47 protein-coding genes and 2 tRNA genes are annotated in these 57,671 nt (G+C 59.7%); 30 read left to right on the top strand and 19 right to left on the bottom strand.

Features of this window, described 5'->3' with window-relative positions:
- The 8 genes from HMPREF9696_RS04560 to HMPREF9696_RS04595 form a co-directional block, all read left to right on the top strand.
- On the top strand, positions 1-2,064 hold a 2,064-nt coding region (locus HMPREF9696_RS04560; RefSeq protein WP_040301159.1), incomplete at its 5' end, for a VCBS domain-containing protein.
- Between the two features lie 142 nt (positions 2,065-2,206).
- Positions 2,207-3,970 carry a type I secretion system permease/ATPase gene (locus HMPREF9696_RS04565; RefSeq protein WP_002711783.1) on the top strand — a complete coding sequence of 588 codons (1,764 nt, stop codon included), beginning with the start codon at positions 2,207-2,209 and terminating at the stop codon, positions 3,968-3,970.
- A gap of 65 nt (positions 3,971-4,035) precedes the next feature.
- Positions 4,036-5,364, top strand: a complete 1,329-nt coding sequence (locus HMPREF9696_RS04570; protein ID WP_430642315.1) for an HlyD family type I secretion periplasmic adaptor subunit — start codon at positions 4,036-4,038, stop codon at positions 5,362-5,364.
- 18 nt (positions 5,365-5,382) lie between these two features.
- Positions 5,383-7,635 (top strand): CHASE2 domain-containing protein, encoded by a 2,253-nt coding sequence (locus tag HMPREF9696_RS04575; protein ID WP_002711785.1) that lies wholly within the window; start codon positions 5,383-5,385, stop codon positions 7,633-7,635.
- A 133-nt stretch (positions 7,636-7,768) separates the two neighbouring features.
- Complete coding sequence (locus HMPREF9696_RS04580; protein ID WP_002711786.1) at positions 7,769-8,599, top strand: MBL fold metallo-hydrolase; 831 nt, start codon at positions 7,769-7,771, stop codon at positions 8,597-8,599.
- 163 nt (positions 8,600-8,762) lie between these two features.
- Complete coding sequence (locus tag HMPREF9696_RS04585; protein WP_002711787.1) at positions 8,763-9,407, top strand: Crp/Fnr family transcriptional regulator; 645 nt, start codon at positions 8,763-8,765, stop codon at positions 9,405-9,407.
- Positions 9,404-10,306, top strand: coding sequence for a DUF6537 domain-containing protein (locus HMPREF9696_RS04590; RefSeq protein ID WP_002711788.1), 903 nt, complete (start codon positions 9,404-9,406; stop codon positions 10,304-10,306). The genes HMPREF9696_RS04585 and HMPREF9696_RS04590 overlap by 4 nt, the downstream gene beginning before the upstream one ends.
- Positions 10,307-10,420: 114 nt before the next feature.
- Positions 10,421-10,921, top strand: coding sequence for a hypothetical protein (locus HMPREF9696_RS04595; protein ID WP_002711789.1), 501 nt, complete (start codon positions 10,421-10,423; stop codon positions 10,919-10,921).
- 56 nt (positions 10,922-10,977) lie between these two features.
- On the opposite strand, the gene HMPREF9696_RS21775 is transcribed toward HMPREF9696_RS04595, so the two are convergent.
- Positions 10,978-11,193 carry a hypothetical protein gene (locus HMPREF9696_RS21775; protein ID WP_040301163.1) on the bottom strand — a complete coding sequence of 72 codons (216 nt, stop codon included), beginning with the start codon at positions 11,191-11,193 and terminating at the stop codon, positions 10,978-10,980.
- 150 nt (positions 11,194-11,343) lie between these two features.
- Here HMPREF9696_RS21775 and HMPREF9696_RS21175 point away from each other — a divergent pair, with 150 nt between their 5' ends.
- Positions 11,344-11,610, top strand: coding sequence for a DUF3551 domain-containing protein (locus HMPREF9696_RS21175; protein ID WP_002711791.1), 267 nt, complete (start codon positions 11,344-11,346; stop codon positions 11,608-11,610).
- Between the two features lie 38 nt (positions 11,611-11,648).
- Here HMPREF9696_RS21175 and HMPREF9696_RS04605 read toward each other — a convergent pair.
- The 3 genes from HMPREF9696_RS04605 to HMPREF9696_RS04615 form a co-directional block, all read right to left on the bottom strand.
- Positions 11,649-11,736 (bottom strand) — tRNA-OTHER (locus HMPREF9696_RS04605).
- A 16-nt stretch (positions 11,737-11,752) separates the two neighbouring features.
- A complete protein-coding gene (locus HMPREF9696_RS04610) occupies positions 11,753-12,019 on the bottom strand; it encodes a PilZ domain-containing protein (RefSeq protein WP_002711792.1) in 267 nt (88 codons plus the stop codon).
- Positions 12,020-12,177: 158 nt separating this feature from the next.
- On the bottom strand, positions 12,178-13,053 hold the full coding sequence (locus HMPREF9696_RS04615) for a phosphotransferase (RefSeq protein WP_002711793.1): 876 nt from the start codon (positions 13,051-13,053) through the stop codon (positions 12,178-12,180).
- A 231-nt stretch (positions 13,054-13,284) separates the two neighbouring features.
- On the opposite strand from HMPREF9696_RS04615, the gene HMPREF9696_RS04620 reads away from it, so the two are divergent.
- On the top strand, positions 13,285-13,500 hold the full coding sequence (locus tag HMPREF9696_RS04620; protein WP_245259200.1) for a hypothetical protein: 216 nt from the start codon (positions 13,285-13,287) through the stop codon (positions 13,498-13,500).
- A gap of 20 nt (positions 13,501-13,520) precedes the next feature.
- Here the strand turns inward: HMPREF9696_RS04620 and HMPREF9696_RS04625 are convergent, their stop codons facing one another.
- Positions 13,521-13,754 (bottom strand): hypothetical protein, encoded by a 234-nt coding sequence (locus tag HMPREF9696_RS04625; RefSeq protein ID WP_002711795.1) that lies wholly within the window; start codon positions 13,752-13,754, stop codon positions 13,521-13,523.
- 237 nt (positions 13,755-13,991) lie between these two features.
- Between HMPREF9696_RS04625 and HMPREF9696_RS04630 the strand changes: the two genes are divergently transcribed.
- The 6 genes from HMPREF9696_RS04630 to HMPREF9696_RS04650 all read left to right on the top strand — a co-directional run bounded on the left by HMPREF9696_RS04630 (position 13,992) and on the right by HMPREF9696_RS04650 (position 17,689).
- The gene (locus tag HMPREF9696_RS04630; RefSeq protein WP_002711796.1) at positions 13,992-14,414 is read left to right on the top strand and encodes a DUF5413 family protein; all 423 of its coding nucleotides are present in this window, start codon (positions 13,992-13,994) and stop codon (positions 14,412-14,414) included.
- A 158-nt stretch (positions 14,415-14,572) separates the two neighbouring features.
- A complete protein-coding gene (locus tag HMPREF9696_RS04635) occupies positions 14,573-14,758 on the top strand; it encodes a hypothetical protein (protein ID WP_245259201.1) in 186 nt (61 codons plus the stop codon).
- 219 nt (positions 14,759-14,977) lie between these two features.
- Positions 14,978-16,324, top strand: coding sequence for a tyrosine-type recombinase/integrase (locus tag HMPREF9696_RS04640; protein WP_002711798.1), 1,347 nt, complete (start codon positions 14,978-14,980; stop codon positions 16,322-16,324).
- Positions 16,321-16,866: a hypothetical protein gene (locus tag HMPREF9696_RS04645; RefSeq protein ID WP_002711799.1), complete on the top strand. Its 546-nt coding sequence runs from the start codon at positions 16,321-16,323 to the stop codon at positions 16,864-16,866. The genes HMPREF9696_RS04640 and HMPREF9696_RS04645 overlap by 4 nt, the downstream gene beginning before the upstream one ends.
- Before the next feature lie 99 nt (positions 16,867-16,965).
- On the top strand, positions 16,966-17,172 hold the full coding sequence (locus tag HMPREF9696_RS21180) for a helix-turn-helix transcriptional regulator (RefSeq protein WP_081602434.1): 207 nt from the start codon (positions 16,966-16,968) through the stop codon (positions 17,170-17,172).
- Positions 17,165-17,689 carry a hypothetical protein gene (locus HMPREF9696_RS04650; protein WP_002711800.1) on the top strand — a complete coding sequence of 175 codons (525 nt, stop codon included), beginning with the start codon at positions 17,165-17,167 and terminating at the stop codon, positions 17,687-17,689. The genes HMPREF9696_RS21180 and HMPREF9696_RS04650 overlap by 8 nt, the downstream gene beginning before the upstream one ends.
- On the opposite strand, the gene HMPREF9696_RS04655 is transcribed toward HMPREF9696_RS04650, so the two are convergent.
- Positions 17,677-17,907, bottom strand: a complete 231-nt coding sequence (locus HMPREF9696_RS04655) for a hypothetical protein (RefSeq protein WP_002711801.1) — start codon at positions 17,905-17,907, stop codon at positions 17,677-17,679. The genes HMPREF9696_RS04650 and HMPREF9696_RS04655 overlap by 13 nt on opposite strands.
- Positions 17,904-18,116, bottom strand: coding sequence for a hypothetical protein (locus tag HMPREF9696_RS21185; RefSeq protein WP_002711802.1), 213 nt, complete (start codon positions 18,114-18,116; stop codon positions 17,904-17,906). The genes HMPREF9696_RS04655 and HMPREF9696_RS21185 overlap by 4 nt, the downstream gene beginning before the upstream one ends.
- A 633-nt stretch (positions 18,117-18,749) precedes the next feature.
- Here HMPREF9696_RS21185 and HMPREF9696_RS04660 point away from each other — a divergent pair.
- The 3 genes from HMPREF9696_RS04660 to HMPREF9696_RS04670 are packed head-to-tail and all read left to right on the top strand — an operon-like array spanning position 18,750 to position 21,510.
- Entirely contained in the window at positions 18,750-20,300 is a 1,551-nt protein-coding gene (locus HMPREF9696_RS04660; RefSeq protein WP_002711803.1) for a hypothetical protein, read from the top strand.
- Positions 20,297-20,695, top strand: a complete 399-nt coding sequence (locus HMPREF9696_RS04665; RefSeq protein ID WP_002711804.1) for a hypothetical protein — start codon at positions 20,297-20,299, stop codon at positions 20,693-20,695. The genes HMPREF9696_RS04660 and HMPREF9696_RS04665 overlap by 4 nt, the downstream gene beginning before the upstream one ends.
- 32 nt (positions 20,696-20,727) lie before the next feature.
- The gene (locus HMPREF9696_RS04670) at positions 20,728-21,510 is read left to right on the top strand and encodes a hypothetical protein (RefSeq protein ID WP_245259202.1); all 783 of its coding nucleotides are present in this window, start codon (positions 20,728-20,730) and stop codon (positions 21,508-21,510) included.
- A 254-nt stretch (positions 21,511-21,764) separates the two neighbouring features.
- Here the strand turns inward: HMPREF9696_RS04670 and HMPREF9696_RS21560 are convergent, their stop codons facing one another.
- On the bottom strand, positions 21,765-22,073 hold the full coding sequence (locus HMPREF9696_RS21560) for a hypothetical protein (RefSeq protein WP_002711806.1): 309 nt from the start codon (positions 22,071-22,073) through the stop codon (positions 21,765-21,767).
- Between the two features lie 471 nt (positions 22,074-22,544).
- Between HMPREF9696_RS21560 and HMPREF9696_RS04675 the strand changes: the two genes are divergently transcribed.
- The 3 genes from HMPREF9696_RS04675 to HMPREF9696_RS04685 all read left to right on the top strand — a co-directional run bounded on the left by HMPREF9696_RS04675 (position 22,545) and on the right by HMPREF9696_RS04685 (position 24,981).
- Entirely contained in the window at positions 22,545-23,330 is a 786-nt protein-coding gene (locus HMPREF9696_RS04675) for a hypothetical protein (RefSeq protein ID WP_040301168.1), read from the top strand.
- Between the two features lie 238 nt (positions 23,331-23,568).
- Positions 23,569-24,429, top strand: a complete 861-nt coding sequence (locus HMPREF9696_RS04680; protein WP_002711808.1) for a macro domain-containing protein — start codon at positions 23,569-23,571, stop codon at positions 24,427-24,429.
- Positions 24,430-24,981 (top strand): TIR domain-containing protein, encoded by a 552-nt coding sequence (locus HMPREF9696_RS04685; RefSeq protein WP_002711809.1) that lies wholly within the window; start codon positions 24,430-24,432, stop codon positions 24,979-24,981. It begins immediately after the preceding gene.
- Positions 24,982-25,571: 590 nt separating this feature from the next.
- Here HMPREF9696_RS04685 and HMPREF9696_RS04690 read toward each other — a convergent pair.
- The 3 genes from HMPREF9696_RS04690 to HMPREF9696_RS04700 all read right to left on the bottom strand — a co-directional run bounded on the left by HMPREF9696_RS04690 (position 25,572) and on the right by HMPREF9696_RS04700 (position 26,581).
- Positions 25,572-25,778, bottom strand: a complete 207-nt coding sequence (locus HMPREF9696_RS04690; protein ID WP_002711810.1) for a hypothetical protein — start codon at positions 25,776-25,778, stop codon at positions 25,572-25,574.
- Complete coding sequence (locus tag HMPREF9696_RS04695; protein WP_002711811.1) at positions 25,775-26,023, bottom strand: hypothetical protein; 249 nt, start codon at positions 26,021-26,023, stop codon at positions 25,775-25,777. The genes HMPREF9696_RS04690 and HMPREF9696_RS04695 overlap by 4 nt, the downstream gene beginning before the upstream one ends.
- A 468-nt stretch (positions 26,024-26,491) precedes the next feature.
- Positions 26,492-26,581 (bottom strand) — tRNA-Ser (locus HMPREF9696_RS04700).
- Positions 26,582-26,789: 208 nt separating this feature from the next.
- Here HMPREF9696_RS04700 and HMPREF9696_RS04705 point away from each other — a divergent pair.
- On the top strand, positions 26,790-27,722 hold the full coding sequence (locus HMPREF9696_RS04705) for a septal ring lytic transglycosylase RlpA family protein (RefSeq protein ID WP_002711812.1): 933 nt from the start codon (positions 26,790-26,792) through the stop codon (positions 27,720-27,722).
- Between the two features lie 25 nt (positions 27,723-27,747).
- Here the strand turns inward: HMPREF9696_RS04705 and HMPREF9696_RS04710 are convergent, their stop codons facing one another.
- A complete protein-coding gene (locus HMPREF9696_RS04710) occupies positions 27,748-28,683 on the bottom strand; it encodes an alpha/beta fold hydrolase (RefSeq protein WP_002711813.1) in 936 nt (311 codons plus the stop codon).
- 103 nt (positions 28,684-28,786) lie between these two features.
- Between HMPREF9696_RS04710 and HMPREF9696_RS04715 the strand changes: the two genes are divergently transcribed.
- From HMPREF9696_RS04715 to HMPREF9696_RS04740, 6 genes are all read left to right on the top strand, one after another.
- Positions 28,787-30,037 (top strand): D-alanyl-D-alanine carboxypeptidase family protein, encoded by a 1,251-nt coding sequence (locus HMPREF9696_RS04715; RefSeq protein ID WP_002711814.1) that lies wholly within the window; start codon positions 28,787-28,789, stop codon positions 30,035-30,037.
- Between the two features lies 1 nt (position 30,038).
- Positions 30,039-30,734, top strand: a complete 696-nt coding sequence (tmk, locus tag HMPREF9696_RS04720) for a dTMP kinase (protein WP_002711815.1) — start codon at positions 30,039-30,041, stop codon at positions 30,732-30,734.
- Positions 30,731-31,780 (top strand): DNA polymerase III subunit delta', encoded by a 1,050-nt coding sequence (locus tag HMPREF9696_RS04725; protein WP_002711816.1) that lies wholly within the window; start codon positions 30,731-30,733, stop codon positions 31,778-31,780. The genes tmk and HMPREF9696_RS04725 overlap by 4 nt, the downstream gene beginning before the upstream one ends.
- A gap of 84 nt (positions 31,781-31,864) precedes the next feature.
- Positions 31,865-33,832 (top strand): methionine--tRNA ligase, encoded by a 1,968-nt coding sequence (metG, locus tag HMPREF9696_RS04730; RefSeq protein WP_002711817.1) that lies wholly within the window; start codon positions 31,865-31,867, stop codon positions 33,830-33,832.
- A gap of 5 nt (positions 33,833-33,837) precedes the next feature.
- Positions 33,838-34,632, top strand: coding sequence for a TatD family hydrolase (locus HMPREF9696_RS04735; protein WP_002711818.1), 795 nt, complete (start codon positions 33,838-33,840; stop codon positions 34,630-34,632).
- Positions 34,629-35,429 carry an MBL fold metallo-hydrolase gene (locus HMPREF9696_RS04740; RefSeq protein ID WP_002711819.1) on the top strand — a complete coding sequence of 267 codons (801 nt, stop codon included), beginning with the start codon at positions 34,629-34,631 and terminating at the stop codon, positions 35,427-35,429. Before HMPREF9696_RS04735 ends, HMPREF9696_RS04740 begins: the two co-directional genes overlap by 4 nt.
- 115 nt (positions 35,430-35,544) lie before the next feature.
- Here HMPREF9696_RS04740 and HMPREF9696_RS04745 read toward each other — a convergent pair whose 3' ends face one another.
- The 5 genes from HMPREF9696_RS04745 to HMPREF9696_RS04770 all read right to left on the bottom strand — a co-directional run bounded on the left by HMPREF9696_RS04745 (position 35,545) and on the right by HMPREF9696_RS04770 (position 41,480).
- Positions 35,545-37,191 (bottom strand): acyl-CoA synthetase, encoded by a 1,647-nt coding sequence (locus tag HMPREF9696_RS04745; RefSeq protein ID WP_002711820.1) that lies wholly within the window; start codon positions 37,189-37,191, stop codon positions 35,545-35,547.
- 614 nt (positions 37,192-37,805) lie between these two features.
- Positions 37,806-38,774 (bottom strand): 4-hydroxy-tetrahydrodipicolinate synthase, encoded by a 969-nt coding sequence (gene dapA, locus HMPREF9696_RS04755; RefSeq protein WP_002711821.1) that lies wholly within the window; start codon positions 38,772-38,774, stop codon positions 37,806-37,808.
- A gap of 9 nt (positions 38,775-38,783) precedes the next feature.
- Positions 38,784-39,185 (bottom strand): hypothetical protein, encoded by a 402-nt coding sequence (locus tag HMPREF9696_RS04760; protein ID WP_245259204.1) that lies wholly within the window; start codon positions 39,183-39,185, stop codon positions 38,784-38,786.
- Between the two features lie 73 nt (positions 39,186-39,258).
- Positions 39,259-39,540, bottom strand: coding sequence for a hypothetical protein (locus HMPREF9696_RS04765; protein ID WP_002711823.1), 282 nt, complete (start codon positions 39,538-39,540; stop codon positions 39,259-39,261).
- A gap of 347 nt (positions 39,541-39,887) precedes the next feature.
- Entirely contained in the window at positions 39,888-41,480 is a 1,593-nt protein-coding gene (locus HMPREF9696_RS04770; RefSeq protein ID WP_002711824.1) for an alpha-amylase family glycosyl hydrolase, read from the bottom strand.
- Positions 41,481-41,580: 100 nt separating this feature from the next.
- On the opposite strand from HMPREF9696_RS04770, the gene HMPREF9696_RS04775 reads away from it, so the two are divergent.
- Complete coding sequence (locus HMPREF9696_RS04775) at positions 41,581-42,027, top strand: hypothetical protein (protein WP_002711825.1); 447 nt, start codon at positions 41,581-41,583, stop codon at positions 42,025-42,027.
- Between the two features lie 69 nt (positions 42,028-42,096).
- On the opposite strand, the gene HMPREF9696_RS04780 is transcribed toward HMPREF9696_RS04775, so the two are convergent.
- Together HMPREF9696_RS04780 and HMPREF9696_RS04785 are read right to left on the bottom strand one after the other, a co-directional pair.
- Complete coding sequence (locus HMPREF9696_RS04780; protein ID WP_002711826.1) at positions 42,097-56,985, bottom strand: T1SS-143 repeat domain-containing protein; 14,889 nt, start codon at positions 56,983-56,985, stop codon at positions 42,097-42,099.
- Positions 56,986-57,364: 379 nt separating this feature from the next.
- On the bottom strand, positions 57,365-57,664 hold the full coding sequence (locus HMPREF9696_RS04785; protein ID WP_157169996.1) for a hypothetical protein: 300 nt from the start codon (positions 57,662-57,664) through the stop codon (positions 57,365-57,367).
- Positions 57,665-57,671 lie beyond the last annotated feature (7 nt).

The following is a 57,671-nucleotide window of genomic DNA, read 5'->3' on the forward strand; positions in this document are numbered from 1 at the left end:
GTGACCTATACCATCACGGTGAAGGATGACAGCGGCACGGCGACCGATACATCCGCCACGCAGACCGTGACCGTGGTCATCACCGGCACCAACGATGCGCCCGTGGTGAGTGGGGCGGTGACCGACATCAACGCGGTGGAAGATGGCAGCGTCAGCGTGCTGGACGCGCTGGCCAATGCCTCCGACGTTGACAATGGCGCTGTCCTGTCCGTTGTCGATGTGCCGGGCACGCTGCCTGCCGGCGTGACCTATGATGCCGTCCATCACACCTTCACGCTCGATCCGGGCAATGCCGCCTATCAGCATCTTGCGGATGGGCACACCACCGTCGTGACCGTGAACTATGGCGTGACGGATGGCGTGGTCACTACACCCACGGCGGCCTCCGTGTCATGGACCATCACAGGCACCAATGACGCGCCGACCGTGAGCGGAGCGGCAACGAGCACGGTTGCGGAGGACGCGAGCGCCAGCACGCTCAATGCGCTGGCCAATGCGTCAGATCTGGACGACGGAGCGGTGCTGACCGTCGTTAACGTGCCCGGGACGCTTCCGGCGGGTGTGACCTATGACGCCGTAAATCACACGTTCACACTCGACCCGGCAGACCCGGCCTATCAGCATCTTGGTGTCGGGCAATCCACCGTTGTTACGGTGAACTATGGCGTGACGGATGGCGTGGTGCCAACGCCTACAGCAGCCTCCGTGTCGTGGACGATTACTGGAACCAACGACGATCCGACAGTCACGGCACCGCTGACGATCTCGACGACGGAAGGCGATGCGCCCGTTGTCAGGGATCTGCTCTTGGGCGCCTCGGATGTTGACACCGGAGACACGCTTTCGATCGAAAACATCACTTATTCGATCGACGGTGGCTCATCCACGACCGTCACGCCCGACGGGATCACCTTCCCGGACGTACATACGCTCAATATTGATGCCGCGGGCATCCATCATATTCCCGCAGGCGAGACCGAAATCATCGTGGTCAGCTACGATATTGTCGATGGCAACGGGGGAGTTGTCGCGCAAACGGAGACGATTACCGTCACCGGCACGAACGACCGGCCGGTTCTGGCGGCCGGCATGAATCTCACAACCATCACGGAAGATCAGACCTCGAATCTCGGCCAGTCGGTGAGTTCGTTCGCGACCGGCATTTCCGATCCCGACGACAACGCGCTCAGGGGCGTGGCGATTACCGGATATTCAAGTCAGAACGGCCACTGGGAATACTCCATCGACCATGGATCAAACTGGACCGCCTTCGGGAGCTACTCGTCGGGTAACGGCCTGCTTTTGGCGAGCGATGACAAGGTGCGCTTCGTTCCGAACGGCGAGAACGGTGGAACCGATACGCTGACCTACGTAGCGTGGGACCAGACCTCGGGGACCCACGGCCAGGCTGTCAACACCATGTTCCCCGGGCACACGGCCGCGTTTTCCGAGGACAGTCAAATCGCGTCGCTGACAGTCACGAGCATCAATGATGCCCCGCACATCGACACCAGCAACGTCCAGATTACGGACAGCGGTGGCGGCGCCATCATTTCGGGTGCGATGATTGTTGATCCGGACGCAGCCGATGGCCTTATGATCAACCTGCTGCCGGATTCCGGCACGGTCAGCGGTACGCTGGATTCCATGACGTATACGCCGCCAGGTACACCGCCCGAGGTCGGCCAGATCAAAACCACGGTGACCGATATTGCCGGTGCAAGCGACACGGTGAACTTCATCTTCAACGTATCCGGAACCGGATCGGTGACAATGCAGGGAACGTCCGACAAGGACGTCTTTTTCGCGACCAGCCACCAGGACACGTTCGTGTTTGCCCCCGGCTCAAATCAGGACGTGATCGCGAACGGATTCCAGAGCGGAATCGACAAGATTGATTTGCAGGCCTTTTCGGCCATCGACGCCACGGCGCTGACGGATCTGCTGGCCGATGCCGACCACATCGGCAGCGATACGCTGCTTCACCTCAACGGCAATACCGACACCGTGCTCCTGAAGGGCGTGACGGCATTGAACGCCAGCGATTTCATCCTGCACGCCTGAGGTCCGGGAGGGCCGGAAACATTAACTTCAACTGCGTTTCCGGCTGCACCGGCGGCCCGCGTCATGGCATGATGGGCCCGCCGGGCGGCCGATCATGATCCGCAAATTGTTGCCCTGACGGCCGCCGGCAAACCAGGTATCCATGCAGCCCGCCAGGACAGCCAGTCACGCGCCTTCGCCCCGGTCCGAACTGGGGACGGCGCTGCGCGCCTGCCGCAGCGCCTTTGTCGGCGTTGGCGTGATGAGCTGCGTCATCAACATTCTGTACCTGACCGGCTCGTTCTTCATGCTCGAGATCTACGACCGGGTGCTGCCCAGCCGCAGCATCCCGACACTCGTCGGTTTGATCGTGCTGGCGGGCGGTCTCTATCTGGTCCAGGGCATTCTCGATCTCATTCGCGGACGCATTCTGATCCGGATCGGTTCGACGCTGGACGAAATGCTCAGTCGCCGCGTTTATGACGTCGTGGTGCGGTTGCCGTTGTTTGCCGGAAACCGCAGCGAAGGGCTGCAGCCGCTGCGCGATCTCGACAATGTGCGCTCGTTCCTCTCGGGAATGGGGCCGGGCGCGTTGTTCGACCTGCCGTGGCTGCCGCTCTATCTTGCCATCTGCTTTGCTTTCCATCCGCTGATCGGCGTGACGGCGCTCGTCGGCGCGGTGCTCCTGGTCGCCCTGACCATCCTGACCGAATACCTGACCCATGAGCCGATGAAGCGCTCGACGGCGCTGGCGATGCGGCGTCAGGATTTGGCGCTGGCCAGCCGCCGCAACGCCGAAGTGCTGGCCGCCATGGGCATGGCGGGCCGCGTGGGCAAGCGCTGGGACGAGTCCAACCGTGATTATCTTGCGACCAACCAGCGCGCCAGCGACGTGGCGGGCGGCCTTGGCGCCATCGCCAAGGTGATGCGGATGATGCTGCAGTCCGCCGTGCTCGGCGTGGGCGCTTATCTCGTGATCAACCAGCAGGCGACCGCGGGCATCATTATCGCAGGCTCCATCCTCAGCGCCCGTGCATTGGCGCCGGTCGATCTCGCGATTGCGCACTGGAAGGGCTTTGTCGCCGCCCGGCAGAGCTGGCACCGCCTCAACCGGCTGCTGGGCATGCTGCCGGAACAGCAGGCTCCGACGCTGCTTGAGCCGCCGGTCGGCAAATTGTCCGTGGAAAGCCTCGGGATCAGCCCGCCGGGTGAGCAGAAGGTCGTGGCGCAGGATGTCACTTTCGCGCTGGAAGCCGGGCAGGGCGTTGGCGTGATCGGCCCCAGCGGCTCGGGCAAGTCGTCGCTGGTCCGCGCGCTGGTTGGCGTCTGGCGGCCTGTGCGCGGCAATGTCCGTCTGGACGGCGCATCGCTCGATCAATGGTCGCCGGAAATTCTCGGTCGCCACATCGGCTACCTGCCGCAGGATGTCGAACTGTTCGCCGGCACCATCGCCCAGAACATTGCCCGCTTTGAGGAGAATGCCTCGCCGGACAGTATCATCGCGGCTGCACGCGAAGCGCGCGTCCATGACCTCATCATCGGGATGAAGGACGGATACGATACCCAGATCGGCGATCAGGGCAGCGTGCTTTCCGCCGGGCAGGCGCAACGCATCGCGCTTGCGCGGGCGCTTTATGGCAATCCGTTTCTGGTGGTGCTGGACGAACCCAACTCCAATCTCGACAGCGAAGGCGACGCGGCGCTGAACAAGGCCATCCTTGGCGTGCGCGCGCGAGGCGGTGTCGTTGTGGTCGTGGCGCATCGCCCGATCGGTATCGAGAGTGTCGATCTTATTCTGGTGATGAAGGACGGTCGCGTTCAGGCGTTTGGACCTAAGGAAACGGTGCTCGGCCAGGTGCTGCAACGCCCGGCCGCCGCACCGCCCGCCATCAAGATCGTGTCCGACAAGGGAGGAGCGCCGTCGTGAAAAAACCGACCCTCGCCGGAACGGAAGGCAGCATTCGCGGCGTCCTGAATGCGCTGTTCTCACCACTGGAGCGAATTTCGATTTTCAAAAGTTTGGACAAGCCGGGATCGCGCCGCTCGATCCGGTTTCATCTGATCGTCGGGCTCGTCGTTGTCACGCTGCTCACCTGCGGTATCGGCGGCTGGGCCTCGACCGCGCAAATCTCCGGCGCGTTGATCGCGCCGGGCTCCATCGTCGTCGATTCCAACGTCAAGAAGGTACAGCACCCCACCGGCGGCGTGGTCGGCGAGGTGAGGGCGCGCGACGGCGACCGCGTCAAGGCAGGCGACATTGTCGTCCGTCTCGACGATACGGTGACGAAGGCCAGCCTTGCGATTGTCACCAAGGGGTTGAACGGCTTGCTGGCGCGTCGCGCGCGGCTGCTCGCCGAACAGGAAGGCCTGGACCGCATCACGTTCCCGCCGGAACTGATGGACTATTTTTCCGATCCCGAAGTGCGGTCCCTGATCGGCAACGAGATCAAGCTGTTTCAGGTACGCTCCTCCGGCCGCGTCAATCAGAAGGCGCAGCTCAAGGAGCGTATCGCCCAGCTCAGGGAGGAGATCGGCGGCCTTGAAGCGCAGGAGAACGCGAAATCGCGTGAAATCGAGCTGATCCAGAAAGAACTGGTCGGCGTGCGCGACCTCTACGCCAAGAACCTCGTGCAGATTTCACGCCTGACGGTTCTGGAGCGCGATGCGGCGCGGCTCGACGGCGATCGCGCGCAGTTCATCGCCCAGAAGGCGCAGGCCAAGGGCAAGATCACGGAAATCGAGTTGCAGATCATTCAGATCGACAAGGACCTCTCCAGCGAAGTCTCGAAAGAGATGCGTGAGATCAACGACAAGATCGGCGAGTTCGTCGAGCGCAAGGTCACGGCGGAAGACCAACTCCGCCGCATCGACATCCGCGCGCCGCAGGATGGCATGGTGCTGCAATCGACCGTCCATACCGTGGGCGGCGTGATCACAGCGGGCGATACGATCATGCTGATCGTGCCGGAATCCGATAACCTTTCCGTCGAAGCCAAGGTCAATCCGCAGGATATCGACCAGTTGCGGATCGGGCAGAAGACGCTGCTGCGGCTCTCGGCGTTCAACCAGCGCACCACGCCGGAACTGAATGGCATCATCACCCGTATCTCGCCCGACACCACGGTGGATCAGCGGACAGGTCAGAGCTACTACACCATCAGGGTCTCGCTGCCGCCGGAAGAGGTGGCGCGGCTCGGCGAGGTCAAGCTGATCCCCGGCATGCCGGTCGAGGCCTTCGTGCAAACCGGCGAACGCACCATGATTTCCTATCTGGCGAAACCCCTGAGCGACCAGCTCATGCGGGCGTTCCGCGAGAAGTGACGGGTACCGGTTAACAGCATGGTGCATGCGATCCTGAAGTCAGTGGTCCGCTTTCTTGCGCGCCTTCGTCATTACGCGCGAAAATTCGGATATGCGCGCCTGCTGTGTCTTGTGCTCCTCGGGGGGATGATTGCGCTTCGGGTCGCGGACCCGTTCCCGCTGGAAGAATTGCGGGTGCGGACATTTGATGCCTATCAAATCCTCCATCCGCGCAAGATCACGCAGCGGCCCGTTGTCATTATTGATATCGACGAAAAGAGTCTCGCGAAGTTCGGTCAGTGGCCATGGCCACGCACGCGCGTGGCCGATCTTGTCCAGCGCCTGACCGACCTCGGGGCCGCCGCGATTGCATTCGATATCGTGTTTGCCGAGCAGGACCGGCTGTCGCCGGCCATCGCAGCCGACACCTTCCGCGATCTGGACGAGATCAGCAGGACGAGGCTGCGCGAGCTACCCAGCAACGATCAGGTCTTCGCGGACGTGCTGCGGAAGTCACCCGTGGTTCTCGGTGAATCCGGTTTGCCGAAGTTTGTAAAGCAGCCGGACCTGAAACTGCCGTTGACCGGGCTTGCCACCCTTGGCGGCGATCCAAGACCGTTCCTGCTGCAATTCCCCGGCCTGCTGCGGAATATCCCGATCCTTGAGGAGGCGGCGCCGGGGCGCGGACTGTTCACCATCCGCACCGAACGTGACGGCATCGTCCGCCGCGTCCCGATGATCATGCAGGCACAGGGTGAACTGATGCCGTCGCTGACATTCGAGATGCTGCGCATCGTCACCAAGTCCGACACCATCCTCATCAAGTCGGACGAAGCGGGGGTGAAAAGCGTGGCGGTGCCGGGATTCGAAATTCCGACCGACCGCAACGGACAGCTCTGGGTGCATTTCGCCAAGCACGATGCCGCCCGGTATATTTCGGCGGCCGATGTGCTCGAAGGCAAGGTCACCGCCGAGCAGATTTCGCGCAAGCTGATGCTGATCGGCACCTCCGCTGTCGGATTGCTCGACGTCAAGACCACGCCTCTCGATCCGGTGATGCCGGGCGTGGAAGTGCATGCGCAGGTGCTGGAAGCCGCGCTGACCCGCTCGGTGCTGTCGCAACCGAACTACGCGGTCGGCGCGGAAATCATCGCCGCGATCCTGTTCGGGATTGCCATCATCTGGCTCGCGCCGATCCTGAGCGCGATCATGCTGCTGCTATTCGGCGGCGTTATTGTCGCCATCATGGTGGCGGCGTCCTGGTATTTCTTCATCGAACATCGCCTGCTGATCGACTTCACATTTCCGCTGATCGCGAGCACGTCGATCTATCTGGTGCTGGTGTTCAGCAGCTACTTCCGTGAACAGGCACAGCGCCGCCGCATTCGTTCAGCCTTCGGTCAATATCTCTCACCGGCGCTGGTGGAGCAGTTGGCGCAGTCGCCCGAAAAGCTGGTGCTGGGCGGCGAGGAGCGGAACATGACCATCATGTTCAGCGACGTGCGTGGTTTCACCACGATCTCGGAATCGTTCAAGAGCGATCCGCAGGGGCTGACATCGCTGATGAACCGGTTCCTGACCCCGCTGACCAATGCCATCCTCGACCGCAAGGGAACGATCGACAAGTACATGGGCGACGCCATCATGGCGTTCTGGAATGCACCGATCACCGATGACGTGCATCAGATCAACGCCTGCAACGCGGCGCTCGATATGATCGACCGTATCGAGGCGCTGAATGTCGAGCGTGAACGGGAGGCGAAGGAAACCGGCAAGCCGTTTATTCCCATGAAGGTGGGGATCGGTCTCAACACCGGCACATGTGTGGTGGGCAACATGGGATCGAATTTGCGGTTCGATTATTCCGTGCTGGGCGATGCCGTAAACCTCGCATCGCGGCTCGAGGGACAATCGAAATCCTACGGCGTTCCGATCATTGCCGGATCGGCGACCGCGCTCGCGGCGAAGGACAAGTTCGCCATTCTCGAAATTGATTTCATCACCGTGAAGGGCAAGAAGGAGCCGGAAGTGATCTATGCAGTTGTCGGCCGCGAAGACGTCGCACAGTCTGGCCGCTTCCAGCGCATCCGAAATCTGTGCATCGAAATGCTGGCATGTTACCGTGGCCGGGACTGGGATGGCGCTCTCGCTGCAATTGCGAAGAGCCGCATCGCGGATGAGGCCGGAGATTTCGGTACCCTGTACGACCTTTACGCCGACCGAATCGAAACGTTCCGGAAATCGCCGCCACCTGACGACTGGAATGGTGTCGTTGCGCTGACCACCAAATGAACCGGGGAAACGTGGCCGCTATCGTTCACATCGCCGTCTGGCAAGGCATTTTTTTGATGGTTGCTGGACGGTATGATGTTGGTGAGGATGACCGGCGCATGCCATCCTTGCGAAAGATTCATTGAGTTTTTTCATGCCGGCCACGATGTCTGTGCGGTTCTGGGGGGTTCGCGGGAGCATTCCATGCCCTGGTCCGAATACCGTACGCTATGGCGGCAATACATCATGCGTCGAAGTCAGGTGTGGTGACCATCGTCTTGTCTTCGATGCCGGGTCGGGACTTCGGGCGCTGGGTCTCGCACTCGCGGACGAAGAGCAGGCGACCGACATCGATTTATTTTTGAGCCACTGCCACATCGACCACCTGATCGGCTTGCCGTTTTTCGTGCCCGCCTTCGTCAAGGGTAACCGGCTGCGGCTCTGGGCCGGAAATCTCAAGGCTGCCGGTGGCGTTCAGGAAACAGTACGGAAGCTGATGAGCTATCCGCTGTTTCCGATCGAGATCGAAGCTGCGCAGGGCAAGATCGAATTCAACGACTTTGAACCGGGCGCCGTTCTGATGCCCCGTCCGGGCATCAAGGTCATGACCACGCCGCTCAATCATCCCGGCGGCGCAACCGGATACCGCGTGGAGTATGGCGGTCGCGCCATGGCCTACATTACCGATACCGAGCTGAACGCGGATGAAATAGATCCGGCGCTGCTTGAGCTTGCCCGTGATGCGTCGATTGTCATTATTGACACGACCTATACCGACGAAGAATTGCCGGAGCATGTGGGCTGGGGGCATTCGAGCTGGCAACAGGCGGTCCGTCTGGCCAATGAGGCGGGCGTCGGCAAGCTGTTTCTCTTCCACCACGACCCTGAACACGACGACGATGAAATGGATCGCATCGCCGCGGCGGCAGCGAGAGCGCGGCCCGGAACTGTGGTCGCGAAGGAAGGATTTTCGATCAATATCTAATGCGGCCAAAGCGCATGTTTTCAGCGCAATTTGCCGCAGCCGCGGATTATCTCAGACAGATTTGACGACCGATTGACGCTCTCCCGCCAGAACCGTTGTTGTTCAGGGAGGCGCCGAACGGCATAATACTTGCCGGATAGTCTTTAGCTTCAGGTTGATTCCGATGGATATGTCAGGTCTCGTTTCCGGAGCCGGCGGCTTTATTGCGTCAGCGTTCGTGGTTGCGGGATACACAATGCGGACGATGATCCCGTTGCGTATCTTCGGCATCATCACCAACGTGCTGCTGATCGGATTCTCGCTCGTCCACCACCACTATCCGGTGATGGTGCTGCACATGATCCTGTTGCCGCTGAATGTCTACCGCCTGCGGGAAATGCTGCAACTGGTGGCCGAGGTCAAGCGCTCGGTGAACAGCGACCTGTCGATGGCCTGGCTCAAACCGTTCATGACCGAGCGCAAATGCACGACCGGCGAGGTGCTGTTCTACAAGCACGAGCAGGCCGAGGAAATGTACTACATTGTCAGCGGGCGTTACCGGCTGGTCGAATCCGGAATCGAGCTTCCCGCCGGCGCGCTTGTCGGCGAACTCGGCATGCTGTCGCCGTCGAACAAGCGGACCCAGACACTCGAATGCCTCGAAGGCGGACTGGTTCTCAGCGTGACCTATGCCAAGGTGCAGGAGCTGTACGTTCAGAATCCGGAATTCGGATTCTACTTCCTGCGTCTGGTCAGCGCGCGGCTGTTTCAGAATCTCGGACGTCTTGAGACCCAGCTTGCTGAAAGTATTGCTCAGGCCTCGTCATGAAAATACGGGTCAAGGTGCCGCCGTCGCCGTTCCGGCTGCTCAAGGAACGCTACTTCGGCGAAGAGACGCGAAACCCGCGAGTGGCGCGCGCGGCGCTCGCCAAACTATCGTTACGCCTCCCGGCGGAGGTCGTGCCCATTGTCACCGAGGCGGTGCATTCCCTGATCGACTATCAGGACCCGGACTACGCGCTGGCTTATCTGGACCGGATCGGACGCTATATCGGGCCGGTCGGGATCACCGTTCCCAACCTTCCGGAACTGGCGCAACTCTTGTCGGACCGGATGCATTTCGAGGACCCAATCCGCGTTGCGCAGATCAAGCTGCTGGAGGCCGGCGGCGTTAATGCTGAGCCTGACGAGCATTCCATCGACCGGGTCGAGCGATTTCGCTGGGACGAAGTGATTCCTATGCTGCCTCCCAAGGCTGCGGCGCCCGCACTGGACCTGTTCCAGCGTCTGCGCCTTGCCCGGCTGACCCGCAGATCGGTCACGCTCCGCTTCAGCAGCAGAAGCCGGTTCGCGCTGCGCAAGCTGAAGTGGACCGCCGCGTTGCGAATCACGCGGCCGTTCTCGGAGCGCTTCAAGAAGGAGAGGGTATGGGTCGAGCGGTGGCTGCACATGGTGGACCGCAGTCTGGTCAAGCATCCGGAGGCCACGGTCGCGATCATCCGGACCGGCGGTCTCATCAAAGGACATGGCGACGTTTATCAGAGCGGTCTTGCGGAATGGAATGTGATTATTGATCGCCTTGTGAAACCGGCTTGCGATGGCGATCTGCCGCTTGCGGGGCTGGGGGACGCCATCAACGAAGCCCGCAAGGCGGCCGGCAGCGATCATGACCAGGGCCGCCTGCAGATCGCGGTGGAGCAGTTGAGGGCGCAAGCCCTGGCGCATTGATGCAATACCTGCTGGCAATGGCCTCTCGGACAAAATTACACTAATGTCGAATCCGGATATGCGACGCCGACGGAAATTTCGCCGTGTGGCGGGGTATGCAACAGGGGGAATTTGATGATCAAGTTTCGCGTTCTTTTGTCGGCGCTCTTGCCGGTACTTGCGCTGACCGCATTCGCCGGCGTCCGAGACGCCAGTGCGGCCGACGACATCATCAAACTCAGCAATAATCAGCGGATTGCCTGCGGCCGCGGTCTCAACGCGGGCAAGCTGCAGAATATCACCTGCAAGTCCTACGCCTATATTTTCAACACGAAGACGTCGGATTTCTACCGGTGTCAGGTCAGCGTTGGCGTGACCCGTGACAACAAGGAAGTGCTCAAGGTCGACACCGACGGGTCCTGCAAGCTGAAGGGACGCATCTTCCCGTCAGATTCGAACTACGCTTTCGATGCGACGGAAACCGAACCGCCGAACACGAATTCGTTCTTCGGGTCCGGCGGCACTGCGATCTGGGTTTCCGACAGCACCAAACTGAGCGCCAAGGGCTGCATCATTCTCGGCGTTGGCGTCGGTCCGGATGTCATGAAGTGCGTCGATATGACGTTCGACAAATAAGTCCGAGCTGCCGCGATTTTTGGCGCGATCGCGGCAACAGGGGTTTGCTGCGGACGTTACCGTTTCAGGAAAATAGCGACGACAACGAGCGCGACAACGATCGCGATCCCGATGGCCCAGGTCGTGAGCCGGACATCGCTCCCGTGTTCGCGCGCAGCTTCGTTTTCGGCAATTTTCAGACTGCGTTCGCGGTTGTCCTGCTCGGGCTGGTTCACTGTTTTTCCTGACTTCGGTGAGAGGGACAGGCTAACGGTCGGCCAGTCGATCCGCAAAGAACAATTTCGGGGAAATCCGGTTCCGGACGCCAGCGTGAATGGCGGGACGAGGTTCGCCAAACCGTGATCGGGCGAAGCCAATTCCGGCTTGAGGGATGACGGGCCCTCATGTCACATGCCGTCCGAGCAAGAATCGAGGATCACGTCATGTACGTACGTTGCGGCCTGCTGGCACTCGCGGGCTTTTTCCTGGCTGGGCAGGCGCCGGCACGGGCGGCGGACTATCCCTATTGCATGACCTATGTGGAGGGATGGGCAGGGGCTATCGAACGGTGTGATTTCTCGACGATGGCGCAATGTCAGGCCAGCACCGGCGGGCTGAACGGGACGTGCGCACCAAACTGGCGGCTGGCCTATTCGCGCGGTGGCTCGCCCGATCCGGTCCCGCCGGTCAACAGACGTATCCAGCGCTGACGTCCGGAGCGGCCAGCCAGATCGGCTGGCCCTGATCATGGCGGAGAGGGGAAGGATTCGAACCTCCGACACGGTTGCCCGTGTACCGCACGCGGGCGGTGCCTTAAGCCACTCAGCCACCTCTCCGTATTCGCATGGCGCGTCAGGTGCGCCCGGTAAACTCCACACCGATAATCTTGTCCTTGCGCCAGACCAGCCGGCAATGGGTGACCTTCCGCACATCGCCCGTCAGCGCCAGGCGAAGTTTGCTTCCGGCCGGGATTGCATCGAGGAGCTCAAGGCGGGCGCCGCCCGATGACAGATCGAGGACCGTGCAATTGCGTTTGGCAAACCCGCCGTCGAGCAGCATCCATGCGTCGTGCCGCGTGGTGTGACGCGGCTTGCGGGATTCTCGTTTGAACACGGCCATGACGATCGCTCCTTTGACTGGGCGTATTCGTAGCGGGGGGAAGTTTCAGAAAATTTGAATCAAAGCGCGAATGACCCGGTGACCGCTTAATGACTTGTTAACCACGCCTTGCCGCTTCCACGGCATCCGGGTCTTGCAACAGTTAGCAAAATTCGGCTTCACGCGACGTGTGGCCGTTCTGCTCGCAGCCGCACGTCGAGGCGTTCGATCATCCCGGCGAGACAGGGCTCCATGGCCGGATCGAAAAACCCTGACTGCACGCCCTGCATCACCTGATCTGCCGCATAGGCGCGAGCGACCAGACCGGAAAATTTCGCGAAGTCCTGCGCGAACACGCGCTCAAGCCGGATGACAAGACTCTCATGCCGGCACGCGAATGCAATCATCCGCCCGATGTCATAGCCGACAGGCGCGTAACCGTGCCATTCCCAGTCTAGTATGGACAGGCCGGGTGCCGTCACATTGCCCCAGTTCAGGTCGTTGTGAGAAAGGCACCACGCATCCTGCGGGAATTCGTATCGAATACCGTGTCGTTCAAGCAGCCAGTCCTCGAGCGTTTTTTGTTTGAGAAATGTTCCGGTCGAAGCGTGACTGCCCAGCGCGAGCAAGGCTTTCTTCAGATCGTCAAACCACGAGTCGGGTAGTTGGATGGCGGCTGCGCCTGCCCATGGACCTCGTTCGACCGCCGGATCCGTGAGCGTTATCAGCCTCGCGGTGAGATATGACCCGTCAACGATCCAATCACATTGCCCGACAAGCGACGGCTTGCAGATGCCCGTCAGTTCATCGGCCCTGATTTCCGTTGCCCTGTTCGGGTTATCAATCCGCGTGACGGCAAAAACCTTCAGCCAAAATCGCGCACCGTCCTTAGCGGCGACGGCAGCGCCCAATGCCTTGCCCCAGTAGCCTCTGTCGATGCCGGAAACCGGAACAACGCCCAGTCTGTCGCAGGCATCCCTGAAATGCGCGTCAAGGTTGTCCGTGCAAAAACCGAGCGAGTGAAGACTCTCGCGATTGACCGGCCGCCAGGACAATCCATCCCTCCAATAGAAATAAAATATGATCTTGATACTATGAGAGTAATTTCCCACTTGGGAACGCTTTTGCACGGGACAGAATGCGAGATTTCGTCGCTCCCGGAACCGCTCCCCGCCTGATATGTTGAGGTAGCGGAGGAGTCTCCGGTGACTGGCAGCCATTTCGACAGCACCGCAAAGGCGGAGCGGCATGAACGCTCACGGATGATCCGTGACGTGGTAATCTTCATGACCGTCGCCGTCTGCCTGATGATCGGCGGCTTTGCCTTGATGCGGGCGTTCAAGACCGATGAACCGGAGCGGGTTTCGATGGCGTGCGCCCTGAAATTGTACAGCACCTATAACCCGAAGAACTTCGATCAATGCGTCGCCGTTTGCATGGCTTGCAACGCAGGCGTTAAAACCACGTGCTCCACCTCGTGCAGGCTTCGCGGCGCGCAATAAGTCAATCTGCAACGAGACCGTCAGGAGCCTACGGCGATCTTGAGGTCCGTTGCTCCGGGAGCGTGCTGTTCAGCCCGGTCGGGCGGGCAGGGCCGGATTGTGTAGCCATTATCGAGGATTCGCTTCGGCGCGTGTTCGTCATCCGTCACAACGTCGACCACCAGTTCGTTCTCGGCAGCATGTTTCCAGACGTCGGCCTCGGTCGGATAGGCCTTGCTGATCTTGGCATCCTCGCAAAACAGGGCGTAGGCCATCGCTATCTCCGGCAAAAAGCCCCACCCGGTGTCCGAGGGCACCGAGCGAGGCTTTCCAGTATCCAAAATCTTAGGATCATCTCCTCCGATAACCCGCCGGCTGGCTATTCGTTCCGGCCGTGAGCGGCGTATAGTGCCATCATCAACCGGAGCCAGCGGGGCGATTGCGCTTGAACGGTTCTCGAATTCAAATAGCGGTAGAGGGATGCACCGCGCAGTGAACCGAGGCAGGAGACCATGAAGCGATACATGATTTTCGCAGCGATCGGGCCGCTGGTCGCCGGGTTTTTCCTCCTCATTCTCGGCGCGCCGGCCGGATATTGGGATGGCGCCAACGTTTTGCGGAAGCTGTTCAAGGTGATGGCTGTGACAGTGCCGTATAATTACCTGTTCGGATTTATCCCGGCGCTGATGATGGGCGCCGTGGACGATATCCTGTACCATGTCCGGAAGATCGGTCCGGTTCTCCGTATGCTGCTGACGGGGCTTGTCGCCTTCGCTGCGACGGCCGTCCTGTATGGAACGCTGGGCAGCGAAACCGGCCTTGTGCATTATCTGCTGTACGGACTGGTCGGATTTATTCCTGCTACCATTTCATCGTGGCTGGCGCACAAGTTCGACAAACCCGCCGCCATCAATCCGAATGCGGTGCGCGCCTGACGCTTGCCGGCCGCATGAGTGATGCGATGCACGTCCATCGATCGCACCCGATGAGCCGCGACGTCAAATCTTGACCGAATCGTAACAAACGGCTGCTCTCCTGAGGTGCAAGGAGAGCGTGCGTGCTCAAGTATTTTGAGAATGTTCGTCTGGTCCGAATGGCCGACGGCAAGACCTGGAAGCTCATTCGCGACCTGGGCTTGGTCAAGGGCGGCAAAGGGCTTCGGTGCCACGAGCCGATTGCCACATTCCAGCTTCGTCTGAAGCTGGTAACGATCCATATGCCGCTCTCAGACATTCTCTCGATGCTGACATTGAATTCGGCGCGGGGCTCCGCAGCCTGATCCTTCAGACGCATGAGCGCCGTTTTTTCGGGGCAATCCGACGTTGGCGGAAGGGGTGGCCGTTACGGGCAAGACCGAGCGCGTTTGCCCTCGTCCGATTGAGCCAGTCAACCGATTGACTACAAACGATTTTTCATCGCAGCTTGGACCAAGCATGACCGACCGCGTGCGAAATGCCCGCATGAGTCTACGCATGAGTCCAACAGTCGATGTTCAGCCATGGCGCGCCTCATTGAGAAACTTGACGCACACGCCCTCGAAGAACTGACCGAACCCGGCCGCTACGGCGACGGTGACGGCCTATGGCTTCAGGTTTCAAAGCGGGGAAACAAAAGCTGGTTGTTCGTCTACTCGTTCGACGGGAAGCGAAATCGCGCGATGGGGCTAGGCTCCTTTCGTACCGTCTCCCTGAAGAAGGCTCGGGCCAAAGCCAAAGCCTGCCGGGATATGGTCGCGGACAAAATTGACCCGCTTCAGGCAAAACGCGATGCGCGTGACGCGCGGATAGCCAGACGGTCTCTGGAACGACTCGAAGCTGCCAAGCCGCCTGAACCGACCTTCGGCCAGTGTGCCTCCATGTACATCGAAGCTAAGAAGCCGGGCTGGACCAACGCCAAGCACATCGCCCAGTGGCATTCGACGTTTAACGAGACGCGCCGGGGTAGGATAGTGTTCCCAGCCGTCACGGCAGACCTTAACAGCCTTCCCGTGAGCAAGGTGGATACGGAAGCGGTATTCGATTGCCTCAACAAGATCTGGGCGACCAAGACCGAAACCGCGAAAAGGGCGCGCGGGCGCATTGAGAAGGTCATGGATTGGGCCAAGATAAAAACGAAGTACGTCACCGGCGACAATCCGGCTCGCTGGACGGGGCACCTCTCAGTGCTGTTAGCGCAGCCGAGTGACGTGACCGAAGTCGAAAACCATCCGTCCATGCCATTCGATCAGCTTCCGGCTTTTCTTGAACGGCTGCGCCAGCGACCGGGTATCAGTGCGCGTGCGCTTGAGTTCCTGATTTTGACCGCCACTCGTACCGGCGCGGTCATTTACGCGACTTGGCCCGAAATCGACTTTGACAATCGCCTCTGGACGATACCTTACGGCCGCAAGGGCGCTAAAATCCGCGCGAAGAATAACAAGCAAGGCAAGACCGTGCCGCTCACGGCACAAGCCATCGCGCTTCTCAAGGCTTTGCCGCGAGAGGACGGCAACCCGTACGTTTTTATTGGTAGCGAAGAAGGCCAAAACCTCAGCAACATGGCGATGCTGGAATTGCTTCGCGAGATGTTGCCCAGCGGCGACGGTGTAACCTCGCAATATGTCACCCATGGATTTCGAGCGACGTTCAAGGATTGGGCGCTCGATCAGGGCAAGTACCCGAGCTACGTCAGCGAATTCGCCTTGTGGCATTCCGTGAAGAACAAGGTCGAAGCTTCTTACGTGCGCAACAGCGCGCCAACGCCTCGCGCGCTCATGATGGCCGATTGGGCCAACTATTGTGCGCGGTTGCCTGTCGAGCGTGATACCAACGTAACGTCGCTGCAAATTGAGAGAGAAGTCGCATGAAGCTGGACAATGCGAGGTCAGTCTACCTCATGCTCCAAGATGCTTACGTGCGCGGCGATACCTCCGAACTCTCGGCGTTTGTCGAAGGCGGCGGTGAGATACCACGCTTTGCGCTGGCCGAACTTCTCTCGCGTGTGAAGCTTCCGAAAAAAAGTGGCGGGCAATCCGGCCTTCGGCTCAAAGGTGAACCGCATGAAAAAAATGCACAGCGGGCAAAGTTGTGTGCCGCTTACATCGTTCGGACTTCCGCTGACTACTACCGGGACGCACTTGGCAAGCGGGCGACGCCAAGAAGTGTTTTGGAAAAGATAGAGCAAGCGGCTCTTCTATCGGTCAATGATGCGTTCGGTACGAAGCTCTCCGCATCAAGCATCATCGGTAAAGCGGCCATTGAAACGCGCAAACGGCACGGTTTGCATGAACGGCCCGTTCACGATGAAATTGTCCTGCTCGTACATGACACCAAGAAAAACAAGATGCACGCAGCGCTCATGGATATACTGAACACGCTCGACGAAAAGTATCTGACCCCACGCTGGTAGATACTTTTACGCGGGGTAGGTCGCGCGGATAGTCCGGGTACGTTCAACCTAGGCCGGGTCTATCCAATGTCTGCCGAGCAAGAAAGCTTTCCAACATACATGCGGCTCCGCGCCGTTATCGAGGTTACTGGCTTATCGAAGACGTCCATCTACGATTTAATCAACGAAGGCTCATTTCCCCGTCAGTTTGCACTGAGCGAGAACCGTTCGGGTTGGCGAAAATCTGAAATCGCGGATTGGTGCCGAAATCGGAAGCCAAAAAGCCGAAAGCGTCGACGCATCGCTCGGAGAGCGCGGAATGATTGAGCGCGTGAACCGCCAGTCGCGCACTCGCCTCTCAAACGGCAAGCAGCTATTCCTAGAGTCTTCCGTGGACGGGCGCACGCTCATTGCGCGTCGTTTCCGCGAAGTGCTTGCGTCCATTGTTTCGGATTTAGGCGGCGCGGATGCCATGAGCGAAGCCGAGATGGTACTGGCACGTCGCGCCGTCACGCTGGTGGTGACATGCGAGACTTACGAGTCGAAACTTGCCGAAACCGGCAAGTTGGACTCCGACGCGTATCTTCCTTGCGTGAATGCCTTGGGGAAACTGCTGAACGCCCTCGGGCTGAAGCGCAGGTCCAAGCATGTCGGTCCTTCACCACTAGAAGGCTATCATGCCGCCAACGTCAACCGCCGCGACCCTGACGTCGCTGATGTTGGGCCTGAGTGTGACGAACCCCAGCTAGCGCGCCGGATCAATGAAGCCATTGCTGCCGTGGCCAATGGCTCGGAGTCACGGCCCCGGCGCATCGTCCGGGCGACAAGCTCTCAGGGGCGATAAAATCCGTCCCCCTGCGCTTCGTTCTTGCTGCGGTTGATTGAGAACTGCTGCTTGCGCGGGAATGGCATCCCTAGCTGACGCGCTTTCTGTTTCACCGCCGCAGTCGTGCGCTTGAAGATCACGGACATCCGGTGAGGCGACACGCCTTCGGCTCGCAGCGCTTTGAACCTCTCGTTGTCCGCATCGGACCACGTCCGGTTGGTAACGTGAGTTCTCATGCGTCGTTGTCACCCGCCAAGTTACGAAGGTCGTCCGGTGGCTTGAGGCCGGGAGAGGAAATCCAGCGGTCCATTTCGGAAGCTGTGCGAAGCTGGCGCGCCTTTTTTAGAAGCGCATCGCGGGCGCGTCCGACCGGGAGCGTTTCCGCCTCTCGTTCTAAGGCTTCGGCTTGCTGTAGCCAGCTTTGAGTAATCGTCTTACGAGGCATACGGTGCTCCGCATTTCAGGGCGAGAGCAACGACTCTGATCTTCATTGATGCCAAGCCGCGCGGTGGTCAACGCGAGCCTGCGCGGAATGAGACTCCTCCGCGAGGAAATAATCTTTCTTTTTTGATGCAACCAAATGCGATGTTCCCGAATTGCCGGGCGGGTCGGGAATTATCGCAAATGAAGCCAATCAGTTATCTACTCAATCGCGCAAAGGGCTGGTTGCGGCCTGCAAATTTGCAACCCAGCGTCCCGCCAGCCGAAGACCTTAGTTGCTGACCTTGCTCGCCTTCTCGGTGATAGCCCGAGGCCGCCTCTGCCGGGTGAGCGGCAGGACAACCCTCCATAGGTAACGACTATGAGAGGCAACTTTTAGATGCAGCTTTTCCCCCGACCCCAGCGTTTGGGGTTTCACCGAGTCGAGCCATGCCCCGTCACGGGCCAGAAACGGCCCGACAGCGCGTTTTCGAGCCTTAGCCGGGCCGACCTAGCCGCCCCGCTCGTAAGGCCTCCCAGAGGCCTCGACAGCGAAAAATCGTCTAAAACCAATCCCTTAAGACTTGCGAACCGTTCGCAATTATGAGTCTTTGGCCGCTCACGCCCCTTAGTCAGGGGTTCGGAGAGCGTGGCCGCCATGGCCGGGATGAACCGATACCAACGCCAGACTCAGCGACCTGCCACCGCAGCGGCCCCGCTGACGTTGCTCGATGCCATCGCTGACGACGCGCTGTTTGCTCCATGGTTCTCGCGCAACCCCGCGGGCTGGACGGCATGGTTCGCGTTCCTGAAGGCGCTGTTCGGTCTCGCGATGTCGCCCGAGCAGGCGCGTATCTTCCGCGAATGCACCGGCAGGACCGAACTCCCTTCGTCAGTCGCTCGCGAAATCTTCCTCATATGCGGCAGACGGTCAGGCAAATCATTCGTGCTGGCGCTGATTGCCGTCTGGCTCGCGTGCTTTCACTCGTACCGCCAATACCTGGCCCCCGGTGAGCGCGGCACCATCTTCATCGTTGCCAGTGACCGCCGCCAAGCACGGACAATCTTGCGCTACATCACAGCACTGCTTACCGGCGTTCCCGCGCTCAGCCGGTTGGTGACCCGTACTTGGGCCGAAGGCTTCGACCTTTCCACCAGCATCAGCATTGAAGTCGGTACAGCCTCGCATCGCTCGTTGCGCGGATACGCAATTGTCGCCTGCCTCATGGACGAAGCCGCGTTCATGACGAACGACGAGGATGCCGCCAGCACCGACTCCGAAATCATCACCGCCGTTAAGCCGGGTATGGCGCAGTTTCCCAACAGCATGTTGCTGGTTGCATCTTCGCCCTACGCGAAACGCGGCGCGCTCTATGAGGCGCATCGGGAACACCACGGCAAGAACGGCGACAGCGTCCTCGTTTGGCAAGCGCCGACGCGCACAATGAACCCCACGATCGACCAGTCCATCATTGACGAAGCTATAGCGAAAGACCCGGCATCGGCTGCCGCCGAATGGCTGGGCCAGTTTCGCAACGACATTGAGAGCTTCATTTCTCGCGAGGCCGTCGAAGCCTGCATCAGCGAAGGCATCCGCGAACGCGCGCCCGAGCAAGGCATCGCCTACTCAGCGTTCATCGACCCGGCTGGCGGCTCAGGCAAAGATAGTTTCACGCTGGCGATTGCTCACAAGGACAAGAAAACCGGCATGGGCGTGCTGGACTGTATCCGAGAAGTGAAGCCGCCGTTCAGCCCCGAACAAGTCGCGCAGGATTTTGCGGCTACGCTCAAGAGCTACGGCATCACCAAGGCGCTGTCCGATAAATTCGCGGGCGCATTTCCTGTTGAAGCATTCAAGCGCAACGGCATCACGCTCGAACAGTCTGCCAAACCGAAATCAGATCTGTACCGCGATTTCCTTCCGCTGCTGAATTCAAAGCGCGTCGATTTGCTCGATCACCCGCGACTCGTCACCCAGCTTTCGTCTCTGGAACGCCGCACCGCGCGTAGCGGTAAGGACAGCATCGATCACGCGCCCAGCGCGCACGACGACGTCGCTAACGTGGTCGCAGGCGCGCTCACCAACATTCAGGTGAAGAAATACGCCTATGACGTCAGCATGAACTGGGTATCAGACGGCGAGGATGATGCTCGCCTGTTCCAGCGAATGCAACGCAACTTCTACATGACAGGAGGACGACGAATATGAAACGCAAAGCCAAAATCTACGATGCGAACGGAAACTTCCTGAGATACGCGGAAGGCAACGATGTCCTGAAGGACGGAGAAGTTCTGCGCTCGGATTTCACGATGCTTGATGGCCTCGACGCCATGCAGCGCCTCGTCGTTCGGGACAGCGTGACACCCGCAGCACCGAGGCATGCGCCCGGTTACGTTTACGATGCCGATCAGGCGGGTCGTGCAGAACGCTTCTTTGCAAACAAACAGCGTCTTGCTGACGCATGGAAGGATGCGCCATCGGCTGGGCCTGAGGGGACCAAGCCGCAGGCCGCACCGCAGCCGCAGGTCACACAGGATGCGGACGCGGCATACGCGCGCCGCAATGCGTGGCTTGAGCAGGCATACCTCACGGCAGGTGCGTGATGGTGGGCCTTACACAGAAAGCGCTGGCGCGCGTGCTTGAGTTGAAGCACGCGCGTGACGATGCCGTTGTGCTGGTTGACAGCACGGTGGCTCGCATTTCGGAGCTTCGCCGCTTGCTTCCGCACAATCGGCCGGACGCGGCTTCAATCGAATTCGAGATTTCGCGTCTGCAAGGACACCTGATGGACCATAAGCAGCACGCCGATGCCTTGGTTCAGCTTCTCGCGCAGGTCGGTGCCTTTCAGGAAACCTTGAAGCATGATGTGGTCGACGCGAAGCATGTGAGGGTTCGGCTGGACAGGGGCGAAACGATCCTGTCCGCGATTGCGGACGCGCGCAAACGTATTGCGGACATCGACGCTGAATTGCGGAAGGTACGTCACGCTTCACCGACTCGCGAAGAACAGAAGGCCGCATGCGACGCGTGGCTAGATAATCTTCCCCGCGATGCGCGGCCTCGGATCAATGCGAGCAATCACGGCAAGTTCAGTGTCGCGTTCAGCGATCCAGCATCATACACGACGAAATTGCCCATCGCTGCAATTCTGAACTTCGTTATTCCGGATCAATTCCGCGAAAGTTTGCACGCGGAAATCGACAGGCAGCCCGAGCCAGCGCTCGTTATGTCAGCGGAGGATAAAGCGAAAGCGATTGCTGAGCTTCGTGCCGAACTTCTGGCGCAAGAAAGGCGCGAGGTCGAACTGCAGCGCATGGCCGAACGCGAGGGTCAGAGGATTGTCTATCGTCCCTTCGTCAGCGCGTTCGCCCTTTTGGGCTTGGAATTGAAGGACAAGGACGTGGCGAAAGCTGCGTAATCGAATTCGCCGGATACGCTCTGGTCTCCGGCGAATGACCAGCGAGGTCCAACATTACCTAGGCTGGCGGGGCGTCAGTCGTGAGTGGCCCTTCATAGAAACGAACCGCGACAGCTTGTGGCTCTGTCTACTTTCCAGAGCGCGACAACGGAATGCTGGGGATGCGCTTCTCCCTAGAGTCTGAGGCTGGTCACCAGCGGCGCGGCAGACAATCGACCGGCGTAGGTCCTGCCCCCAATGCCTGCGCCGGTCTTTTATTTGAGCAGCCCAGCCTCGCGCATGATGCGCACGGAATGTCTAAACTCGGTCATAATGCTGCTGACCGTTGTCCGCGATACCGTGACCTCGAAGCGCCGCAGCCGATGCATGATGTCGTCCAAACTCATGTCAGCGCTTGCTGCAAGCATCCGCTTAACTTCCGATTTCAATGAAGGAAGGCCCTCAGGCTGCGGACGATGGCGCGGTGCGCGCTCTAACTTCTGTATCGGCTTGCGCGTACGCCGGATCGCTCGCGTAGGCCTTCCGCGATAATAGGACCAATCGTGATCGTCCTTAGCGCCCATGCGTCCTATCCTCGCGATCCGGCATGCCGGAATTGGTTGTCCGTTGTAGTTGCATACGCAAAGCCACGCATCCTTTGTTAGAACCGTTTTCACAACGCTGAGCGCAGGCTACAATAGTTCGCTGACGACGCGAACAGCGCTTGCGCAATTCTAGGCGAAAACTCAACACAGCGCCTTTTGTCGCCCGACAAATGGCCTTCAGCAGGCCGACCGAACCGCCAATTCCCGCTGGCGTGCCGGAATGGACTCCCGAGAGGGAGTGACAGGGAGAACGCTTTAGTCAGCGTTTTGGGGGCAAGTATGTTGCGGGCTGCAGAACCGACAAAACGACGCGTCCGGCATTGCACCGGCCTAAGCCGGTATGTCGCTTGGCTCAGCGCCTACATCGATACTCTTCACGTTTTTATTTCCGGGCCGCCTCAAGCGGGCGACCGTCAAAATCTTCAACTGATTTACGGTCGGCGTGTCCGCATGGATATGACGCGCCGATGGAACGCGATGACCTATCGCTATGACATCATAGGCTTCGTAGTGAAGGTTCAGTGCCCGCAACGAGAGATGCTTGAATTGCTGGGCCTATGGCAACGAGAACGCGGGGGCACTCTGCGCCGGTTAGACCTTTCATTTGATTGGACGTCCGACCGTTTGACGTTTGCCCAGCTAACCGATTGGATCAGACAACATCTCATTATGCGTAATCGCGCCGCCGGGATAATGAACACCTTTGAGAACGGTAGCGTGTACTACGTTCCGAACGCGCACACCTCAGAACGCTCGCTGGATAATCTTCTTTATTTCGACCGCGTGTCGAAACGCGACTGGAGTGGCCCGCCGGTGCATAAAAACGAGCTTCGCGGGCTTGGGGCTGAAAACATCGAACGGATTTACGGTATCGCTTTTGCAGACGAAATCCCCGCTATCAACCCGGCTGCGGTTTTCCGCGGTTGCTTCGATGTTTCGCAGACTTTCGTTAGCAGTAAAGTTGCTAAGGCGGTTCAGGCCGCCATTCGCAAAACTTTGCGGGCCGAACATCAACGTCACATGACACAGAATACAAAGCCGTCTGCCCGGCGAGAGCGTTATCGGGCGATGCTGGCAAAACGTGCGACACGCATCTGGGCCAATCGAGACCTTGAATACGTTCAGCGCGTGAAAGACATCTTCCCTCGGCTGCTTATTCCCTCAAACGAGGAAATCAGGCTGCCGAACCGATTGTCGTGGGACGCTACGGGGAGGAGGGCCCAGCGCCATGTTTAACCCCACAGAAGTCACCACTTTTGAGAAAATAACCTAGTAATTTCAATACTCCATATCCAGCCCCACCACGCCCAGACCATCGCATTTCCAGCCTTTTCCATGGCTGCACCGGCTGAAATCAATTCCTTGATAATGGGGATTTTGCACATGCCCGGCGCTGGTAGGACCGCCGGTCGTGTTATTGTTCCCCATGGCGCAAGGGAGTCGTTTCCGAGCGTTTTTTTTTTAGGATTTCCTGATGAAGCTTTTTTGGAAGTCTTTGTATCTGGGGTTACGGCGGCGCTGGCGGACGGGGTTTACGCGAGGGTTCGCTTTGGCCGGCGTAATTTGGCTCTTTACCGAAATCTCGATGAAGTCTTTTGCGGCTTTGGATGGCTTGGTATCGACCTATGGAACGGGATACTTCTCAACCGTTATTGCTCTATGCGTACTGACCTTCTTCATTCACGTTTACGAGACGAGGTCAGTATCTTTCCGCGTGCCGACGACCGATAGCTGGATCAACATCTATTACGGCGATTTGCTCAGCACCGACACCGATTGGCTGGTGGGCGTCGGTGAGTTCTTCGACAGCGACTTGGGCCATGTCGTCTCGCGAGAGTCGCTGCATGGCAAGCTGATCGAGACTGTCTGGAATAGCGACGGCGGCCGGTTTCGCAAGGCAGTGGACGATGCGCTCAAAGGCAAGCCATTCGAGATTACTGAACGCTCAATTAAGCCAAACAAGAAATACCCAATCGGCACTACGGCCGTGCTCCCAAGGGCATCGCGCAAAATTTTCTTGGTCGCGATGGCCCGAACCGATTTGCAGAATGCGAAAGCTTCTTCGACAGTACCGATTTTGTGGGACGCTTTGCTCGGCGCATTTCACTCGATACATAACTTCGGCAATGGCGGAACGGTATCGCTTCCGCTGATCGGGAACGGACGTTCCAGCGTGAACATCGAGCCGCAGCATTTGCTTCGGTTGATTGTTCTTTCGCTTATCGATTTCGGCCGGAAAACAGCACTGCCTAAACAAGTCAATATCGTTCTGCCCGAAGAGTGTTTTGAACGACTAGATATTCGCGAAATCAGACGCGATTGGAGCCATAGATAGATGGCGTACAGGAACGGCACATACATTGCGTTTCATGCGGAGGGAAACGCAGACCCGACCGCCTCCGACATTCGATACTATCGGATGATTAAGGCATGGCATGAGCACGATAAGATCGAATTTAAGTTTGTGAACAGCCATGAAAAGACGTCAGCCGTTCGCGATAGCAGCTTAAAAGCGACCCTTCGGAGAAGTTTAGTCGAGCGGCTGAACAACTCTCGAAACATGCTGCTGATCATCGGAGATACGACGCGGTTCGATACCGATTGGGTGCCGTTCGAGATCGGCTACGCGATCGACGCCTGCAAAATTCCTGTCATCGCGGTTTATACCGGCTACACATCCATTCGACAGCCCGCACTTCTCAGCAATCTTTGGCCTGTCGCCTTAGGACGTCGCATCAGTAACGGCACCGCGCGGGTTATCCATATTCCTTTCAAACAAGCCGCAATCGATGATGCGATAAAGCAGTTTGACCATACCAATCTGCCGAAAACTGGGCTTGAAGCCTATTCGGTAGAAGCGCATCGATTTTTCGGAATTAGTATCTAACAAGCTGAGGCGTCATCATGCCTACGTTAGGAAACGCTCAACAGTTATCCGCGTGATGTACTGGACCATGGAGCCAAAGCCGAAGTGGCGCATTCTCCCCATTCGGGTGACGATGCGACCCGGCTTTTGAGCGTCTTAACCACTGCCTTCAGCGGTGGCGACCCCACGTAAATCGCTCTTTTCTGCGGGGTAGCTCGTTGAGACAACAAACTCCTTGATGCTCAAACAAGGAGACGAACATGTGCAAGACAACAGTTGAAGAAATCGTAGCTCAGGGCGTACCCCCAAGTTGGGAATGCGTTGACTGCGGAATGAACACCGGCCCCGGCTTGCAAACAGCGAAACAGGTCACTGATGCATTCAATCGCGGCGAAGGCTCACCATGCAGCTTCGACAGCCAGACCGAGCTTTACGTACTTAAAGGCGCATTGTGGGAGCGCGTAACGCAAAGTCGGACAGAACAAATTCTATGCATCGGATGTGTAGAGCGAAGACTTGGACGGAAGCTTCGGCCCAGAGATTTTGACGATAGCCAAATCAACCGGCTGCCGGGAACAGCGCGGTTGCTTTCCCGGCGTGAGCCAAAGGCGTCACGGAACTGAGTGAGGCTTGTTGAGAAAATAGTCGCGATTGCCGGTTGCCGCTTCGGCGTACTGGTCAATCGCGACCATCATCGCTTGAACGTGCTGATAGCAATAACCTTCGCGGCAAGCCAAATGCCGAGCCTCATTCAATGCCTTCAAGAATGGCGTTACGTGCGGGTCGTTAGAGAACCACTTGATAGGCTCGTTTCTCATCGTCCAATCCTCATCTGGGGGCCGCGAATGACCTTGTTGGTCCCGGCGTATTTCGCTTTCGCCTCGCCAATCTGCCGGTCACGTTCGGCGCACATCGCATCGACCTTGTCCTGCATCCGTTCAAGCAAGGCGTCGGCCGATAGGGTACTGATACCGGCGCGTTGAAGCTTCTGAATGTCGGAACGCTGGCGCCGAATTTGGATGCGCATGCGCTCTATTTCCGCGCGCAAATATTCGAGCTTCATAGGTCATCTCTCTCCCGGCTTCATGAGAACAAACTAAGAACATCACCTTCAGAGTCAAGCTGGAACAGCGTCCGCTTCAGACCAAGAAAAAGCCGACCAGATAGCCCGCTACTCACCCCAGAAACTCGCCCAAGAAGCCCTAGACCCGAACGGCTACCAGAACGGCCAACACCTCAAGCGCGTGACCGCGCGCATGGAGAAGGCCACTCAATGCAAGAATGGGGAATACCTAAGGACGCTCAAAGGCTAAGCAAAACTCGACAATCGAAGACCACAGGCAAAATGCTGAAACACACTTGAAGAAAGCAGGCCCATTCCGACCCCATTCCAGCGCCACCCGGCGAAAACCTTCACGCCAACCAAAATTCGCTGTGGGCGATTTGGCGCATGAGTCTACGCATGAGTTTTTGGGATTGTCGGGCTGTAAATCCAAGAAGCCCTTATTTTATAGGCATTACTTGAATTGGTTGGCGGAAGGGGTGGGATTCGAACCCACGGTGCCCTTGCAGGCACGCCGGTTTTCAAGACCGGTGCCTTAAACCACTCGGCCACCCTTCCTGCGCGTCGGAAGCCAGCACTTAGCAAAGCGGGCAGGACAGTGAAAGGGGCGAACCGGGGTAAGATCAACCTTCGATTTACCAACAGACCCATCGGCCCGTTCCGGGTTCGGAAGCAATGAGTTAAGGTAATCGCCGTATGAGTTGCGGGGGCGTCCCGCCACAGGGCCGGTAGGCAAGGTGGCGGCAAAAGTGCTATTTGGGGTTCTATGGGGATTTGCGTCAGGGAATCGGGCAAGGCGGTTGCGCGTTTCGCCGCGGCGGGGACTGTTTGCCTCTTGCTTGCCAATTGCGGCGCGGCCAACAAACTCTCCAGCCGTGTCGATCCCAAATACGGCGTGTCCAGCAGCCCCCGGGTTGTTGAATTCGGTGAGCCTGTTCCAAAGGGCGGCGGCACCTATCGGGTCGGCAAGCCCTATGTGGTTGCGGGCAAGACCTACGTCCCCGAGGAAGATCCGAACTACCGGGCAGAGGGAATTGCGTCCTGGTATGGCGACGCCTTCCATGGCCGTCTGACGGCCAATGGCGAGGTGTTTGACATGACCTCGCTGACGGCGGCGCATCCGACACTCCCGCTCCCCAGCTACGCCCGCGTGACCAATCTGGCCAATGGCAAGTCAGTTATCGTCCGGGTCAACGATCGCGGCCCTTATCACGGGAATCGCTTGATCGACGTCTCAAATACAGCCGCCAAGCTGTTGGAATTCCGTGATAATGGCATTGGCCGAGTCCGGGTCGAATATGTCGGGCGGGCGCCTTTGGAAGGATCGGACGACCGGCAACTGATGGCGACGCTCCGGACCGGACAACCGGCACCGGCTCCGTCTTCGGTCCGGGTGGCTTCGGCCAACGCCTTTGTTCCCGACATTCCATCGTCCAGCCGGGGCGTTCTCCGGGGCGACATTCCTCTGCCGGCGGGGCGGCCTTATACGCTGGGCCATACCCGGGATGACTACGCAGCCGCAGGGTCGTCGGAGGTCTCGGCCTCGCGTTCGCAGCGGGGCAGGCGGGCGGAGCGTGCCGTCCAGGCCGCAGCCGAGGAGCCGGACGAGACACCCGAGGCCGGAAAACCGGTTGCGTCCTATGTGTCGGTCTCGCGCAATGGAAGCGCGGGCCTGATGTCAGGTCGCGGTCTTTACTAAGACCGACGGCTTTGAGATCAAAGGCTTACCGAAGTCCCTTCAGGAATTCGATCAGCGCAGCGTTGACCTCATCTGGTCGCTCCTGCTGGATCCAGTGGCCTGCACCTTCGATCAGGAGCTTGCGACGCAGGTTCGGCAGCACTTTGTCCATCTCGGTCACGCGCTTGCCGCCGATAATGCCCGTCACAACAGCGTCGCCAGCACCCGCAATGAAGATGGATGGCTGATGGATTTGTGCGCCCTGCCAGGGCGCGGTCAGTTCCCAGTTGCGGTCGATATTGCGATACCAGTTCAGACCACCGCGAAAGCCGGTGCGCTGATAGGTTTCGACAACGTGTGCGAGATCATCTTCGCTGATCCATGCGGGACGGGCGCGCTCCCGGGCAGGGTCACCGAGGAATCCCTGACCTTCTTTCAGGAAAAGGGATGCCTCGACACCGAATGAAACCGCCCTCATCGTGAAATTCACGTCGCGCTCGAACTCGGCCTCGGCCACGCCCGGTTTCTGGAAATACTGCCAATAGAAATTGGTCACTCCGCTTTTCGCAAGCGTATCCAGCGGTCGCTCGCGCCCCCGGAAGGGCGGCGGCACGCTCAATCCGCCGACGGCGGTGAACATATCTGGCCGGAACAGGGCGGCATGCCAGGCAACCGGCGCGCCCCAATCATGGCCGATGATGACCGCTCTGGTCTCGCCGAGGGCAGTGACCAGCCCGACCATGTCGCCCACCAGATTAAAGATCGAATAGGCCGAGATGTCCTGCGGCGCCGAGGTCCGCCCATAGCCGCGCATGTCGGGCGCCACCACGCGGTATCCGGCGGCGGCAAGAGCGGGGAGTTGGTGCCGCCAGGAATGCGACAGTTCCGGCCAGCCGTGACAGAGCAGGACGAGCGGCCCGGCGCCCTGTTCCGTGATAAAAATCTCGATGCCGTTGGCAGAGATCATTCGCGATGACGACATTGATTTTCCGCCCCTTTTCCCGATTCTGAAGGCTGCGGGAAGCAACCGGCACGTTGTTTGGTATCAGCCCAACTGATACAAGGCGATCCTCAGGAATCTCGACATGGCAGCCATTCTGACAGCATCCCGGATTCGCGCACGTCGGACGGGGCCGTTCTGGCCGCTCGTCGTCGCTGTGCTTGCGGCCGGCGTCGCTGTTGGAGGCCCAGTTCAGGCCGCCAACAACAGCGTGCAGGGCGCCAAGAAGGAAGAGGGATACGATGTCGATGCGCCGACCGCGATCCTGATCGAGGCGAAGTCCGGCAGCATCCTGTTCGAGAAGAACGCTGACGAATTGCGTGCGCCATCCAGCATGATGAAGCTGATGACGGCCGAGGTGGTGTTCGACGCGCTGAAGAAGGGCGAGATCAAGCTCACCGACGAATTCCGGATCAGCGAGAACACCTGGCGCAAGGGCGGTGCGCCGTCCGGCGGCTCGACCATGTTCGCGGCAATCAACAGCCGGGTCAGCGTGGACGATCTGCTGCACGGCGCGATCATCCAGAGCGGCAACGACTCGTGCATGGCATTGGCCGAAGGCCTGTCGAACACAGAGGCCGCCTTTGCCGAGCGCATGACCAAACGCGCGCGCGAACTCGGCCTGAAAAAGTCGACCTTTGCAAACTCCAACGGTCTGCCCGATCCCGGCAACAAGATGACCGTACGCGAACTGGCGATGCTCGCGCGGCACATCATCCAGACCTATCCGGAGCACTACAAGCTGTTTGGCGAACGCGAGTTCACCTGGAACAAGATTCGCCAGCAGAACCGCAATCCGCTGCTCACCATGCTTGAAGGGGCCGACGGCCTGAAGACCGGGTTCACCAAGGAAGGCGGATACGGCATGGTCGGCTCGGCCGTACAGAACGGCATGCGCCTGATCGTGGTCGTCAACGGACTTGAGGACGCCGATGACCGCGCGAGCGAGGCGAAGAAACTGCTGGAATACGGTTTCCGCAATTTCGAGGCACGGACGCTGTTCGCAGCGGATCAGACGGTCGGCTATGCCAAGGTGTTCGGTGGCGACAGCCGCTCGGTGAAACTGGCAAGCCCCGAACCCATACGCGTCATGGTCAACCGCAACGGCAGCGACAAGCTGGTGGCGCGCATTGTCTATACCGGCCCGGTGCGTGCGCCGGTTCAGCCCGGTCAGCGGATCGGCGTGCTGAAGGTGTGGCGCGGTACCAACATCGCGATGGAGTCGCCGCTTGTGGCGGCCGAGCCGATCGCTACAGGCTCGACGACCCGCCGCGCGATCGACGGCGCCAGCGAACTCGTCATCGGCCTTTTCCGCGCCGGCGCGGAGAAACTCTGACATGAGCATGGTTGCGAAATCGAAATCGCCGCAGCCTCGCGGACGTTTCATCACATTCGAGGGCGGCGAGGGCTCTGGCAAGTCCACACAGATCCAGTTGCTGGCGGATCGCCTCAACGCGGCGAAGCTGCGCACGATCACGACGCGCGAGCCGGGCGGATCGGCGGGCGCGGAGATCGTCCGGCATCTGTTGCTGTCCGGCATGGCGAAGGCATTCGGACCCGAGACGGAGTCGCTGTTGTTCGCCGCGGCGCGTGACGACCATGTCAGTCAGGTGATCGAACCGGCGCTGGCGCAGGGAACGTGGGTGCTGTGCGACCGTTTTACGGATTCGACGCGGGTCTACCAAGGCGAACTCGGGAAGGTCGATCCGAAACTGATCCGGGCCATGGAGCGCGTCACCATCGGTGATCTCAAGCCCGACCTCACCATCATTCTGGATGTGCCGGTTGCGGTCGGCATGGAGCGTGCGCTCAAGCGGCGGGGAAGTGCTGCGCCGGACCGATTTGAGGGCGAGGGCGTCAGCTTTCATGAGAAGCTGCGCGATGCGTATCGCAAGATCGCGGAGAGCGATCCGCAGCGCTGCGCGCTGGTGGATGCCAATGCCGATCCGAAGACGGTCGCAGAACGGGTCTGGACGGCACTGCGCGATCATCTGTTCGCCGTTGCAGCGCCACGCGAGACATCCCAGGCATGAGCGCGAAGTCGTCCGGGCCAGACATCGCTGTTCGCGCACCGCGCGAAACCACCGCGCTGTTCGGTCATCACGATGCCGAACAGACGTTGTTGACGGCCTATCGCAGCGGACGCATTCCCCATGCGTGGCTGATCGGCGGCGCGCAGGGCATCGGCAAGGCAACGCTGGCCTATCGTATGGCGCGGTTCGTGCTGGCTCATCCCGATCCGGCGGCCCAAGCGGTGCAGGGGGCCGACAGTCTCTACGTCGATCAGGATCATCCGGTCGCGCGGCAGGTCGCGAACGGAAGCCACGGCGGGCTTCTGACATTGGAGCGTACCGCCAACGAAAAGGGCACGATGCGAACCGTCATCACCGTGGACGAGTCGCGCGAAACCATCGGATTCTTCGGATCGACCGCCGCCTCGGTCGGCGGCTGGAGGGTTTGCATCGTCGATACCGTCGATGAACTCAACGCCAATGCCTCGAACGCCCTGCTCAAGATATTGGAGGAACCACCGGCGCGGTCGCTGTTCCTGCTGCTCAGCCACGCGCCGGCGCGTGTGCTCGCCACCATCCAGTCACGCTGCCGCAAGCTGCCAATACGGCCGCTTGAGACCGACGATGTGATTCAGGCGGCTGCGGAAGCGGCTGACCTGACGCGCCGCGATCCGGCATTGGTGGCAGCCGCGGATGCCTCCGAGGGGAGTGTAGCGCACGCGCTGACGCTGATGGGCGGACAGTCGCTCGGCCTCCAGCAGCGCACGCTGGAGCTTCTCAACCGGTTGCCGCAGCTCGATCAGCGGGCGCTGCATGCTCTCGGAGATGCGATGCCGCTCAACGACCGCGTCGGGCTGCGCGCCTTTGCCGACACCGTCGACCGCTGGCTGACAGGACACCTGCACGGACCGGATGTCGGCGCAAACCTGCCGCGCCTTGCACGGCTTGCCGAGGTATGGGAAAAGATCAACAACGCCGCGCGCGATACGGAAAACTTCAATCTGGAACGAAAGCCGCTGGTTTTCTCGGTGTTCGGTCTGCTCGCAGAAGCCACCGCAGCTCGCTGACCGGACAGCCCCAGCAGTCTCGCAACATCACATCATGAATGCGCGCGCTGATGTCGGCGCCGTTTTGAATTTCAAGGAAGCGTTATGGCCAAAGCCAAAAAGACCATCGCGAAGAAGAAGGCAGCCAGGAAGCAGGCGAAGAAGGCTGCCAAGTCGGCTCGCAAGGCTGCCAGCAAGCGCGCGTCGACGGCGGCCAAGAAAAAGGGACGCAAGGCGGTCACTAAAAAGGCGGTGAAGAGGGCTGGCAAGAAAACCGTCCGGAAGACGGCAAAGAAGGCCGTGCAAAAAGCCGCAACCAAGCACGCGGGAAAGAAGGCGGTCAGCAAGGCCAGCGGCGCGAAGAAGAGCGCTGCAAAGAAATCCGCGGCAAGGAAGCCTGCCGCGAAGGCCACCGTTACGAAGACTCCCCAGGCCGCGAAACCTCTGACACCGAAAGCGCCGCCGAAGCCAGCCAGGATCAAGACCAAGGCTGCCGCTGCGCCGCTGAGTGTTTCGCCCGCGCGTGCCAGGAACTCGTTCTACATCACAACCGCCATCGCCTATCCGAACGGCGCGCCGCATATCGGCCACGCCTATGAAGCGATTGCGACTGACGCGCTGGCGCGTTTCCAGCGTCTTGATGGCAAGGATGTGTTCTTCCTGACCGGCACCGACGAGCACGGCCAGAAGATGATCCAGACGGCGCAGAAGGAGAACATGACGCCGCTGGAGCTGGCGACGCGCAACGCCGCACGCTTCAAGGAAATGGACCAGCGGCTCAACATCTCGTTCGATCGCTTTATCCGCACCTCCGAGAAGCAGCATCACGAGTCGACGCAGGAAATCTGGAAACGGATGGCTGCGAATGGCGACATCTATCTCGACAGCTACGCCGGCTGGTACTCCGTGCGCGACGAGGCCTATTACGCCGAAGACGAAACCGTTGTCGGCGAGGACAATGTGCGCCGCGGCCCGCAAGGCACGCCGGTCGAGTGGGTCGAGGAGAAGAGCTACTTCTTCAAGCTGTCCGCCTATCAGGACAAGCTGCTTGCGCTTTACGAGAACCAGCCGGATTTCATCGGCCCGGACTCGCGCAAGAACGAAGTCGTCAGTTTCGTGAAAAGCGGCCTGAAGGACCTGTCGATCTCGCGCACCACCTTCGACTGGGGCGTGAAGGTGCCCGGCGACGAAGATCATGTGATGTATGTGTGGGTCGATGCGCTGACCAACTACATTACGGGCGTCGGATTTCCGGACGAGGGTGACAAGAACTGGCACTATTGGCCGGCGGATATTCACATTATCGGCAAGGACATCATCCGCTTTCATGCGGTGTATTGGCCCGCCTTCCTGATGTCGGCGGGCATTCCGGTCCAGAAGCGGGTGTTCGCGCACGGCTTCCTGTTCAACCGCGGCGAGAAAATGTCGAAGTCGGTTGGCAACGTGGTCGATCCGTTCAGCCTCGCGGACGCCTATGGCGTCGATCAGTTGCGCTACTTCTTCCTGCGCGAGGTGCCGTTCGGACAGGACGGCAATTACAACCACGAAGCCATTGTGGCGCGCACCAACGCCGATCTCGCCAACGATTTCGGCAACCTCGCGCAGCGTTCGCTCTCGATGATCGCCAAGCAGTATCAGGGCGTGCTGCCGCAGCCGGGCGACTTCAGCGACAACGACAAGGCCATTCTGGCGATGGCCGACGGCATGCTGGCGCAGGCCCGCACGGCGATGGCCACGCAGCAGATTCATCAGGCGCTGAACGCGATCTGGGCTGTGGTCGCCGAAGCCAACCGCTATTTCGCGGGCGAGGCGCCATGGGCGCTGGCCAAGACCGATCCTGCGCGTCAGAAGACCGTGCTGTACGTCACGGCGGAAGTGGTGCGGCAGATTGCGATTTTGGCGCAGCCGGCGATGCCGGAATCCTGCGCCAAGATTCTCGACATTCTCGGCATTGCGTCCGATGCGCGCGATTTTGCAGCACTCTCCACCCGGATCAAGGGCGGCTCGCAACTGCCACCGCCCGCGCCGGTGTTCCCGCGTTATGTCGAGCCCAAAGACGACGCGGTGGGTTAAGCCAGATGCTGGTTGACAGTCACTGCCATCTCGACTTTCCCGACTTCGCAAACGATCTCGACGCCATCGTCAAGCGCGCCGAGACGGCCGGTATCGGACGTATCGTGACGATTTCCACGCGCGTGCGAAAGCTGGATGCTCTGCTCGCGATCACGGATAGGTTTCCGAATGTCTATTGTTCGGTCGGCACCCATCCGCATAACGCCGACGAGGAAGACGGCATCACGGCGGACGAACTGATCGCACTGACGAAGAATGCGAAGGTGGTGGCGCTGGGCGAGGCGGGACTCGATAATCACTACACGGACGGTTCGCCTGCGGCGCAGGAGCGGGGCTTTCGTGCGCATATCGCGGCGGCGCGCGCGACGGGCCTGCCGCTGGTGATCCATACCCGTGAAGCGGATGCGCGCTGCGGCGAAATCCTCGAGGAGGAAATCGCCAAGGGGCCGTTCAAGGCGGTGCTGCATTGCTACACCGGCGGCCGGGACCTCGCGATGAAGGCCATCGGACTCGGTCTGTCGATCTCGTTCACCGGCATTCTGACTTTCAAGAACTCGCAGGCCATCCGCGACATCGCCGCTGAATTGCCTGCGGATCGCATCATGGTGGAGACCGACGCGCCGTATCTGGCACCCGGAAAATATCGCGGCAAGCGCAATGAGCCGTCCTTTGTCACCGAGACCGCGCGCGTGCTGGCGGAAACGCGCGGTGTGTCCGCCGACGAGATCGCGCGGCAGACCACGGAAAACTTTTTCCGGCTGTTCGACAAGGTGCCGCGCCCGGACGCGAAAGCAGCATGACGGTGACACTGACCATCCTCGGCTCCGGCTCGTCCGCCGGCGTGCCGCGACCGGCTCTGGGCTGGGGAGCCTGCGATCCCAACAATCCGAAGAACCGCCGCCGCCGGTGCTCGCTGCTGGCCGAGAAGGCGGGACCGAACGGCATCACCCGGGTGTTGATCGACACCTCGCCCGATCTGCGCGAGCAGTTGATCGACGCCAACGTGGATCATCTGGACGCAACGTTCCTGACTCACGAACACGCCGACCAGACCCACGGCATCGACGATCTGCGCTCCGTGGTCCTGCATCAGCGCAGGCGCATTCCGGTCTATCTCAACAAGTCCACGGGCAAGGACATCCTCACGCGCTTTGCCTATTGCTTTGAACAGGCGCCCGGCAGCGACTATCCGGCGATCCTTGAAAAGCGGTCGATCGAAGCGGGCGAAACGCAGAGCGTCGAGGGGAAGGGCGGTGCCCTCGCCCTGACCGCTTTCATTCTGCAGCATGGAAACATTCCGGCGCTCGGCTATCGCATCGGCAATGCCGCCTATACTCCGGATCTCAATGACATCCCGCCCGAGAGCTTTCACGCCCTCGAAGGTCTCGATCTGTGGATTGTCGACGCGCTGCGCTACGCGCCGCATCCCAGCCATTTCAGCCTCGACGATGCGCTGGCATGGATTGCGAAGTTCAAGCCGCGCAGGGCGGTCCTGACCAACCTGCATTCCGACCTCGACTACGATGTGCTGCGGTCGAAGTTACCGCCGGGCATCGAGGTGGGCTACGACGGCATGCGGCTGGAGATCGAGGCGTAACGCCTCCCAATACAACTGGTTATTGCCGGGCTCGACCCGGCAATCCATCGCTTCAGAAAGATTTTCAGATAGATGCGCGGGTCAAGCCCGCGCATGACGATTGGGTATATTGAGACTACGCCGAAATCGCCTTCGCCGAATTGACCTGATCGCGCAGGGCGAACTTCTGGATTTTGCCGGTCGAGGTCTTCGGAATCGCACCGAACACCACAGCCTTGGGCGACTTGAATCCCGGCAGCACGCTTTTGCAGTAGGCCAGAATCTCAGCCTCTGTCGCACTCGCACCGTCCTTCAACTCGACAAATGCGCAGGGCACCTCGCCCCATTTCGGGTCCGGCTTGGCGACCACGGCCGCGAACAGCACCGCCGGATGCTTGTAGAGCACGTCTTCGACTTCGACCGACGAGATGTTCTCGCCACCTGAGATGATAATGTCCTTCGAGCGATCCTTGATGATGACGTAGCCAAATTCGTCGAGCACGCCGAGATCGCCGGTGTGAAACCAGCCGCCCTCGAACGCTTCCCGGGTCGCCGCCTCGTTCTTCAGATAGCCCTTCATGACGATATTGCCGCGGAACATGACCTCGCCGATGGTTTCGGCGTCGCGTGGTACTTCCTGCATCGTTTCCGGATCGAGCACCGTGACGGCCTCTTGAAGCGGATAGGGCACGCCCTGCCGGCGCTTGAGCTGGGCGCGCTGCTCGGCCGGCAGATCGTCCCAGCCCGGCTGCTCGGCGCAGACCGAGGCGGGGCCATAGACCTCGGTAAGGCCGTAGACATGCGTCAGCTTGATGCCGATGCTTTCTGCGCCCTCAAGCACGGCCACCGGCGGCGCAGCGCCTGCGATCAGTCCCACGACGGGCGTCGCGGCCTTGCCCTTGGGCGCGCCGGGCGCGTTGATTAGCGTGTTGTAGACAATCGGCGCGCCGCACATGTGAGTCACGCCATGCTTGGGGATCAGCTCGAAAATCTTGGCCGGATCGACCTTGCGCAGGCAGACGTTGACCCCGGCCGACGCTGCAATGGTCCATGGAAAGCACCAGCCGTTGCAATGGAACATCGGCAGTGTCCAGAGATAGATCGGATGGGTGCCGAGACCGCCTGCGAGAATATTGCTCACAGCGTTGAGATACGCGCCGCGATAATGCGTGACCACGCCCTTTGGGTTGCCGGTCGTGCCGGAGGTGTACCCCAGCGCGATGGCGTCCCATTCGTCTTCAGGCTTCAGCCAGGTGAACTCCGGATCGCCGGATGCGACGGCGGCCTCGTATTCGATTTCGCCGATGCGCTTGCCGCCGTCAAAGGCTGCATCGTCCACATCGATCACCAGCGGTTTCGGGCCTTTCATCAGAGCCAGCGCATCCGTAATCACGCCGCTGAACTCAGGGTCGACCAGAATGATCTTGGCGCCGCCATGGTCGAGCTGGAATGCAATGGCCGCCGCGTCGAGGCGGATATTGAGCGCGTTCAGCACGCCGCCGGCCATCGGCACGGCAAAATGCAATTCGTTCATGGCCGGAATGTTCGGCAGCATCGCCGCGACGGTATCGCCACGGCGGATGCCGCGCGCCGCCAGAAACGATGCGAAGCGCTTGCAGCGCTCAAAGGTCTGCGCCCAGGTAAACGTGCGGCCTTCGTAAACGGCGCTGGTGTGGTCCGGATAGACGCTGGCGCTGCGGACCAGGAAGCTCAGTGGCGACAGGGGCACATAGTTGGCCGCGTTCTTGTCGAGACCGATGCTGTATTGGCCTTGGCTGGTCATGTTTCATCTCCCGGTACTGCCGCCGTTCCCAAACTTAAGGCTTTGGGCTTTTGTATCTCGTTCTACAGCGGCACCGTTTCCGGTCAACGATGAGCCGGAGCCTGCGTTTGATGCCTCTGGCGAGACGGAAATTGCTCATAAAATGCTTTAGCTACCTAATGTCATATTACAAAATAAGACGTAACATGTTGAATAATATAGCATTTATATCCGCAAATTCTCGATCGTGAATCTCTTCCACAGATTGCGACAGTTTGGCTGCCGCAACTCTAGCGCGGCCTTGTCCCTGACGACTGATCGAGATCAAAAACGGCGGAGAAGGCGCGCTTCAGGCGCTGGCCGCTCAGCCGCTCCAGGTGACGCTGCAAGAGGTGCCTGTTGCCGGGACGGGGCTGCGCCAGAGCCTCGCAAAGCTCCGCGCTGGTGCGGTGAAAGAAGCAAAAGTCCCTCGACCGCTGCTGACCCGATCTGTCGATCTCGGTCGCCGCAGCCAGCGCGACAAGCCGATCCTCATCATCCAGCGTGACTGCATACCTTAGCAGCGCCAACAGCCAGGCCCGAATCGTCCTCTCGTGACGCCGATCGACAGGATCACCTCCGACGACCACTGTTGCTCACCGGATGGCACTGGCGCGCTGCGAGTCCGAGGTTTCCAAACGCTTCGGAGTATGCAGGCCGATGTTTTCGTCCGTCGCGCGAAGCGCCTCTTCAACCACGATCTGGGCCGCGTCCGAAAGCTCCACAAGCGGCAAACGAACATGCGGTGTCATCTTATGGGACAGGCTCAGCGCGTATTTAGCAGACGCGGATGGCGACTCACGTGTCAGAGCCGAGGTGAGGCGGCCGATCCGGACAGCCAAGGCTCTGGCGGTCTTTAAGTCGTCTTCGACGCAGCAGCGGTAAAGCTCCTGACATAGATCCGGGAGCAAATTTGATGTGACGGATATGCAGCCATCCCCACCATGCACCAGAAAGGCCGGTGCGGTCGCGTCATCGCCGGACAGCAATCGAAATCCCGGCCGGACCAATGCGCGCAGGCGCTGCAGCCGGAAAAGATCACCTGTCGCGTCCTTGAGGCCAACGAACCGCGCCGAGCGCGAGAGCTGCGCCACTGTGTCGTCCGACAACTCCCGAACCGTGCGGGAAGGGACGTCGTGCAGGATGATGGGAAGGCGTGTCGCCTCGGCGATTGCGCCGAAATGGGCATAGAGCCCTGCTTGTGTTGGTTTGTTGTAGTACGGAACCACGGACAGCACGGCATCGGCACCATCGGCTTCGGCCCGTCGCGAAAGTTCGATAGCGGCGCTGGTGGAGTTCGAGCCTGCGCCGGCGATCACGGCGGCACGGCCACGAGACACACGCACGGCAATGCGGGTGAGCGCCGAGTGCTCCGCATCGCTCAACGTCGAATCCTCGCCGATCACTTCACCGACCACCAGCGCGGTCGCACCGGTCGCGATCTGGCGTTCGCAGAGACCGCGGAACGCGGCGAGATCGAGTTCACCGCCGCTGTCGAAGGGCGTCGGAAGATCGGGAATGTAGCCCATCAGCCAGGTGGCGGGATGAATCATCGCATATGTCATGGCATGCCGTTACGCTGCTTTGGTAATATGGCTGAAATTTCGCCGCCGCGCCGACAAAAGGAACTGTTCGTGACATCTCACGCCGGCTTCGATGTGAAATCCGAGTCTCTCAAGCAGCGCCCGTACCTTCAGGTTTGAACCCGTCGCATGGAAATCGATGACGATCGCGATCGCGGCCGTTGTGCTCATAAAGGCGGAGACTTCGGTGACGGACTGTTCAAACGCTTGCAGCGAATGCTGGCCGGTGACTAGCCCGATCGTGTATTGGCCGCGCGGCACGCTCCGTCTGGTCGTCGAAACGCGCAGGAAGCCCCGGCGCCGCAGATCCAGTTCGGCCGCTGAACTGTCGCCACCCGCAAGAATGATCCGATGCAGAACGGATGGACGTGTCAGATCAATCATGGTCTTCATGACCTGCTCACGTGTCAGATCGAGGTTTAGCTGGATCATTGCGATGTCCTGAACGAGGGAGTGGCGCTGGGCTTTATGCGACCCGCCGCAGAGCGAGGTTCACAGAGCCCGAATTGCTCGCCAGGCCGTGCGAAGCGCTGCCGCCCATATCGAGTTCCAGCGGGTTGATCGCGGCCATGATGGTTTCAGGATGATGGCCATTCTCGAAAAGGGCGTATCGAATCGCTGCGGCGCGGCTAACGAACAGGCCGCCGAACAGTCCGTTTTGCTCCTGGGCGACCCATTGGCCGCGGCTGTTTTTGCCGATGAAAACCACTGCAGAACTGCACGACGGAGGTTCGGTCTGGTTGCTCATTTGAAAGCCTCAATTGATCCTGTTGCGGACCGCATTCCCGGATCGTCTGAATCGATCGGTCGCTGTGCAGTCAGACGACAATTTCAATTCGGGCTCATATGAATTCGAGATGGACTTTGGAGCGTTCGCATAAGCGAGGGATAAAGACGCCTTGAGGTCGCGTTGGGCACCGCGAGGCAACCATCAGGCTTCGTTGGAAACACTGGGCTCGGCAAGTGGCTGGCTTTTTGATGGACGGATTTCGGCGCAACATTATGGAAAAGCAGATGTATTTTTATATTCCATAATATACCTTATGCGAATAAGGTGCATACCCGGGCCAAGTGCCAAGGACGTGCCCAGCCTGCTTACCCGGCCAGCTTGATAACCACGCCCTCTGAACCGCGCAGCGTCAGCGTGCTCTTTAACGGTTCGCCGGTCCGATCCATGAAGGTCGACAGCACAATATCTCCCGCCCGGTCGGCCACGTCGAACAACGCAGGATCGCATCCGAAGTTCAGGACGATCAGCATGCGCGTACCCCGGTGGCCGCGCTGATATGCCAGCAGATCACCGGTCGCTTCAACGGACTCGTAATCACCCAGCGCAAGCTCAGGCATCGCACGGCGCAAAGCGATCAACGCACGATACAGGTTCAGCATGGAGGTCGGCAGATCGGTTTCGGCGGACACATTGCAGGTTGCCAGACCCGGTCCCAGCGGCAGCCACGGTGCACCGGAACTGAAACCCGCGCCCGGGCTCGCATCCCATCGCATCGGCGTGCGGCAGCCGTCGCGACCAAGCCCGAGGCCGGGCAGATTTGTCTCCCACGGATCCCTCACCTGATCCGGCGCAATGGCGGCCTGCGGCATCCCGATCTCGTCGCCGTAGTACAGCGTCGGCGTGCCTCGCAGCGTCAGCAGCAGCATCGCTGCGACACGGGCCTGGCCGTCGCCAACGCGGCTGGCGATACGCGACCTGTCGTGATTGCCAAGCACCCAGTTTGGCCATGCGCCCGGCGGCAGCGCGGCTTCATAGGCATCGACGAGCCGGGCGATGGCTTGCGCGTTCCACGGTGCGGCGATCAGCGCAAAGTTAAATGGTAAATGCGCGCCGGCGAGTCCCTGCCCGTAATAGGCGACGAGTTTTTCCGGCGGCAGATAGATTTCCCCGATCAGCACGCGATCGCCGAACTCCTCGATCACACCGCGCATTTCGGCGACAATCTCATGCACCTCCGGCCGGTCCGTCGAATGGATCGGCAGCAACTGCTGATAAGGCTGCTGACCGAATCTCCAATCGGGATTTGGCGGGTTATCGCGCAGGCGTTCGTCCTTGATCAGATGCCACATGACATCAACACGAAAGCCATCGACGCCCCGCCGCAGCCAGAACCGCATCACCTCGTGGATCGCCCTGCGCACCTGCGGATTGCGCCAGTTGAGATCGGGCTGGGAGCGCAGGAAGGCGTGATAGTAAAACTGGCCGGTGCGAACGTCGAACTCCCACGAACTGCCGCCGAACTCCGAGAGCCAGTTGTTGGGCGGGGCGCCCTCGCCGCGGCCGTCATGCCAGATGTACCAGTCGCGTTTCGGATTATCGCGCGAATTGCGGCTCTCAATGAACCAGGGATGCCGGTCGGAGGTGTGGTTCGGCACGAGGTCGAGGATGATTTTTAGATCCTCAGCGTGAGCCGCAGCAACCAGCGCGTCGAAATCCGCAAGTGTTCCGAACAGGGGGGCGATCCCGGTATAGTCGCTGATGTCGTAGCCGAAATCATCCATCGGTGACGGGAAGACCGGCGACAACCAGACCGCATCGACGCCGAGACTCTTCAGGTAAGGCAACCGCCCGGTGATCCCGCGGAGGTCCCCTACGCCATCGCCATCCGAGTCCTGAAAGGATCGCGGATAGACCTGATACAGGATGCCTGATTTCCACCAGGGAATGTCTTGGTCCATTGCCCGCTCGCAGCCTGCGTCATAGCCCAACGGCTCGTCCCGGCTTATAGTACCTGTTGGTATCCGGGGCTCAGGGCCCGGATCAAACCCGGAAAAGGTCATGACCGCGCATCGCAACACCCGTATGACGCTTTTGGCAGGCACCGTCTGGGGTGCCGCCCTGCTCGCGTTCGGTTCGTCCGGCTGGGCCCAGAGCACCACGGTCGAACGCAGCGCACAGGGACCTGCAGCAAAGGACATCCGGATCGGTGTCTATCTCAACGTGCAGCCCGACTGCACATCCGGCACCCTGCCCGCGATCCGGCTGGTCAATCCGCCGTCTAACGGGACAGTGAACGTCAAGCGCGGCAAGGTCACCGCGACCAACTACAAGCAGTGCATGGCGCTTGAAGTGCCGGGCTTCGTCGCCTTCTATCGCTCGAAGGCCGATTTCAGCGGAACGGATGTGGTGACACTCGAGGTGAAGTATCCGCAAGGCCGCACCGAGATTCAACGGATCACTGTCAAGGTCGGCGGCGCTGCCGGTCCGGGCGGACGGAATATCTGAATAGCTCAACATGAACGAAAAACCCCGGCTCAAAGGCCGGGGTTTTCGTCTACAGCCTCGCCGATCGCTCTAGGCGTGGAACTGCTGAACTGTTGCGTGATCGAGCATCATCTGGATCGCATTTGAACCCGTCGTGAGATTCGATCCGGTGTCGGCAATAGTCACCACACTCTGCCATGTTCCCGTCGTGTTGACCTGGATCGTGACATCACCGTCGATGGCCGGCAATGCGGATGCATCCGTCAGCACATGCGTTGTGTGTCCTGAATCGCTGTACATGAAGCGGACATGGCTGGCCTTGTCAGTCGCAACGCTTTCGAGCAGATACGACAGATCAATTACATCCTGATCGTTCACGCCGGTGGAGTTATCATAGTTCGTGATGCGGTCAGCATTGCTGTCACCCGCCTCAAGGAAGACGTAGGTGTCACGGTTTGATCCACCGGTCAGCGTATCGTTGCCTTCGCCGCCAACTATGAGGTTCTTGCCGTTGCCGCTGACAATAATGTCGTTGCCCGCGCCTCCCATCAGAATGTCGTCATGACCACCGTAAAGCTGGTCGTCGCCGTCGCCGCCCAGCATGAACTTCGGATCGCCTCCGCCATACTGGCTGCTGTAGAGCTTATCGTTACCGGCGCCTCCCGACAGGAATGAAGTGTTGCCGCCGCCGTAGAGGACGTCACTTCCGCCTCCGCCATAGAGAGCATCGTTTCCGTTGTCGCCATTCAAGGTATTGGCATTGTCATTACCGATCAGCACGTCGCTGGCCGATGCACCGGAAACAACAGTATTCCCCGGAACAGTCGATCCTGCCGCGATCTGAACGACATCGCTCTTCCACGAGTCGCTGTAGGAAGCGCTGTTCGTGATCTGCACGTACTGCGAATTGCTGTCCGGCAGCGCCGAGAACGCGACATACGTAAACGTATGCTCATGGGTCACCGTATCGACGGCGTCGATACGGTAGACTGTAAGCGTGCTCAGGTTGGTCGGATCGCCCGTGACAGTGCCCTGCGCGGCATTGACCGTCAGCCAGTTCGTTCCGCCGCTGTTGTAGACCTGCGTAAAGGTGAAGTTGAACGTGTCGCTGCCACCGCCGAAGATATTATCGGCGTCGAAGTTGATGGTTGCCGGTTGGCTGACCGACGCCGCATAGGTGCTGTTCGAGAATGCGTAATATGGACTCGCATCCGTGATCGTGGTGTGCGGCAGAGTTTCTGCAACATCCGTCACTGCAATGTCGAACGCCTGCGTATCGAACAATGTTCCATCCGACGCCTTGACGATCACACTGTAGTGGTTGTCGTGCCCCGCATCGAGCGGGTTCTCGAAATCAGGTGCGTTGATAAAGCTCAACGCGCCAGTTGCACCGTCGACCGTGAACAGAGCGGCATCAGCGCCGCCATCGATCGAGTAAACCAGAGTCGGGCCATCCGGATCGGTGGCATGGACCGCCGTGACGGCCGTCGTGTTTTCAGCGACCGTCAACGTCACCAGATCGGCACCGGCATGGGAGTCAATCACCGGCGCATCGTTGACGCCCGTAACATTAAATCGTGCCGTTCCCGTGTCAGTGTTTCCGAAGCCGTCGGACACAGTGTACTCGAAGCTGGCCTGACCATAAAAATTTGCATCAAGAGTAAAGCTGATGCTGCCTCCGAAAACCGATACAGAACCGCCGACAGCGCTACTGACGGATGTCACCGTCAACGGGTGTCCGCTCAAGTCGATGTCGTTGGCAAGCACCAGACCCGTGGAGAATGTGATGGTTCCCTGATCCTCGGTCGCCAAAGCGTTTCCATTGAAACGCCAAACGTAGTTGATCTTGGAATAGTCGGTGTGATCGCTGACGTAGGCAGACCACGCATCACCGTTCGGCAGATTATATCCAGCCGGAGCAGCATCCTGCGAGAAATTCTGCGCAAAAGCTGTCCACGCCTTACCCCACCCATCATACCAGCCGGTGGCGGTAATCGTTGCAGCGTTGTTATTCGTGGAAATCAGATAGTCAGACGCCGCGCCTCCAAACAACAGCACCGCTGCTTGAGCCGCGCTGTACACTGGAGGATTCAAGCCCCAGGCTACGCCGTCTGAGACCCGATAAGATCCAACGAACGTAATACCAGACAACACGTCGTCATTCGCGGTGAGATGCGGCGTCTCTGCAACATTCGTCACGGCGATATCGAACGCCTGCGTATCGGACAGCGCCCCGTCGGATGCTTTGACAGTCACATTGTAGTGGTTGTCGTGACCGGCATCGATTGGGTTCTCAAAGTCCGGCGCGTTGATGAAGCTCAGCGCACCGGTCGAGCTATTGACCGTAAATAGCGCGGCATCGGCGCCCCCATCAATCGTGTAGGTGATCGTCGGGCTATCGATGTCGCTCGCATGAACGGTTGTCACCGCCGTCGTGTTCTCGGCGACTGAAAGGGACACGAGATCAACACCGCTGTGCGAGTCGATGATCGGTGCGTCATTGGTGCCGTAGATCGTGATGTCGATGGTCTGCGAAGCCGTTCCATCATTCGACACCACGGTCAGCGTGTCGTGGACCGTATCAGTTGCCTTCAGGGCCTGCACATTCGGCGCCGAGTTATCCAGCGTATAAGTCCACGCGCCGGACAACGCATTGAAAGTGAAAGTGCCGTAGGTGCCGAGCAGGAGTACCGGATTCGGCGTCTGGAAGTGGTTGTCGCCAGTATCAACATCGTTGACGGTCAGCGTGCCGCTGGCCATCTGAACGGCGCCGTCCTCCATTACATCGCCCGTACCTGTGCCTGTGATTGTGGCACCGTCGTTTGTACCGGTAATCGTGATCGTCAGGAACGATGCGGAGGACGCACCATGATCGTCGATCATGCCGTACTTGAAGACATCGGTGACGCTCTGGCCTTGCGGGATCGAATCGAAGGCTGCGTTCGGCGTATAAGTGTACGTGCCGTCGGCATGCATGGTCAGATTGCCGTAGGTGCCGTGCGCGATAGCTTCGCCACCCACCAGCGTGATCGGCGGTTCCTGCGCGCCCTGCCCAATCGGATTGGCCGCGCGGATGCTGATCACCGCAAATCCCGACATGCTGTCTATGTCTGTATCGTTCGCCAGTACGTTGTGACCGGTGAACGTAATCGGTGCTCCGGCGTCAACCGCAGACGTATCGCTGATTGCTTCGCTGTCGACCGACGCAACCGGCGCATCGTTGGTGCCGACGATCGTAATGGTGATGGTCTGCGTATCAATTGCGCCGTGCGAGTCCGTCACGGTGGCTGTGAAGGTCTCGACTTTGGTCTCGCCTTCAGCCAGCGCCTGCGTCGCCACAAGGCCGTTATCCAGCACATAGGTCCACTTGCCGGTCTGATCGATCGACATCGAGCCGTAGGATGACGTGTTGGTGATCGACCAGGTCAGCGCGTCTCCGTCGACATCGGTTGCGCTGAGTTGTCCCGACGACGCGTGCAGGAAGCCGTGGAGCGGATCGAGATCCCAACCAAGCGCATTGTTGGTCACGCCTTCGTTGCCGCTGTAGATCGGGCGATCGGTGAGACCCGCCGCCAGGATCTGCGCCTTCAGGTCGGCAAGCAGAGTCGGATCGCTGCTGAACTTGTCGTCGATCGACGGGGTATCCACCGCACCGAGGAGGTTGTCGTGCAGCGACTGGAAGCGATCTGGCGCGCTGCCGTCGTCGCCGCTGTCAGGTGTGTATTTGACGATCACGTCCAGCAACGGACGGCCGCCATTCTGCAGATACTCGCCATAGACGAGGCCAAGCAGCACAGTGGCCTTGTTGATGAGCGGAGCATAGTAGGCCTGATCCACATCCGGGATCGACTGGCGCAGGTCGTCGAGATAGTCCCACACCGACGCGATCGCATCCGCCATGGTCGTTCCGGTGCCGAGCGCGGTCTGAACCGCAAGCACAACGGTCTTCATATTGGCTGCGGTATCGACGCCTGCGTCAATGGAATGTGCCGCGGTGCTGTCGACATTGCGCAGCGGTTCGAAGCGATGATCCGATGCGACATCGGCGGTCACAACGCTGTTCAGGCCTCCCGCCTCGAACACGCGCGCTGCGATCTCCGAGCCCGAAATGACTGGTCCGTCGTTCGAACCGGTAATGGTGAACTGGTAGATGCCGTTCACTGTGTCGCCATCAGAGTCGGTGACCGTGAACGGAACCGTCAGGGTCGCGATTTCCCCAGCGCTCAGGCTGTTGAAGTTCCCTGCCGGATCGACCGTCAGGTTTCCGGTGACAGGATCGTACGACAGCGTCGGCAGTCCCAGTGTCGTTCCAGCCGGCGTCGTGATCGTGGCATGGGCTGTGTCGAACGTCACGGCGCCCGGACCATCCGCGCCAAAGTTGAAATCGGCGCCGTTGGCGAATGTGATGATCGACGGAGCGTCCTCGCCAATATTGGCGTGGAACACGGGCATCGATTCAGCCGACGCCTGCACCAGGCTGACATTGGCGAGGTAAGTGCCGGTGTTATCGGGCGATCCGATCTCCTCGAAGGTAATCGTATTCGCACCGGCGATCGCGGTCAGATCCAGTGTCTCGATCGCCGTGGTTTGTCCCGGGTGATAGGTCCCGACCGGATTGCCGTTCCAGTAAACCTTGAGGCCCGCGGACGATGGGGCCGAAGCACCGATCTCGAAGCTGAGCGTGTAGTGCTCGCCGACCGCCAGGCCATTCAGTGTCTGGGAAATCGCAACATCCCCGGGTGTCGCCGCAAGATCGACCATCGGATGTCCGTTGGACGTAACGACACCGAGATAGCCGCTCTGGATCAGCTCGAGCTGAACGCCCGTCTGTCCCGGCTCGGTTCCGGAAATTTTCCATCCGGTACCATCGGTCGCCCAATGTCCCCAGGATTCGGTGTGCGGGAAGCTTCCGCCGGTAAAATCACCGTTGGTGAGCAGGTTCACCGATGTTGTCGGGCCAGTGATCACCGGGATATCGTCGCCGACTATGACCTTGAGATGGCTATCGACGTAATCGGTATCGCCGTCGGTGACGCGGTAGTTGAGGTCGAAGCTTTCGCTGTTCTCGCCGTTCCCGCTTGGGTGATGAATCGGAGCGATCTGCGTGATCGTGTAGTCACCGGTCGCCGGATCCAGCGTCACCGTGAAAACCTTCACGTTCACGGCATTCTGCAACTGGTACACCTCAAGGGTGTTGCCGTTGATGTTGCTGGAATAGTCGCCGGTCGCCGGCAGCGTCGGATTGAGCCACGACAGGTGGCCATTCTCGTCGGCGCCGAAGCTATGGCTGAGCGTGCCGGATGCCGTCTTGGTGTCGCCCGGTTCGGGGTTGCCGCCGGTCAGCGCGTCATCCTGAACGCCAGTGACCTGCTCCGTGGTCGCCGGAATCGTCGGGACCGAATCCTTGACAGTGACGTCGACCGTACGATCGACGAAATCACCATCGCCATCGGTGACGCGGATGGTGAAGTTCAGGTCAAGCGTATTCGAACCTTCCGCGTGGTCGAGGTTCTGGAACAGGGTGAAGATATAAGTCGGGTTCGCAGGCGAACTCAGAGCCACGATGAAGACGGGATCGTCAGCAGTCGCGCCATGCTTGAAGGCAACGAGCTGCTTCTCGCCATACTGGGTAGTGCGCAGTTCATAGTCCAGCGGCGTGCCGTCGGATGTCAGCCCAGCCGGATGCAGCGGAACACCGTTGCTGTCGGTAGCGAAGCTGAGAACTGCGCCGCCCTTATCGGCGCCCATGCTGACGTGCAGGCTGCCGAAGTCCGACTGAGCTAATGGCGTATTGGTCTCGTCCACGGTTATGGTGTCGGCCGAACCGACAAGGACAGGCGTATCGTCATCAACTGTGATCGTCAGCGTGCTGTCGGCCGTATCGCCATCCGCGTCGCGTGCTGTGAAGCCGAACGTGAGGTTGATATCGTCCTCGCTGCCGGACATCGGATGATCCAGCGGCTTGAGCAGGTTGAATGTGTACTGGCCAGTCCCCTCATCGGAGAGCGAAACCGTGAAAACCCAGTTCGTCTGCGATGCGGCGTTGAAGGCGCCAGTATAACCGACAAGCTTGGTGCCGTTCTCGAGGATTTGGTAGTGAACCTCCTGCCCTGCCGAGTGCAGCGTGATCGCACTGGCACCGACAAACGCGGTTACCGAAGGCTGCAATCCGCTCACGCCGGAATTCGAATCCGCGAAATAGACCGCACGCCCCGTGAGAGTTGCGACATTGTCCGACAGCGCGTTGGCTGCGGTGCCGTCCTGAACATTGCCGGCATCGGTCACGTCACCGGCATCGGCGCCCCACTTGACGCCGAGGCTGCCGATTGCAGATGCCGTAGTGCCGGTCGCATCGCCCAGTCCGCCAGCATTACCGCCATTGAGGGAATCCTCATTGACGATCGCATTCGTCGCGTACATCGCGACGTTCGCAAGGAAAGTGCCGCCGTTGTCAGCTATGCCGACCTCACGGAATTCGAGCGTGTTGCTGCCCGCACCACCAATAACAACAATGCTGAACTGCTCGAAGTGGTCGCTGTTCGGTGTAATCGTGCCGACAAGCTGACCATTCCAATAGACTTGCGTGGTCGCATCGTAACCCGCTGGCTTCGCCGCATCGAAGGTGAGCGTATAGCTCTGGCCATTCTGCAGATTGGCGAAGGTCTGGCTCAGCGACACGTTGCCGGGGGTCGCGTCGAGATCGACCACACGCCCGCCATCGGCTGGATCCTGAACGTACCAGTTTGCCGGATTCCGCTCGAGGTTGTTGTTGGCGATGTGCCAGCCCTTGATGTCGCTGTTGGCCGGAGCTGCCTGACCGCCCCAGGACATCGGAGGTGCGAATCCGGCATTATCGGTGAACTGGCCATTGACGATCAGATTTTCACCGGCAGCCGGCGTTACGATCACCGGCATATCGTCGTCCACCGTCACCTTGAACGTGCTGCTGGTGGTGTCGCCGTCGAAATCCTTCGCGGTGTAGTTGAAGGTGAAGACGAGATCATCTTCCGTGCTGTGCAGCGGATGATCGAGGACACCCTTCAGGGTGAAGTCGTAGGAACCGCTGCCTGTGCCGGAAAGCACCGTCGAGAACACGACATTCGCTGCGTTGATGCTTGACGGTGCGGAGCCCGTATAGCCAACGAGCGTAACCGAATCCAGCAACACAAAATGCAGCGCCTGACCGTTCGATGTAAGCTGGTTCAGCGCTACGGTGTTGCCATTGGAATCGGTCACCGTGATATTGGCTGCGGCATTGCCCAGATCGCTGAAGTAGACCGGCCCCGGCACTTCCGGCGCAGCGCCGCGCGTCATGACAACGTCATCGACCTGAACGTAGGCCGCCTGGTTGCCATAGACACCGAAGGACACGCTGACGAGTTGCTTGCCGTCTATCGGGCTTCCGGTGGTGTCGAACGTCGTTGGCGTCGACCCGTCGAGATTGAAGACATTCTGTACGGCCACGTCGAAGGTGTAGGTCTGCCCTCCGACATCCTTGGCAATCACGGTGATCTTGGAAACGAGGCTAGGGCCTCCCGCAAAAGACAGCTTCACGCTATCCAGTTCAAACGGATGGCCGTTTGCAGCCGTAATCACCACGGGCGCATTCTGGCCGCCACCGAGCGCGCCGACCGGCGCATTTCCGACCACTCCAAAGTGCGCGTTAACCGTCAGATATGGGTCAATGTTGGTGCTGTGGTTGGTGAAGTCGAAGGTCTTGGTGACACCTGGATTGGCCGCCGCGCCTACGCCAGGTCCATCCGCACCGTAGCTGATGCCGAGTGAACCATGCGCGACGAGTGTGCCATCGTCCGCCAGGTCGCCCGGAGCGGAGTCGTGGTTGCCGTTTGGAGCAAGGTTGTCCTCGTCGACCCCGCCGTTCTGGACGGAGGCAAGCGTGATGATCGGCGAGTCGTCATCGACCGTGACCTTGAACGAGCCTGTGACACTATCCTTGTCAGCATCCTTCGCCGTGAAGTTGAACTTAATCGAGATATCATCTTCGCTGTTCACGATCGGATGATCGAGATTCTTGAACAGTGTGAAATTGTAGGTGCCCGTCGTGGTGGTATCGTCGAGCGTGACGCTAAACACGTAGTTTGCCGTGTTGTTGGCATCATTGCCGGTGTAGCCGACCAGCGTCTGGGTATCGCCGACCGTGACGAGGTGATACTTCACCGCCGCGCCATGCGATGTGATCGCCACATTCGCGTCGTTGAGGACAGCCGCGCCTTCCGTGATGCCGTTAAACGCCAGCGAACGGTTCGCTGCGCCGGAATTTCCGTTGTCGGCTCCCCACGAAATTCCGAGGCCGCCCGACGCGGTGGTGGCTTCGCCGGCATAGTCGCTGCCAGCGTAAGGAGCCGGTGCGCCCGGATTGCCGTTGATGCCCTCCTCGTCCACCGTCTTGTTTTCAACCGAACCCGCAGTGAAGGTTGGTGCGTCGTCGTTGATGGTGACATTGACCGTTGCAGTAGTTGACGTGTCGCCATCGCCGTCGGTGATGGTGAACTGGAACGGAATCGTGATGTCGTCTTCGCTGTTGGCGCTGTTGGCGCCCAGGTGATCCAGCGGCCTCGACATCGTGAAAGTGTACGCGCCGGTCAGGACATCCGTGACCTGCAGGGTGAAGACGGTGCCATTCGTGTTGCTCGCCGTCAGGGTGTGTGAGGCCTGATCATAGGCGTATGTCAGCGCCAGCCCTTCTGACTTCAACCCGAGGGCTGAGAGGTTTGAGGTCAGGAAAGTGACATTCGTCGTCGGTGATGCACCATCCGACCCGTAGGAATAGTTCAGCGTGCCATTCGAGGATGCCAGCGACGTGGCCGCATCGTGCGGATTGGTGCTGGCGTAGGTATCACCCGGATTTCCGCCAAGGCCTTCTTCATCGACCGTGATCGCAGTCTGGGTGCCGACAGTCGGCGTGTCATCATTCACCTTGATAGTGAGCGTGCCTTGCGAGGACTGGTCACCATCTCCGTCGGTCACCTTGAACGGAATGGTGATGGTCAGGTTCTCTTCGCTGATCGCCGACGACGTATCGTTCTTGACTGGCGCATTGAGGGTGAAACTGTACGAACCATCGACCCGGATGATCAGGGTCGCCGCGGGATGATCCGCGTCATAGTGGCTGCTTGTGGCAATCCACTTGGTCTCGCCATTCGGTCCCTGAACGCCGGTCGACGACCAGGTAACCGCTTCCGTTCCAGCCAAGCCGTTCGCGTCCTTGAAAATGACGCTGAATGTCGTGGGTGTTGCGGTGACGAGCGTTACGCCATCGGCACCAGCGGTGAACAGCGTATTTGCGGTTCCCGAAGCGACGTTGGTGTTCGTGACGTCGCCCGTGACAGTATTATTGTTCGCAGGGAACAAGCTTTGGGCTTCATCGTCCAACTGGCCGCTTGCAGACGGAGTCGTCAGCTTCGGCGTATCGTCGTCAACCTTGATGGTCAGTGAACCGGTGACGGAATCCTGATCGAAATCGGTGACGGTGTACTTGAACTTGAGTGAAACCTCTTCTTCGTTGCTCTGATTGGTCGGGTGAACGACTGGGGCACTCATCGTAAACGAATAGGAACCGTCGATCTTGATGACGAGAGTCGCAACTGTAGCGTAGTGATCGCTGTATGCCGTCAAGGTCACGGTGCCATCGGCCGCAGTGACGGGATCGTGCCACTGGACGGATTCCGCCTGTGCAAAGCCATTATCATTCGCAAAAAGGACGCTGAACGACGGCTTGTCGGTGACGGTGATGGTGCCGAGATCATCGGCGCCGATCGAGAACAGGCTCTTCGCGCCTCCCTGCGCAACAGTTTTCTGACCCGAAATATCACCCGTTCCGCCGGTGTTGACGGGCGTGAAGATGCTCTGACCTTCGTCATCGAGCACATCAGACGCCGTGACATCACCCTTCGACACCGGTTGATCGTCGATCACGTCGATCGAGAAACTGTCGCTCGCCAGCGTGATGGTGTCACCGTCGAAATCGGAGAAGCGGATCACGGACGAGAAGTCGATATTGGCGATGTTTTCGCCACCCCCAGCGGGATGGTCGATCTGGTCGAGCAGCGTAAAGACGTAATCGCCGGCTGTCTTGCCTCCGCCGGTATTGTTCACGATCGTCAGCGTGAACACCGGGCGACCGCCCGAGGTGCTTCCGGTCAGCGTGTCATTCAGCCCGTCACCGTTCGTATCGCTCAGGGTATACAGAACCTGCTCGCCCTTTGACATGACGACGGGCAGATCTGCGGTTTGTCCGAATGAGAACGTGCCGTAGTAAACAGGAATTCCGAGAATAGTGGTCTTGGAGACCTCGTCTCCCCCGACGCTCACGAGTGAACCAAGATTACCGGTTGCCTTGTTGCTCGTCTGATCGATGAAGCCGAGGAAAAGCGGCTCGTTCGCCGTATCCTCGTTGCCATGGTTCATCTCCGGCGTGCCGGCCCCGACGTTCTCTTCTTCTTCGACCGTACCCTTCAGCGTCGTGCCAGTCTGGCGCGGCGTATCGTCGATCACCTTGATCTGGAAGCTGTTGGTTCCGAAGCCCGTGGAGTCGCCGTCGAAATCGGTGAAGCGGATCGCCTTCGACAGATCGAGATTCTTCAGATCTTCGGTGGACAGACCATTCGGGTCGTTGTGGTCGATCTGGTCGAGCAGCGTGAACGTGAACAGGTCGTTATTGACGTTGTCGAGCGGATTGATATCAGCCAGCGACACCGAGAACACGACGCGCTCGCCGTTGCCGGTTTCCAGAATGCCGTCGCCATCGTCATTGGCGATGCCGATAAGCTGGCCGTCGTTGGTGAAACCGAATGTCACCGCCTGGCCATGCGACCTCACGGCTGCGCCGGTGGAATCGACGACAGCGATGCCGCGAATGCTCTGATCGAACGAGAACGTTCCGTTCTCGTCGGCTCCGATCTTCACGAGTGAGGACAGCGAGCCGAACGAGACATTGGACGTGACGAGATCGCCCAGCAGACCGCTTGTATCGTGATCGTCGCCGCTATCGCTGTTGAGGTCCTCGTTGCCATGCGCCATTTCGTTGCCGGCGATCGCAAGCAGCAGATTGTACTGTTCTTCCTCGACCGTGCCGAACACCTGCGCGCCGGTCACCGGAACAGGCGCGTCGTCCAGGACCGTCAGCACCAGATTGCTGGTACCAAGGTCGATCACGTCGCCATCGAAGTCGGTATAGGTCACGAATTTGGACAGGTCGATATTCAGCGAGGTCCCGTTCGCCCCCGTGTGATCCACCTGGTCGAACAGGCGCAGGTCATAGAATCCAGCGTCCGTCACTGTCAGCGTGAACACAACGCGGTCACCCGCGAAGAATCCCATCACCGTGCCGAGGCCGGCGATATCGACCAGTTTCACATGGTCGATGGCCTCGCCCTTGGACATGATGCCCATGCCCTCGAGCAGACCGTCCGCGCGATTTTCCGACACTACGCCGAACTTGCCGAATTCATCCGCGCCGCCATGAACGACGTTGTTGCCGATGACTTCGTCGAGGAAACCCTGCTGTGACGTCGTGTTGAGCAGGAGATCGGTATCGGCGTTCGGGTTCGTGCCGCTCGATCCCTCAACCGGATAGAGGTCCTTGATCGCGGCCGGAATGAGATCCCAGCCAACAAGGAAGTTGTTCAGGTGGCTTTCGTCCAGCGTGACGGTGAGCGAACCGATGACGTGCGGAATGTCGTCAACAACAGTGACGACAAAAGTGCCGGTTCCGAGGTCCACCGTGTCGTGATCGTAGTCCGAGTAGGTCACGAACTTGGACAGGTCGATATCGAGTGAGTTCTCGTCCGCGATCGGTGCAGCGTTCGGGTCCTGAGCCGGCGCTGCGTGATCGAGTTGGTCGAACAGGCGGAAGTTGTAGGTGCCATTCTCCGTCACAAGGAGGCCGAACACGAGGCGGCCGTCGGACGCAAAGAAGCCCATGACCTCGCCGAGGCCGGGGATATCCACCAGCCGCGCATCGTCGATAGCATCGCCGTGCGACATCAGCGGACCGCCGCCCGCGCCAAGAGTTGCGAGAAGCTCGTTCGCGCGTGTCTCCGACACCAGCTCGAACTTGCCGAACTCATCGGCGCCGCCGCGCACGTTGTCAGCCAGCGTGCCCCAGGCAGTAACCGTTCCAAGCAATCCCGTATAGCTGCTGTCGTCCGTCGCGCCGTCAAACGGGCTGCTGCCGAGCGATCCCTGCCAGAAATCGAACACCAGCGGATAGAGCGGGTTGAAGTTCGCGAGATCGTTTTCGTTCGCCGTGACTGCTTCGTGACCAACCACAACCGGAGCGTCATCGACGACGTTGACCGAGAAGGTGCCAGCGGACAGCGTAATCGTATCCTTGTCGAAATCGGTGTAAGTCACCAACTGCGAGAGGTCGATATTCAGTGTGTCCTTGACTGACTCAAGCGCGGCAGTGTTGGGATCATCGCCTACTGGATGATCGATCTGATCGAACAGGCGGAAGTTGTAGGTGCCGTCTTCGGTAACGAGCAGGCCAAACACAAGGCGCCCGTCGGATGCGAAGAAGCCCATGGCTTCACCGACATTCGGAATGTCGACCATCCGGACATCATTGATCACATCGCCATGCGACGACAGTGTGCCGCCGTTCGGGCCGAGATGCGCCAGGACGGATTCCGCCTGCGATTCGCTCACGAGATGGAATTCACCGGGGCCATCCGCGCCGGGTTTCACGAGCGAGGACAGATTGCCCCAGACCGGCACAGTGCCCAGAAGGCCCGTATGGCTGTTGTCGCCGGCTCCGTCGTAAGGGCTGGTGCCGAGCGATCCCTGCCAGAAATCGAACAGTAGCGGATAGAGCGGATTGAAATCCGCAAGATCGTCCTCCGCCGCGGTACCGGTGATGGTTTCGCCGGTCTGGATAGGAGCATCGTCGTTGATGGTGACGTGGAACGTGCTGCTGGCCGTATCACCGTCTGCATCGGTGGCCGTAAAGCCGACATCAATCTGGATATTATCTTCCGCATTCGACGTCGGATGGTCGAGCGGCTGGAGCAGCGTAAAAGTATAGGATCCAGTGCTGGTGCTGTCGTCGAGCCTAACGGTAAACACCCAGTTGGACTGGTTGTCCGCGTCGGCACCGGTATAGCCGACCAGCGCCGGCTGTCCGCCGATCGTGGTCAAGTGCAGCAGGACCGCCTGATCGTGCGAGGAGATCGCATTGCCGCCGGCATCTGTTGCAGCAGCACCTTCGGTGACGTTGCTAAAAGAAAGCGAACGGTTTGCAACCGAACCGGTGTTGTTGTCGTCCGCGCCCCACGAGACACCAAGATTGCCGGAGAACTTAAAGTCTCCGGTGCCAGGAGCTGGCGGCTGTGCGTAGGTATCGCCGTCATTGCCGTTGGCAAGGTAGTCTTCGTCAACAGCACCATCCTGAATGCCATTGGCATTGATGGTCGGCGCGTCGTCACCAACCGTGACGCTGAACGACTCGTTAATGGAATCGCCGTCGCTGTCGGTGGCCGTGTAATTGAATGACAGATCGAGCGCGTCGAGGTTGACCGGCTGCCCCTCGCCCGATGACCCGACGTGATCGAGTTCCTGATACTGGGTGAACACGTAGCTGCCGGTGTTGGTGTCATGCAGCTTGACGGTGAAGACGGTGCTTTCCGACGTCGGACTGTCGCCCGTATAGCCGACCAGAAGCGTACCGTTCTCCTGAAGGACAAAGTGAACCTGCTCTCCATGCGAATACAGATCGCTGGCGAGCGAGGTTTCGCCACTGGACAGATTGACCGTTGTGTTCGTGAAGATCAGAGAACGGTCACCGTTCTGTCCGGTGGTCTGCGAAACACCACCATCTTCGGTGTTGTTGAAATTATCCGCGCCCCACAGAACACCGAGCGTGCCGCCGCGAACGGACGTACCGCTGGCCGGATCCTTCAGATCAGCGTGCGGAACCGGGCTGTCTCCCAGGCTCACCGGCAGGTCGAATCCGTCCGGATTCAAATCCGGCGAGTCGTCATTGACGTTGACCGTGAAGTCCGGAAACACCGTGCCCGCGGCGTTGGTCGCCGAATAGTGGATGATGAGCGCGATGGTGTCTTCGGTGCCGTGCTCCGGATGATCCAGCGGGCGAAGCAAGGTGAAGCTGTATTCGCCGGTGTTCGTGGTCAGGCCCAGAGTGATCTCGAAAACGTGCGAGCCCGGGGCGTTCGGGTCGAGGCCGACAAAGCCGATAATGGTCGGCGTGCCCCCAGCCGGATTTGAGATCACCAGATTGATCGGCTCGCCGCCGGAGGTCAGGCCGCTCAGTTCGGGCTGTGCGGTAAGGAAAGCGAGGGTCGCGCCGCTGGTGCCCAGCGCGCCGAAGTTCAGGTTGAGTGAAGCGTTGACGACAGAGGTCGCGTTGCCGGGAGCGTCGCCTGGGCCGCCCTCAATGCCTTCGGACAGTCCCTCGTCGTCGATCTCGCCGACAACCGCTGTACCGACACCGATCTGAGCCAGTCCCGGCTCGGTGTTGCCGAATTCAGGGCCGCCGAATTGTTCGTCGCCGAGAAGCGCAAGCGGATTGCCCCCCGGCCCAAGGCCGTTGACCTGCGCATCGCTGAAATTCGCGCCGCCTGTCGGGCCGCTGGCATTGCCGCCGGCCGCAGGAAGCACCGACTGATCGGTGCCGATCGGAAACAGCGCGGCGAACTCCGTGCCATCCAGCGTCCTGTCGCCAACCTGGAAGCCGATGTCTGCAAGCGGATTGCCGCTGGCTGAGTCGAAAACCGGATCAATGGTCACCGTCGACTGGTTGTCGAACAGCACGATCAGCTTTTCGCCAACCTTGACGAAGGTCAGCTTCTCGCTGGCGATGTCACTGAAGTCGAGCCGCGTGTTGCCATCGAGATGGAAACTCAGCGCCTGCGCATTTGCAGGCTTTTCTATTTTCAAGGTCTTGGGCGGTGGGGCCTGAGTCGAGCCGGAGAGCTGCGCCAGCAAAACGGGTGCGTTCATCGCAATACCTCAAAAATAGCTTTTTGGCCGTCGAAACGGCGCCTAAACCAGCCTTTAAGGTATTCTTAACTATCGGAACCCGTCAACAATTGAAGCGATTTTTCGTCGCTTTTTAAGCGTTTTGGTTAAGTCAAACGCCCTTTTGCCCATGTAAAGAAAACGTCGTTCATGAAAAGCGGACGACAGAATTCTTCAATATAGTTGGATGGCTGAAGGTATAAATTGCAAGAATCTCAATTAATCTTACGAACAATAACCCGTAAGAAGTACCTGTAGCCGGAGATTTACTTGCCGATTTCGACGCAAGCCTTGGTGATAATCGGCCATTGGCCGATCTGTCAGGCGTTCAATTTTTGCAGGGCTTTCGATCCGAGGTAGATCAGGCCGCCAGGCCGACGTTACACGCAATCGGCCGGTTCTTATGCAGGAAAAGCAGCGCGCGATTCCGCACGCCATCGAGCCAGAATCCCTTTCCGGCATACCGGTATCCGATGCCCATGGGGATCAGGCGAACCTTCGCTGCCCGATGCGGCGCGAAGTAGAAACGGCCGGTGACGACATCGCCCCCATAGGTCACCGGATCGGACTGGAGCATGTAGTTTGCGCCGTTCTCGCAGGCGACCACGAACGCTCCGCCGACAGGCGCGACCGGAAGCATGCCTTCGTCTGCGCTGGCCACCCTGCCC

The organism is Afipia clevelandensis ATCC 49720 (assembly GCF_000336555.1).
GTDB lineage: Bacteria > Pseudomonadota > Alphaproteobacteria > Rhizobiales > Xanthobacteraceae > Afipia > Afipia clevelandensis.

What these genes read in the sequence shown, in the direction of transcription:
- HMPREF9696_RS21185 (WP_002711802.1), bottom strand. Translation starts at nt 18,116, where the DNA reads ATGCCTCGTAAGACGATTACTCAAAGCTGGCTACAGCAAGCCGAAGCC.
- HMPREF9696_RS04630 (WP_002711796.1), top strand. Translation starts at nt 13,992, where the DNA reads ATGAAGCGATACATGATTTTCGCAGCGATCGGGCCGCTGGTCGCCGGG.
- HMPREF9696_RS04640 (WP_002711798.1), top strand. Translation starts at nt 14,978, where the DNA reads ATGGCGCGCCTCATTGAGAAACTTGACGCACACGCCCTCGAAGAACTG.
- HMPREF9696_RS04625 (WP_002711795.1), bottom strand. Translation starts at nt 13,754, where the DNA reads ATGGCCTACGCCCTGTTTTGCGAGGATGCCAAGATCAGCAAGGCCTAT.
- HMPREF9696_RS04595 (WP_002711789.1), top strand. Translation starts at nt 10,421, where the DNA reads ATGATCAAGTTTCGCGTTCTTTTGTCGGCGCTCTTGCCGGTACTTGCG.
- HMPREF9696_RS04735 (WP_002711818.1), top strand. Translation starts at nt 33,838, where the DNA reads ATGCTGGTTGACAGTCACTGCCATCTCGACTTTCCCGACTTCGCAAAC.
- HMPREF9696_RS04765 (WP_002711823.1), bottom strand. Translation starts at nt 39,540, where the DNA reads ATGAGCAACCAGACCGAACCTCCGTCGTGCAGTTCTGCAGTGGTTTTC.
- HMPREF9696_RS04705 (WP_002711812.1), top strand. Translation starts at nt 26,790, where the DNA reads ATGGGGATTTGCGTCAGGGAATCGGGCAAGGCGGTTGCGCGTTTCGCC.
- HMPREF9696_RS04675 (WP_040301168.1), top strand. Translation starts at nt 22,545, where the DNA reads ATGGATATGACGCGCCGATGGAACGCGATGACCTATCGCTATGACATC.
- HMPREF9696_RS04585 (WP_002711787.1), top strand. Translation starts at nt 8,763, where the DNA reads ATGGATATGTCAGGTCTCGTTTCCGGAGCCGGCGGCTTTATTGCGTCA.
- HMPREF9696_RS04680 (WP_002711808.1), top strand. Translation starts at nt 23,569, where the DNA reads ATGAAGCTTTTTTGGAAGTCTTTGTATCTGGGGTTACGGCGGCGCTGG.
- HMPREF9696_RS04580 (WP_002711786.1), top strand. Translation starts at nt 7,769, where the DNA reads ATGCCGGCCACGATGTCTGTGCGGTTCTGGGGGGTTCGCGGGAGCATT.
- HMPREF9696_RS04725 (WP_002711816.1), top strand. Translation starts at nt 30,731, where the DNA reads ATGAGCGCGAAGTCGTCCGGGCCAGACATCGCTGTTCGCGCACCGCGC.
- HMPREF9696_RS04780 (WP_002711826.1), bottom strand. Translation starts at nt 56,985, where the DNA reads ATGAACGCACCCGTTTTGCTGGCGCAGCTCTCCGGCTCGACTCAGGCC.
- HMPREF9696_RS04620 (WP_245259200.1), top strand. Translation starts at nt 13,285, where the DNA reads ATGACCGTCGCCGTCTGCCTGATGATCGGCGGCTTTGCCTTGATGCGG.
- HMPREF9696_RS04665 (WP_002711804.1), top strand. Translation starts at nt 20,297, where the DNA reads ATGAAACGCAAAGCCAAAATCTACGATGCGAACGGAAACTTCCTGAGA.
- HMPREF9696_RS04610 (WP_002711792.1), bottom strand. Translation starts at nt 12,019, where the DNA reads ATGGCCGTGTTCAAACGAGAATCCCGCAAGCCGCGTCACACCACGCGG.
- HMPREF9696_RS04635 (WP_245259201.1), top strand. Translation starts at nt 14,573, where the DNA reads ATGGCCGACGGCAAGACCTGGAAGCTCATTCGCGACCTGGGCTTGGTC.
- HMPREF9696_RS04660 (WP_002711803.1), top strand. Translation starts at nt 18,750, where the DNA reads ATGGCCGGGATGAACCGATACCAACGCCAGACTCAGCGACCTGCCACC.
- dapA (WP_002711821.1), bottom strand. Translation starts at nt 38,774, where the DNA reads ATGACATATGCGATGATTCATCCCGCCACCTGGCTGATGGGCTACATT.
- HMPREF9696_RS04715 (WP_002711814.1), top strand. Translation starts at nt 28,787, where the DNA reads ATGGCAGCCATTCTGACAGCATCCCGGATTCGCGCACGTCGGACGGGG.
- HMPREF9696_RS04685 (WP_002711809.1), top strand. Translation starts at nt 24,430, where the DNA reads ATGGCGTACAGGAACGGCACATACATTGCGTTTCATGCGGAGGGAAAC.
- HMPREF9696_RS04770 (WP_002711824.1), bottom strand. Translation starts at nt 41,480, where the DNA reads ATGGACCAAGACATTCCCTGGTGGAAATCAGGCATCCTGTATCAGGTC.
- HMPREF9696_RS04590 (WP_002711788.1), top strand. Translation starts at nt 9,404, where the DNA reads ATGAAAATACGGGTCAAGGTGCCGCCGTCGCCGTTCCGGCTGCTCAAG.
- HMPREF9696_RS04740 (WP_002711819.1), top strand. Translation starts at nt 34,629, where the DNA reads ATGACGGTGACACTGACCATCCTCGGCTCCGGCTCGTCCGCCGGCGTG.
- metG (WP_002711817.1), top strand. Translation starts at nt 31,865, where the DNA reads ATGGCCAAAGCCAAAAAGACCATCGCGAAGAAGAAGGCAGCCAGGAAG.
- HMPREF9696_RS04775 (WP_002711825.1), top strand. Translation starts at nt 41,581, where the DNA reads ATGACCGCGCATCGCAACACCCGTATGACGCTTTTGGCAGGCACCGTC.
- HMPREF9696_RS04710 (WP_002711813.1), bottom strand. Translation starts at nt 28,683, where the DNA reads ATGTCGTCATCGCGAATGATCTCTGCCAACGGCATCGAGATTTTTATC.
- HMPREF9696_RS04745 (WP_002711820.1), bottom strand. Translation starts at nt 37,191, where the DNA reads ATGACCAGCCAAGGCCAATACAGCATCGGTCTCGACAAGAACGCGGCC.
- HMPREF9696_RS04655 (WP_002711801.1), bottom strand. Translation starts at nt 17,907, where the DNA reads ATGAGAACTCACGTTACCAACCGGACGTGGTCCGATGCGGACAACGAG.
- HMPREF9696_RS04575 (WP_002711785.1), top strand. Translation starts at nt 5,383, where the DNA reads ATGGTGCATGCGATCCTGAAGTCAGTGGTCCGCTTTCTTGCGCGCCTT.
- HMPREF9696_RS04645 (WP_002711799.1), top strand. Translation starts at nt 16,321, where the DNA reads ATGAAGCTGGACAATGCGAGGTCAGTCTACCTCATGCTCCAAGATGCT.
- HMPREF9696_RS04650 (WP_002711800.1), top strand. Translation starts at nt 17,165, where the DNA reads ATGATTGAGCGCGTGAACCGCCAGTCGCGCACTCGCCTCTCAAACGGC.
- HMPREF9696_RS21175 (WP_002711791.1), top strand. Translation starts at nt 11,344, where the DNA reads ATGTACGTACGTTGCGGCCTGCTGGCACTCGCGGGCTTTTTCCTGGCT.
- HMPREF9696_RS21560 (WP_002711806.1), bottom strand. Translation starts at nt 22,073, where the DNA reads ATGGGCGCTAAGGACGATCACGATTGGTCCTATTATCGCGGAAGGCCT.
- HMPREF9696_RS04690 (WP_002711810.1), bottom strand. Translation starts at nt 25,778, where the DNA reads ATGAGAAACGAGCCTATCAAGTGGTTCTCTAACGACCCGCACGTAACG.
- tmk (WP_002711815.1), top strand. Translation starts at nt 30,039, where the DNA reads ATGAGCATGGTTGCGAAATCGAAATCGCCGCAGCCTCGCGGACGTTTC.
- HMPREF9696_RS04760 (WP_245259204.1), bottom strand. Translation starts at nt 39,185, where the DNA reads ATGAAGACCATGATTGATCTGACACGTCCATCCGTTCTGCATCGGATC.
- HMPREF9696_RS21180 (WP_081602434.1), top strand. Translation starts at nt 16,966, where the DNA reads ATGCGGCTCCGCGCCGTTATCGAGGTTACTGGCTTATCGAAGACGTCC.
- HMPREF9696_RS04695 (WP_002711811.1), bottom strand. Translation starts at nt 26,023, where the DNA reads ATGAAGCTCGAATATTTGCGCGCGGAAATAGAGCGCATGCGCATCCAA.
- HMPREF9696_RS04565 (WP_002711783.1), top strand. Translation starts at nt 2,207, where the DNA reads ATGCAGCCCGCCAGGACAGCCAGTCACGCGCCTTCGCCCCGGTCCGAA.